Annotated in this window: 67 protein-coding genes (1 of these 67 cut by a window edge); 12 read left to right on the forward strand and 55 right to left on the reverse strand. The window is 41.4% G+C overall.

What is annotated here, in order from left to right:
• Positions 1-178 precede the first annotated feature (178 nt).
• On the reverse strand, positions 179-1081 hold the full coding sequence (gene pssA, locus ACT3SX_RS00005; RefSeq protein WP_225739041.1) for a CDP-diacylglycerol--serine O-phosphatidyltransferase: 903 nt from the start codon (positions 1079-1081) through the stop codon (positions 179-181).
• Positions 1082-1091: 10 nt separating this feature from the next.
• Positions 1092-1967, reverse strand: coding sequence for a 23S rRNA (adenine(2030)-N(6))-methyltransferase RlmJ (locus ACT3SX_RS00010; RefSeq protein WP_192517968.1), 876 nt, complete (start codon positions 1965-1967; stop codon positions 1092-1094).
• A 140-nt stretch (positions 1968-2107) separates the two neighbouring features.
• On the opposite strand from ACT3SX_RS00010, the gene ACT3SX_RS00015 reads away from it, so the two are divergent.
• Both ACT3SX_RS00015 and dapE read left to right on the forward strand, forming a co-directional pair.
• Positions 2108-2863: a 2OG-Fe(II) oxygenase gene (locus tag ACT3SX_RS00015; protein WP_192517969.1), complete on the forward strand. Its 756-nt coding sequence runs from the start codon at positions 2108-2110 to the stop codon at positions 2861-2863.
• A gap of 181 nt (positions 2864-3044) precedes the next feature.
• Positions 3045-4262: a succinyl-diaminopimelate desuccinylase gene (gene dapE / locus ACT3SX_RS00020; RefSeq protein WP_192517970.1), complete on the forward strand. Its 1218-nt coding sequence runs from the start codon at positions 3045-3047 to the stop codon at positions 4260-4262.
• Positions 4263-4350: 88 nt separating this feature from the next.
• Here dapE and ACT3SX_RS00025 read toward each other — a convergent pair whose 3' ends face one another.
• From ACT3SX_RS00025 to ACT3SX_RS00050, 6 genes are all read right to left on the reverse strand, one after another.
• On the reverse strand, positions 4351-4854 hold the full coding sequence (locus tag ACT3SX_RS00025) for a GyrI-like domain-containing protein (protein ID WP_192517971.1): 504 nt from the start codon (positions 4852-4854) through the stop codon (positions 4351-4353).
• A gap of 76 nt (positions 4855-4930) precedes the next feature.
• Complete coding sequence (gene iscX / locus ACT3SX_RS00030) at positions 4931-5140, reverse strand: Fe-S cluster assembly protein IscX (RefSeq protein ID WP_010196865.1); 210 nt, start codon at positions 5138-5140, stop codon at positions 4931-4933.
• Positions 5141-5272: 132 nt separating this feature from the next.
• A complete protein-coding gene (locus ACT3SX_RS00035) occupies positions 5273-5809 on the reverse strand; it encodes an acyl-CoA thioesterase (protein ID WP_192517972.1) in 537 nt (178 codons plus the stop codon).
• Between the two features lie 144 nt (positions 5810-5953).
• Positions 5954-7354 (reverse strand): NAD(P)(+) transhydrogenase (Re/Si-specific) subunit beta, encoded by a 1401-nt coding sequence (locus tag ACT3SX_RS00040; protein ID WP_413038413.1) that lies wholly within the window; start codon positions 7352-7354, stop codon positions 5954-5956.
• A complete protein-coding gene (locus ACT3SX_RS00045) occupies positions 7351-7698 on the reverse strand; it encodes a proton-translocating transhydrogenase family protein (RefSeq protein WP_225739043.1) in 348 nt (115 codons plus the stop codon). Before ACT3SX_RS00045 ends, ACT3SX_RS00040 begins: the two co-directional genes overlap by 4 nt.
• 130 nt (positions 7699-7828) lie before the next feature.
• Positions 7829-8995 carry a Re/Si-specific NAD(P)(+) transhydrogenase subunit alpha gene (locus ACT3SX_RS00050; protein ID WP_192517974.1) on the reverse strand — a complete coding sequence of 389 codons (1167 nt, stop codon included), beginning with the start codon at positions 8993-8995 and terminating at the stop codon, positions 7829-7831.
• Between the two features lie 509 nt (positions 8996-9504).
• Here ACT3SX_RS00050 and yaaA point away from each other — a divergent pair.
• Positions 9505-10317: a peroxide stress protein YaaA gene (gene yaaA, locus ACT3SX_RS00055; RefSeq protein WP_192517975.1), complete on the forward strand. Its 813-nt coding sequence runs from the start codon at positions 9505-9507 to the stop codon at positions 10315-10317.
• A gap of 134 nt (positions 10318-10451) precedes the next feature.
• On the opposite strand, the gene ACT3SX_RS00060 is transcribed toward yaaA, so the two are convergent.
• The 3 genes from ACT3SX_RS00060 to ACT3SX_RS00070 all read right to left on the reverse strand — a co-directional run bounded on the left by ACT3SX_RS00060 (position 10452) and on the right by ACT3SX_RS00070 (position 13415).
• Complete coding sequence (locus ACT3SX_RS00060) at positions 10452-10964, reverse strand: hypothetical protein (RefSeq protein ID WP_192517976.1); 513 nt, start codon at positions 10962-10964, stop codon at positions 10452-10454.
• Positions 10965-11349: 385 nt separating this feature from the next.
• Positions 11350-13005 (reverse strand): chaperonin GroEL, encoded by a 1656-nt coding sequence (gene groL, locus ACT3SX_RS00065; protein ID WP_192517977.1) that lies wholly within the window; start codon positions 13003-13005, stop codon positions 11350-11352.
• 119 nt (positions 13006-13124) lie between these two features.
• On the reverse strand, positions 13125-13415 hold the full coding sequence (locus ACT3SX_RS00070) for a co-chaperone GroES (RefSeq protein WP_192517978.1): 291 nt from the start codon (positions 13413-13415) through the stop codon (positions 13125-13127).
• 387 nt (positions 13416-13802) lie between these two features.
• Here ACT3SX_RS00070 and ACT3SX_RS00075 point away from each other — a divergent pair, with 387 nt between their 5' ends.
• On the forward strand, positions 13803-14591 hold the full coding sequence (locus ACT3SX_RS00075) for a DUF3108 domain-containing protein (RefSeq protein WP_192517979.1): 789 nt from the start codon (positions 13803-13805) through the stop codon (positions 14589-14591).
• A 326-nt stretch (positions 14592-14917) separates the two neighbouring features.
• Here the strand turns inward: ACT3SX_RS00075 and ACT3SX_RS00080 are convergent, their stop codons facing one another.
• Together ACT3SX_RS00080 and wrbA are read right to left on the reverse strand one after the other, a co-directional pair.
• On the reverse strand, positions 14918-15370 hold the full coding sequence (locus ACT3SX_RS00080) for a hypothetical protein (RefSeq protein ID WP_413038414.1): 453 nt from the start codon (positions 15368-15370) through the stop codon (positions 14918-14920).
• 105 nt (positions 15371-15475) lie between these two features.
• On the reverse strand, positions 15476-16093 hold the full coding sequence (gene wrbA / locus ACT3SX_RS00085; protein ID WP_192517981.1) for an NAD(P)H:quinone oxidoreductase: 618 nt from the start codon (positions 16091-16093) through the stop codon (positions 15476-15478).
• Between the two features lie 275 nt (positions 16094-16368).
• Here wrbA and ACT3SX_RS00090 point away from each other — a divergent pair, with 275 nt between their 5' ends.
• Entirely contained in the window at positions 16369-17910 is a 1542-nt protein-coding gene (locus ACT3SX_RS00090) for a YihY/virulence factor BrkB family protein (RefSeq protein WP_192517982.1), read from the forward strand.
• 414 nt (positions 17911-18324) lie between these two features.
• Entirely contained in the window at positions 18325-19599 is a 1275-nt protein-coding gene (locus ACT3SX_RS00095; RefSeq protein WP_192517983.1) for a cation:proton antiporter, read from the forward strand.
• Positions 19600-19676: 77 nt separating this feature from the next.
• Here ACT3SX_RS00095 and ACT3SX_RS00100 read toward each other — a convergent pair whose 3' ends face one another.
• The 3 genes from ACT3SX_RS00100 to ACT3SX_RS00110 are packed head-to-tail and all read right to left on the reverse strand — an operon-like array spanning position 19677 to position 22563.
• Positions 19677-20225, reverse strand: coding sequence for a DUF2127 domain-containing protein (locus ACT3SX_RS00100; RefSeq protein ID WP_225739042.1), 549 nt, complete (start codon positions 20223-20225; stop codon positions 19677-19679).
• On the reverse strand, positions 20218-21429 hold the full coding sequence (locus tag ACT3SX_RS00105) for a dihydroorotase (protein WP_192517985.1): 1212 nt from the start codon (positions 21427-21429) through the stop codon (positions 20218-20220). Before ACT3SX_RS00105 ends, ACT3SX_RS00100 begins: the two co-directional genes overlap by 8 nt.
• Before the next feature lie 60 nt (positions 21430-21489).
• A complete protein-coding gene (locus ACT3SX_RS00110) occupies positions 21490-22563 on the reverse strand; it encodes an aspartate carbamoyltransferase catalytic subunit (RefSeq protein WP_192517986.1) in 1074 nt (357 codons plus the stop codon).
• Positions 22564-22938: 375 nt separating this feature from the next.
• On the opposite strand from ACT3SX_RS00110, the gene ACT3SX_RS00115 reads away from it, so the two are divergent.
• On the forward strand, positions 22939-23922 hold the full coding sequence (locus tag ACT3SX_RS00115) for a class 1 fructose-bisphosphatase (protein WP_192517987.1): 984 nt from the start codon (positions 22939-22941) through the stop codon (positions 23920-23922).
• A 102-nt stretch (positions 23923-24024) separates the two neighbouring features.
• Positions 24025-24819, forward strand: a complete 795-nt coding sequence (locus ACT3SX_RS00120) for a TrmH family RNA methyltransferase (protein ID WP_192517988.1) — start codon at positions 24025-24027, stop codon at positions 24817-24819.
• Between the two features lie 210 nt (positions 24820-25029).
• On the opposite strand, the gene ACT3SX_RS00125 is transcribed toward ACT3SX_RS00120, so the two are convergent.
• From ACT3SX_RS00125 to ACT3SX_RS00160, 8 genes are all read right to left on the reverse strand, one after another.
• Positions 25030-25962: an FAD-binding protein gene (locus ACT3SX_RS00125; protein ID WP_192517989.1), complete on the reverse strand. Its 933-nt coding sequence runs from the start codon at positions 25960-25962 to the stop codon at positions 25030-25032.
• A gap of 130 nt (positions 25963-26092) precedes the next feature.
• On the reverse strand, positions 26093-26842 hold the full coding sequence (locus tag ACT3SX_RS00130; protein ID WP_192517990.1) for an electron transfer flavoprotein subunit beta/FixA family protein: 750 nt from the start codon (positions 26840-26842) through the stop codon (positions 26093-26095).
• Positions 26843-27297: 455 nt separating this feature from the next.
• A complete protein-coding gene (locus tag ACT3SX_RS00135) occupies positions 27298-27861 on the reverse strand; it encodes a DUF421 domain-containing protein (protein ID WP_192517991.1) in 564 nt (187 codons plus the stop codon).
• 252 nt (positions 27862-28113) lie between these two features.
• Positions 28114-28326, reverse strand: coding sequence for a cold-shock protein (locus ACT3SX_RS00140; protein ID WP_057758834.1), 213 nt, complete (start codon positions 28324-28326; stop codon positions 28114-28116).
• A gap of 334 nt (positions 28327-28660) precedes the next feature.
• The gene (locus ACT3SX_RS00145) at positions 28661-29086 is read right to left on the reverse strand and encodes a hypothetical protein (protein ID WP_192517992.1); all 426 of its coding nucleotides are present in this window, start codon (positions 29084-29086) and stop codon (positions 28661-28663) included.
• Positions 29087-29357: 271 nt separating this feature from the next.
• Complete coding sequence (gene ilvC / locus ACT3SX_RS00150; RefSeq protein WP_192517993.1) at positions 29358-30374, reverse strand: ketol-acid reductoisomerase; 1017 nt, start codon at positions 30372-30374, stop codon at positions 29358-29360.
• Between the two features lie 167 nt (positions 30375-30541).
• On the reverse strand, positions 30542-31039 hold the full coding sequence (gene ilvN / locus ACT3SX_RS00155; protein WP_192517994.1) for an acetolactate synthase small subunit: 498 nt from the start codon (positions 31037-31039) through the stop codon (positions 30542-30544).
• Positions 31039-32751 (reverse strand): acetolactate synthase 3 large subunit, encoded by a 1713-nt coding sequence (locus ACT3SX_RS00160; protein WP_225739044.1) that lies wholly within the window; start codon positions 32749-32751, stop codon positions 31039-31041. The genes ilvN and ACT3SX_RS00160 overlap by 1 nt, the downstream gene beginning before the upstream one ends.
• A gap of 1024 nt (positions 32752-33775) precedes the next feature.
• Between ACT3SX_RS00160 and ACT3SX_RS00165 the strand changes: the two genes are divergently transcribed.
• Entirely contained in the window at positions 33776-34279 is a 504-nt protein-coding gene (locus ACT3SX_RS00165; RefSeq protein WP_192517995.1) for a DUF4124 domain-containing protein, read from the forward strand.
• Positions 34280-34303: 24 nt separating this feature from the next.
• Here the strand turns inward: ACT3SX_RS00165 and ACT3SX_RS00170 are convergent, their stop codons facing one another.
• Positions 34304-36076, reverse strand: a complete 1773-nt coding sequence (locus tag ACT3SX_RS00170) for an NAD(P)H-hydrate dehydratase (protein WP_192517996.1) — start codon at positions 36074-36076, stop codon at positions 34304-34306.
• Between the two features lie 210 nt (positions 36077-36286).
• Between ACT3SX_RS00170 and queG the strand changes: the two genes are divergently transcribed.
• Positions 36287-37516, forward strand: a complete 1230-nt coding sequence (queG, locus tag ACT3SX_RS00175; protein WP_192517997.1) for a tRNA epoxyqueuosine(34) reductase QueG — start codon at positions 36287-36289, stop codon at positions 37514-37516.
• A 100-nt stretch (positions 37517-37616) separates the two neighbouring features.
• Here the strand turns inward: queG and lysM are convergent, their stop codons facing one another.
• The 6 genes from lysM to ACT3SX_RS00205 all read right to left on the reverse strand — a co-directional run bounded on the left by lysM (position 37617) and on the right by ACT3SX_RS00205 (position 42156).
• Positions 37617-38126: a peptidoglycan-binding protein LysM gene (gene lysM, locus ACT3SX_RS00180; RefSeq protein ID WP_192517998.1), complete on the reverse strand. Its 510-nt coding sequence runs from the start codon at positions 38124-38126 to the stop codon at positions 37617-37619.
• Positions 38127-38407: 281 nt separating this feature from the next.
• Positions 38408-38644: an acyl carrier protein gene (acpP, locus tag ACT3SX_RS00185; RefSeq protein ID WP_025652201.1), complete on the reverse strand. Its 237-nt coding sequence runs from the start codon at positions 38642-38644 to the stop codon at positions 38408-38410.
• Positions 38645-38914: 270 nt separating this feature from the next.
• Complete coding sequence (gene fabG, locus ACT3SX_RS00190; RefSeq protein WP_318779500.1) at positions 38915-39649, reverse strand: 3-oxoacyl-ACP reductase FabG; 735 nt, start codon at positions 39647-39649, stop codon at positions 38915-38917.
• On the reverse strand, positions 39640-40608 hold the full coding sequence (gene fabD / locus ACT3SX_RS00195; RefSeq protein ID WP_192518000.1) for an ACP S-malonyltransferase: 969 nt from the start codon (positions 40606-40608) through the stop codon (positions 39640-39642). Before fabD ends, fabG begins: the two co-directional genes overlap by 10 nt.
• Before the next feature lie 434 nt (positions 40609-41042).
• The gene (gene rpmF, locus ACT3SX_RS00200; RefSeq protein WP_068408434.1) at positions 41043-41225 is read right to left on the reverse strand and encodes a 50S ribosomal protein L32; all 183 of its coding nucleotides are present in this window, start codon (positions 41223-41225) and stop codon (positions 41043-41045) included.
• Between the two features lie 337 nt (positions 41226-41562).
• Complete coding sequence (locus ACT3SX_RS00205) at positions 41563-42156, reverse strand: YceD family protein (protein WP_192518001.1); 594 nt, start codon at positions 42154-42156, stop codon at positions 41563-41565.
• A 184-nt stretch (positions 42157-42340) separates the two neighbouring features.
• Here ACT3SX_RS00205 and ACT3SX_RS00210 point away from each other — a divergent pair, with 184 nt between their 5' ends.
• Positions 42341-43087 (forward strand): elongation factor P hydroxylase, encoded by a 747-nt coding sequence (locus tag ACT3SX_RS00210; protein ID WP_442061802.1) that lies wholly within the window; start codon positions 42341-42343, stop codon positions 43085-43087.
• A gap of 471 nt (positions 43088-43558) precedes the next feature.
• Positions 43559-44179 (forward strand): L-threonylcarbamoyladenylate synthase, encoded by a 621-nt coding sequence (locus tag ACT3SX_RS00215; RefSeq protein WP_192518013.1) that lies wholly within the window; start codon positions 43559-43561, stop codon positions 44177-44179.
• 71 nt (positions 44180-44250) lie between these two features.
• Here ACT3SX_RS00215 and rplQ read toward each other — a convergent pair whose 3' ends face one another.
• The 24 genes from rplQ to rplB form a co-directional block, all read right to left on the reverse strand.
• Complete coding sequence (gene rplQ / locus ACT3SX_RS00220; protein WP_010196736.1) at positions 44251-44610, reverse strand: 50S ribosomal protein L17; 360 nt, start codon at positions 44608-44610, stop codon at positions 44251-44253.
• A 19-nt stretch (positions 44611-44629) separates the two neighbouring features.
• The gene (locus ACT3SX_RS00225) at positions 44630-45637 is read right to left on the reverse strand and encodes a DNA-directed RNA polymerase subunit alpha (RefSeq protein ID WP_087040762.1); all 1008 of its coding nucleotides are present in this window, start codon (positions 45635-45637) and stop codon (positions 44630-44632) included.
• Between the two features lie 80 nt (positions 45638-45717).
• A complete protein-coding gene (gene rpsD / locus ACT3SX_RS00230; RefSeq protein WP_192991923.1) occupies positions 45718-46359 on the reverse strand; it encodes a 30S ribosomal protein S4 in 642 nt (213 codons plus the stop codon).
• A gap of 48 nt (positions 46360-46407) precedes the next feature.
• Entirely contained in the window at positions 46408-46797 is a 390-nt protein-coding gene (gene rpsK / locus ACT3SX_RS00235) for a 30S ribosomal protein S11 (RefSeq protein ID WP_192518015.1), read from the reverse strand.
• Positions 46798-46817: 20 nt separating this feature from the next.
• A complete protein-coding gene (gene rpsM, locus ACT3SX_RS00240; RefSeq protein WP_021813384.1) occupies positions 46818-47174 on the reverse strand; it encodes a 30S ribosomal protein S13 in 357 nt (118 codons plus the stop codon).
• A gap of 251 nt (positions 47175-47425) precedes the next feature.
• Positions 47426-47542, reverse strand: a complete 117-nt coding sequence (gene rpmJ, locus ACT3SX_RS00245) for a 50S ribosomal protein L36 (RefSeq protein ID WP_010196721.1) — start codon at positions 47540-47542, stop codon at positions 47426-47428.
• A gap of 33 nt (positions 47543-47575) precedes the next feature.
• Positions 47576-48907, reverse strand: coding sequence for a preprotein translocase subunit SecY (secY, locus tag ACT3SX_RS00250; RefSeq protein ID WP_192518043.1), 1332 nt, complete (start codon positions 48905-48907; stop codon positions 47576-47578).
• A gap of 19 nt (positions 48908-48926) precedes the next feature.
• Positions 48927-49367: a 50S ribosomal protein L15 gene (gene rplO / locus ACT3SX_RS00255; protein ID WP_192518016.1), complete on the reverse strand. Its 441-nt coding sequence runs from the start codon at positions 49365-49367 to the stop codon at positions 48927-48929.
• Positions 49367-49546, reverse strand: a complete 180-nt coding sequence (rpmD, locus tag ACT3SX_RS00260) for a 50S ribosomal protein L30 (protein WP_010196714.1) — start codon at positions 49544-49546, stop codon at positions 49367-49369. Before rpmD ends, rplO begins: the two co-directional genes overlap by 1 nt.
• A 20-nt stretch (positions 49547-49566) precedes the next feature.
• Complete coding sequence (gene rpsE / locus ACT3SX_RS00265; RefSeq protein WP_010196711.1) at positions 49567-50082, reverse strand: 30S ribosomal protein S5; 516 nt, start codon at positions 50080-50082, stop codon at positions 49567-49569.
• Positions 50083-50084: 2 nt separating this feature from the next.
• A complete protein-coding gene (gene rplR, locus ACT3SX_RS00270) occupies positions 50085-50435 on the reverse strand; it encodes a 50S ribosomal protein L18 (RefSeq protein ID WP_192518017.1) in 351 nt (116 codons plus the stop codon).
• An 11-nt stretch (positions 50436-50446) separates the two neighbouring features.
• Positions 50447-50980: a 50S ribosomal protein L6 gene (rplF, locus tag ACT3SX_RS00275; protein WP_192518018.1), complete on the reverse strand. Its 534-nt coding sequence runs from the start codon at positions 50978-50980 to the stop codon at positions 50447-50449.
• A 175-nt stretch (positions 50981-51155) separates the two neighbouring features.
• The gene (gene rpsH / locus ACT3SX_RS00280; protein WP_192518019.1) at positions 51156-51554 is read right to left on the reverse strand and encodes a 30S ribosomal protein S8; all 399 of its coding nucleotides are present in this window, start codon (positions 51552-51554) and stop codon (positions 51156-51158) included.
• An 11-nt stretch (positions 51555-51565) separates the two neighbouring features.
• On the reverse strand, positions 51566-51871 hold the full coding sequence (rpsN, locus tag ACT3SX_RS00285; protein ID WP_010196705.1) for a 30S ribosomal protein S14: 306 nt from the start codon (positions 51869-51871) through the stop codon (positions 51566-51568).
• 12 nt (positions 51872-51883) lie between these two features.
• A complete protein-coding gene (gene rplE / locus ACT3SX_RS00290) occupies positions 51884-52420 on the reverse strand; it encodes a 50S ribosomal protein L5 (protein ID WP_192518020.1) in 537 nt (178 codons plus the stop codon).
• Between the two features lie 21 nt (positions 52421-52441).
• Positions 52442-52759, reverse strand: coding sequence for a 50S ribosomal protein L24 (rplX, locus tag ACT3SX_RS00295; protein WP_192518021.1), 318 nt, complete (start codon positions 52757-52759; stop codon positions 52442-52444).
• 8 nt (positions 52760-52767) lie between these two features.
• A complete protein-coding gene (gene rplN, locus ACT3SX_RS00300) occupies positions 52768-53136 on the reverse strand; it encodes a 50S ribosomal protein L14 (RefSeq protein ID WP_010196702.1) in 369 nt (122 codons plus the stop codon).
• 182 nt (positions 53137-53318) lie between these two features.
• Positions 53319-53594: a 30S ribosomal protein S17 gene (gene rpsQ, locus ACT3SX_RS00305; protein WP_021813375.1), complete on the reverse strand. Its 276-nt coding sequence runs from the start codon at positions 53592-53594 to the stop codon at positions 53319-53321.
• A complete protein-coding gene (gene rpmC / locus ACT3SX_RS00310; protein WP_025644397.1) occupies positions 53591-53788 on the reverse strand; it encodes a 50S ribosomal protein L29 in 198 nt (65 codons plus the stop codon). Before rpmC ends, rpsQ begins: the two co-directional genes overlap by 4 nt.
• Positions 53788-54201, reverse strand: a complete 414-nt coding sequence (gene rplP, locus ACT3SX_RS00315) for a 50S ribosomal protein L16 (protein WP_075102274.1) — start codon at positions 54199-54201, stop codon at positions 53788-53790. Before rplP ends, rpmC begins: the two co-directional genes overlap by 1 nt.
• Before the next feature lie 3 nt (positions 54202-54204).
• Positions 54205-54933: a 30S ribosomal protein S3 gene (gene rpsC / locus ACT3SX_RS00320; protein WP_192518022.1), complete on the reverse strand. Its 729-nt coding sequence runs from the start codon at positions 54931-54933 to the stop codon at positions 54205-54207.
• A 3-nt stretch (positions 54934-54936) separates the two neighbouring features.
• The gene (gene rplV, locus ACT3SX_RS00325; protein WP_010196689.1) at positions 54937-55266 is read right to left on the reverse strand and encodes a 50S ribosomal protein L22; all 330 of its coding nucleotides are present in this window, start codon (positions 55264-55266) and stop codon (positions 54937-54939) included.
• 10 nt (positions 55267-55276) lie between these two features.
• Positions 55277-55552: a 30S ribosomal protein S19 gene (rpsS, locus tag ACT3SX_RS00330; protein ID WP_021813372.1), complete on the reverse strand. Its 276-nt coding sequence runs from the start codon at positions 55550-55552 to the stop codon at positions 55277-55279.
• A gap of 12 nt (positions 55553-55564) precedes the next feature.
• On the reverse strand, positions 55565-55825 hold the 3' end of the coding sequence (rplB, locus tag ACT3SX_RS00335) for a 50S ribosomal protein L2 (RefSeq protein ID WP_192518023.1). The gene runs 567 nt beyond the window's last position; the window shows 261 of its 828 coding nt (coding positions 568-828); its start codon lies off the right edge, out of view; the stop codon is at positions 55565-55567.

Below are 55825 nucleotides of genomic sequence, written 5' to 3' on the forward strand. Positions count from 1 at the left end.
ATTATACGGAGTTTGAGATATAAAACAAGGGGGAATACTAAATAACCTTAATCTATTTATTGAAGGTAGCAACAAACTCATAAAAAAAGAGCCTACCTAACGGTAAGCCCTTTGATATACGATAATTTGATATACGACAATATACGATTTTTCAATATAGGTGTTATAGAAAGCAGTATTAGCCTTTTACTTTCGTTTTAACCGTCGTTACGATTCCTGACAAGGCGTAGATAATACCAATGGCTAGTATACCGACAGGAATATCATATAACACGATACTCATGATCAGCACACCAATGATCAGCACTACGAAAGGTACTTTCTTTTTGTCAAACTCTTTAAAGCTATAATATTTGACGTTACTCACCATTAGTAAACCACAAATCACTACCCAGCTCGCGAATAATAGCATGACCGCTGTATCGTACTGACCAATCCATTCATTATGATCGACAGCAACCATGACAGCAGAAGTAACTAAGATAGCAGCAAGTGGACTGGCCAAACCAACAAAGTACTTTTTATCAACTTCGCCAATCTGTACATTAAACCGTGCAAGACGAAAAGCACCGCAAGCCGTGAATACAAAAGCACAGCCGATACCGATACGCCCTAATGGCTCTAAAGCAAAGCTATAAATCAAAATGGCTGGTGCCACGCCGAACGCTAACATATCTGCTAAAGAATCATACTGCTCACCAAAAGGGCTTTGGGCGTTAAGCATACGCGCGACACGACCATCAGCACCGTCCAGAATAGCAGATAAGAAGATAGCTAAAGATGCTTTATAAAACTCACCTTGGGTACTGGCCAAAATTGAATAAAATCCTGACAGTAGTGATAAGGTTGTAATCAAATTAGGTGCTAAATAGACACCACGACTCACTATACGCTGACCTTCAGCAACTTCTGCCTCAATCACCTCAAACGTCAAACCATCATAACTGTCATTATTCGCTAGGCGGATATTGAGATCTTGTTCATCAATAAAAGGCGGCTGAGCTGCTGCACGATCTTGTGATACCTCTTCATTTGGCGTCGAGTTATTTGATTGTTCTTTGGGTGATTGCAGGTTAGTCATTTGAATATCCTTATTCGCCTACTAACCAGCGCACATTGGTCGCACTATCAGGTGTTAATTCTGGCGCATCCGCTACTTTGAGTGCAGGTTGTAAGAAACGCTGTATCTCACGTGCATGGTTATCAAACTGCCAAGGCGGGTTGATTACCAATAGACCCGTACCGTTGAGACCAACGGCAACGTCATTCGGATAAACATTCAATTCGCAAACCAACTGACGGCGCATCTCAGTACGTTTCAGCTTTTTGTAAAACAACTCAACGGCTTCAATGTTTTTGATAGGGAACCAAAGCGCATAAGTGCCTTGTGGCCATTTATTATAAGCAGCAACCAACAAGTCAATGAGGCGGGTAAAGTCTTTATGCTCTTGCTCATACGGTGGATCCAGAAAAATCAGACCGCGTTTTTCTTTTGGTGGAATAACTGCAGTAATACCTTCAAAGGCGTCACGATGATGAATACCAATTGGCAGTTTATACAGCTGATAATTCAGCGCATCATATTCGCTAGCTTTGGCCTCAAAGGCTTCGCCACGAACGCCTGCATCTGGATTTTGTTCAACATGATGAGCAATCCACCAAGGAGATCCCGGATAAACTTTATTGTCATAAGTAAATCGAGCTTGCTTGATACCTTCCATATACTGCTTGACGGCAGCAGGCGCTTTTTCGGTATCCGCATTTAGTAAAGCTTGAATACCACCTTTGGCTTCACCTGTCTTACGCGACTCCTCACTGCTTAGTGAATACAGTCCACGACCGCCATAAGCGTCAAGCACATAAAAAGGTTTGTTTTTTTGCCCTAATTGATTAAGTAATTGCACCAATAAAATGTGTTTGACCACATCAGCAAAGTTACCAGCGTGGTAGGCGTGTTTATAGTTCATAATCTCAAAAGTTTAAATAAGAAAAATTGCATCTATGGTAGCATAGGCAGAATAAAATATAATGTGGTTTTGGTAAGTACTTTCAATAAAAAGTATTGATTGCTGGTTGATTAATCGCTAATCGACAATAATGAGACGACATGACTAAAATTATTAGTAACCTTAATGTGACAGGGTTGATGGTCAAGCATCCAATAGGTGCTGACAATCCACCTTTGCTTGCGCCCTGTGTTCATGAGACAAAAGATAAATCATCCACTCAGCACACCTTGCAAATATCTGACTTTGCTGTTCGTTGGGAGGATAAACTGACGGATGAACAGCTCGATAAGTTTGTTAATGATGGTTGGCTCATCATTGATGATGTGTTTAGTCGTACTGCGTTATTAGCCTTGCAAGCAGAAAGTGGGTTTATTGAGTATCGTGATGCTGAGCTGACCGCGGGTGTGCGTCTCAGCGATATTCGCGGTGATAGAATCCGCTGGATTACCGAAAACTTCTTTGCAGGCTATTACTATCTACAAAGCATCAACGCTTTGGCCTCGCTATTCAATCGTAGCTTGTTCGCTGGTATTCGTCATAGTGAAGCGCATTATGCCTGCTATCCGGCAGGATTTGGCTATCAATGGCACAGTGACAACCCTACTGGACGTGACGAGCGCGTTATTTCAGCCGTGTTTTATCTCAACGATCAATGGTCATCTGATAATGGTGGCGCATTAGAAGTCGTCGACAAACATGGCGTTCATCACAATGTTTTGCCAGTTGCTAACCGACTGGTAATATTTGATAGCGACTTGCAGCATCAAGTACAAATCGCCCATAGGCAACGCTATTCTATTGCAACTTGGATGCGCCGCGATAGCTTAGTGCCCTTTGTTGAAGAACATCCGTAGATTATTATCTAGCTTGTGTATAAGCAATATATTCTAGGATTTGTTGAACTTTCAAATGTGGTGGTGCTATTTTAGCGACCAGCAGTCCTAATATTTGAATATTTAACAGACCCTACTCGTCTATCGAATTGTCTATCGAAAAAAGTATTAAAAATTAACTTGATAACCAAAAGGTTCGTTTATGTCTGACATTAATCACCAAACATCTCCTTCTCAACAAACAACGCATCAACAAGAAACATTAGATTTGAGCATCGAACTGCTTGAACGTCCTTCAGTGACGCCAGATGATGATGGTTGCCAAGATATCTTGTCAGAAAGATTAAAACAAGCAGGTTTTGACTGTGAGTTTATGTACTATGGCGATAGACAAGCAAAAGGTGAGCACGCTGAAGTCAAGAACTTGTGGGCACGCCGTGGCAGCACCGATCCTGTCATTTGTTTTGCGGGTCATACTGATGTCGTGCCAACTGGCGATGAAAGTAATTGGACATATCCGCCATTTACACCAACCATCGCTGACGGCTACTTATGGGCGCGCGGTGCCGCTGATATGAAAACAGGTATTGCCGCTTTTACTATCGCATCTGAACGTTTTGTGGCCAATCACCCTGAGCACAAAGGATCAATCGCCTTTTTAATCACTTCTGATGAAGAAGGTCCTTCTATCAATGGTACGGTCAAAGTAATCGAAACCTTAGAAGCGCGCCAAGAAAAAATCACCTATTGCTTGGTTGGTGAACCATCGAGTACCGATACGCTGGGCGATATTATCAAAAACGGTCGCCGTGGCTCATTGGGTGCTGAGCTTACCGTTACGGGTAAACAAGGTCATGTGGCCTACCCGCATCTGGCTTGCAATCCAATTCATGCAGCGATGTCAGCACTGGCTGAACTGACCTCTACTGCATGGGACAGTGGTAACGATTACTTCCCTGCGACGTCGCTGCAAATCTCTAATATCAATGGCGGCACTGGCGCAACCAACGTGATTCCTGAAGCCTTAAACGTTGTCTTTAATTTTCGTTTTTCGACAGAAACCACTGAAGATGAGCTAAAGGCAAAAACGCATGCTATTTTTGATAAGCACTTTGCCAATAGCAAAGCGAGCTACGATATTCATTGGAAATTATCTGGTCAGCCATTTTTGACTCCTGAAGGTAAGCTGGTTTCTGCCTGTCAAAAGGCGATTAAACAAGTAACCGATACTGATACGACGCTATCAACTTCTGGTGGCACATCAGATGGCCGCTTTATCGCACCAACAGGTGCACAAGTCGTTGAACTGGGTGTGCGTAATGCGACGATTCATCAGGTCGATGAAAAAATAGAAGTGGATGATTTGGGCAAACTGGCGCAGATTTATGAAGGTATTTTAGAAAATTTATTGCTAGATTAACAGCTCCTTATTATCATTGAAAAAGCGCCAAATCTGAATTAGATTTGGCGCTTTTTTATTACTTTAACCAACTCAATAAATACCAGATTTACTCAATACCAATATAGACATCGACTTGACCGTATTCTAGATTACCATCGATATAATGTTCAAAATCCACCTTAAAAGTGCGGGTATGCTCACAATCTGGTGCATTGAAATACTCCCAAGCACTTTCCCATGCATTCATCACAGTATTTGGCATGTGCCCTTCTTGAGAAAATACCAAGTACTTGCCTGCAGGAATCTCAACTGTTACTAGCTTACTAGCATTGGCCACACTGTCGCTGCCTGACTGAGCGTCTTGCTCGCTAGCGGTTTTCCAACTGGCCACAACGTCAAACGCTCCTGCTAGATCATCGCTTTCGTAGTTGTGATAGACACCATAAATATCTTCACCTTCAGGGAGCTGACCGACATGGTTTTGATAAAACTTTTGCCATAACCGACCTAACTTAGCCGTTTCATGGCTTATTTCAGCATTATTAGTGGTACGAACGCTGATACCGCTACAAGCTATTGCTTCTGGTAGCTCTTTAATTTGTGATGTCATGATGCGGCCTTTTCTATCTGTTTATTTAGTCTTCTATTTCTATTAATGCTAATACTGGTACTGAAAAGCCTAACGATCAATCTGCTTCATCAATCCAGTTCATTTGAATGGCTTCTAGGATGCCTTCATTTGATTTTTGCGGATCATCATCGAAGCCTTCTAGTTCAGTAACCCAGCGATGCAAGTCCGTAAAACGAATGTATTGCGGATCTGTTTCTGGGAATTTTTCATAAAGCTCAATAGCGATATCTAAGCTATCTGTCCATTTTAATTTTTGCGGGATCATAGTGGCTCCTCATTTTTAACCATTTTAATAAGATAGTCTTGATAAGATAGTTTTAACAATTTGATGGATACTATTTTATCAAAATTCAGCAAATGATTATAGCCAAGTTATTTATATGTCAGCTTATGATATCTACACTGGTTTGGCAGACTTTAAAGCAGATTGGTGTGTGTTCCATGTGGTAATCGTATCAGTCATATGCTCCCCTACCATATCCAATATTTCTGGCGTACATTTGCCTTTTTTGTCTGCAAAAATAAACTTGGTCATACCAATACTCATCAGCTGGTTTTTTACAAAGAAACGATGCTCAAAATATACGTACTTCTGATCCCATCCTGCGACTGTACTACTAAGTGTCACTTTATCCAAAAACTTGATTGGTTTTAGATAGACCATCTCCTGCATAGACATGATCCAATTCAATTTTTTAATGCCTTTTTGGTGACAGCGCGCCATGACCCAGCGTGTGATGTTTAGCTCAATGAATGATAAATAACGATAATTAGGCAGGTGATCACGAAACCCCATATCATGCGGTAATACTCGATAGTGACGGACAGTCGGTTCGATCAAGGTTTCTATACTAATGCCCTCACCCGTTGACTGCTGCTTGAGTTGTTGCTTTAGTAAACTGACCATAATAAAAAAACGTATTAACATATTCATAAGCAGCTCTCTTACCTTTTATTTTTTATACATAATGATAAAATATGAATGCTTCATACTTTAACGCAAAAAAGCCACCTGAGTGACTTTCTTTATTTAAAAACTTATCTGTAAATAATAATAGCTAAAAACATAGCTTAGAGATTAATGACCGCCGCCATTGATAGTACGTACCATCTCTTCGACCATTTTCTTGGCATCACCAAATATCATCATGGTTTTGTCCATGTAGAACAAGCTGTTATCAAGACCTGCATAACCAGTACTCATTGAGCGCTTGATGACCATGACCGTCTGGGCTTTACTGACTTCTAGAATCGGCATACCAAAGATTGGTGAGGTAGGATCATCTTTCGCAGATGGATTCACAACATCATTTGCACCAATAACCAAGACCACGTCTGTACTCGCGAAATCTGAGTTAATCTCGTCCATTTCTAAAATATCATCGTAAGGTACATCCGCTTCAGCCAACAGGACGTTCATGTGCCCTGGCATACGACCCGCAACTGGGTGAATGGCAAAACGAACATTAACACCTTCTTCTTTTAATAACTCATACAACTCTTTTACTGCATTCTGTGCGCGGCCTTGCGCCATTCCATAACCTGGTACGATAACCACGTTACTGGCATTAGACATGAGAAACCCTGCATCTTCTGCTGATCCTGCTTTGTAGTTCTTTGGCGCACCATCATCTCCGCCTGCAGCCACGGCTGACGTACCCATACCACCAAACAAGACATTGAGTAGCGAGCGGTTCATGGCTTTACACATGATATAAGACAAAATCGCACCTGATGAACCGACTAGCGAACCTGCGATAATCAGCATCGAGTTACCAAGGGTGAAACCAATACCTGCTGCTGCCCAACCTGAGAACGAGTTCAATAGTGATACCACTACTGGCATATCACCGCCACCGATTGGCGCAATCCACATCCAACCAAAGATAACCGCAATCACTGCCATCGCATAAAATGCTGGTAATGAATCAGTGACGAAATACACGCCGCCAAAACCAATCATCGCAATGAATAATAGCGCTTGGACAGGTTTTACCCAGCCGCCGACCAGTGTTTTCGCCCAGCTTTTTGCTGCCAATTTACCAAAGGCAAAGACTGAAGCTGAAAAAGTAATCGCACCGATGAAGCAACCAATAAATAGCTCAACACGGGCAACGGCACCATGCTGCTGCTCAGTGTGCAACACTGTCGCAAGTGCAATCGCAACCGCTGCCAAACCGACAAACGAATGCATCAAGGCAACCGTTTCTGGCATTTGAGTCATTGCGACTGTTTTCGCTTTCCACATGCCAACGACAGCACCCAAAATCATCGCTCCGATAATCAACCAAAGCACAGGGCCTTCTGCTAAAAAAAATGTGGTCACGACAGCAATCGCCATCGCTGCCATACCAAAACGATTACCACGGATAGCCGTCTTTGGACTAGATAAACCACGTAGAGTTAAAACAAAAAGGATAGCGCCGACCAGATAAAACCAATCCGCATTTGCCGCAATCATTGCTGAAAAATCATTCATGCGTCGCCTCCAGTTTCAGTCGTATTCGCTTCAAGAACGGGTGCTTTTTTTGGTTTCGGTTTAAACATGGCAAGCATACGCTCAGTCACGGCAAAACCACCGAAAATATTGATACTGGCAAGAAATACTGCAAAGGCACCCAGCAGACTGGTCGGTGTGAACATCGAGCCCTCAATCGTGACCGTTTGTAGCATCGCACCGACGATAACGATACTTGACAAAGCATTGGTTACTGCCATCAATGGCGTGTGCAATGCAGGCGTAACGCCCCAAACCACGTAGTATCCAACAAAAATAGCGAGCACAAATACAGTGAAAATCGCTACAAATGGTGTGCTACTCATGGCAGCACCAGCTGGCGCTGCCGCTAAAATAGTGGCAATCATTTAATCCTCCTAAAATTTATTCATATCTGGCAAATGTGTGGTGACAAAATGTATGGCAATAAGCTATAAAAACTTAGCTCGTCAAGCCTTAGCGTTTAGCGAGGCGTACTTGACTGTCATGTGTCACTGCCAGAGCTCCTTGAATCTCGTCTTCCATGTTTAGCGTAAGCGTCAATGCGCTTGCTGAATCACTACCGTTATCGTCTGTAGTGTCAGGTGTGATTAGCGTGGTGATAAAATTGACCAGGTTATTGGCATACAAATCTGAAGACTGTGCGGCGAGCATCGAGGGAATATTAGCCGCACCAACGATACGTACGCCGTTATCTGTAGTGATGGTTTCGTTGGGTACGCTGCCTTCGACGTTACCACCAGTACCAGCCGCCATATCGATCAGTACTGAACCGGCCTTCATTTTGGCAAGGGTTGCGCCGTGTACCAGGCGAGGGGCGTTACGACCAGGAATCTGCGCGGTGGTAATGACGATGTCAGCATTGCTGAGTGCTTTGTCTACGACAGCGGATTGTTCTTTGATGTATTGTTCAGATGGCGTCCACGCATAGCCACCGGTAGACTTGGCTGTCTCAGCCTCTTCTGCGCTCATCGGTACATCAAGCCATTTACCACCAAGTGACTCCACTTGTTCGCGTGCAGTCGGACGTAGATCACTGGCTTCTACCACTGCACCCAAACGCTTTGCCGTCGCAATCGCCTGCAAACCGGCAACACCAACGCCCAAGATAACGACCTTGGCTGGTTTGACTGTACCTGCTGAGGTCATAAACATCGGGAATGGACGTGAATACTCATTGGCGGCCAGCAACACGGCTTTATAACCAGCAAGGTTGGCCTGAGATGACAGTACATCCATATTCTGTGCGCGTGACAGAGTACGAGGCAATAATTCCATCGCAAATACAGTCGCGCCTTTGGCGGCATAAGTGTCAAGCTGAGTGTTGCGATATGGATCGAGCATGCCAATGACGATCTGACCAGACGACAAGCTTTGGGTGGCTTCAGCTGGTAAGTCATTGACGGTGGTAATAATCTTAGACTGGGTAATCACCTCGGTGCGACTACTGGCAATGTCGGCACCCGCAGCCTGATACAACGCATCAGCATAATATGCTGCCTGACCTGCACCTGACTGAATGACGACTTCAAATCCGAGTTTACGCAATTTTTTGACTGCGTCTGGGGTTATGGCTACACGTCTCTCGCTCGTGATATCTGCACTGATTACACCGATTTTCATACCGTCTCCTTACTTATGTCAAATGACTATATTTACGTCCCACAACTACCGTTGATATTAATACCCTCAGCACCTAAAACAGCACAGTGGACATAAACCTCTAGTCGTGATTAATCCATTAGAGCGACCAAAGAACTATCAATTTAATAAATGATATATAGTTTTTCATCATGCCTTTTTATTATAGAGATATCGTTCGTCAAGTTTCATCGTCTAATGATGACGCACAAGTAAAAGAAAAATTCAGTGATTTGTGTCATCTCTCAATCTTTATTGTTATATTGAGAATTTTTATTTTTCAGAAATACACAATATTTTGTACCATCTAGCCTATCGATATTCTTCGTAACCCTTTAAATTTATACATATTCTAAGCCTAATATAAAAAACCTAAAACAGTGATGAGTCAGTCAATTTCCTCCTCTAACTACCGTATAATAGAAACAATAAACATTTTGATACCTCCATTGTTAATTTGGATTATTGACTCACTATAATAAGGAGTAACCATGTACTTTGTACTTTCACCTGCCAAATCTTTGAACGAAACAGATGCCATACCAATCAATATGGGCAACTACTATAGTCAGCCTGAGCTGATTGAACACTCGCAAGCATTGATGAAAATACTAAAATCAAAAGAGCCAATTGATTTGCAAGAATTGATGGGAATCTCTGATGATTTAGCACAGCTCAATGCTGAGCGTAATCATCAGTGGAACTGGAGTAAGGATCAGCCATTCACCGTTGACGCAACTGCTAATGTAGCCAAACCTGCAGGTTACCTATTCGATGGTGACGTCTATACTGGACTCGATATGTATCACATGGACAAAGACACAGCTATCTATGTGAATGAACATTTGGGGATTTTGTCAGGGCTGTATGGTGTGATCAAACCGCTGGATCTGATTCAGCCGTATCGCCTAGAGATGGGTACCAAGCTAGCAAATGAGCGCGGTGCTAATTTATATGAGTTCTGGGGCGAGGAAGTGACTGGCGTTATCAATACACGAATGAATGATAACGATGATAAAGTACTGGTGAATCTGGCCTCAAACGAGTACTTTAAAGCGGTAAAGAAAAAAGCATTGGATGCTGAAATTATCACCCCACGATTTGAAGACAAAAAAAACGGCCAATATAAAGTGATTAGCTTTTATGCCAAAAAAGCACGTGGTCTAATGGTCAAGTATGCCGCTGATAATAAATTGACTCGTGCTGAGCAATTAAAGCAGTTTAATTTGTCGGGATATTATTATTGTGAAGACGCTTCTGATGACAAGACGTGGACGTTTAGACGAGATGCGGTGAATCAGTAGATTAGTATAAAACTTTTCAGACCTCCATGAAAAACCCCAGCGCGCTCATCTCACTAGGGTTTTTCTATATGGGTTCGAACTAGAGGTTTATTTATATAGATAATTTGGGCTTATGAAATAAGCTCTTTATTTAGCTATTTTTTTGAGCAAGTAAATATTACGCCCTCAGTATCATCTTTTAAGGTCATATTTGATTGTGACAAAGATATAATTGAGGAAGATGCACTTATATTTTTTGGGAACATATCAGTCATATTGAATAACTGATCCATGTATGGATGACTTATATTAGTCAACTTAATATCTTCTAATATTTCAACTAATTTTTTATTATCTATCTCCCACGTGCCTGTACCGAAATAATCGTATTCAAGCGTAATGTTTTCTTTAGGATAGTCGATAATCATCGTACCAAATGTATTACTTCGTTTATTAGTGAAATAAGAAGTACCTCCTTCCATAGTAACAGTTGCATCTTCAACTTCCATTTTGACAGAATCGCAATTCCAAGTACCTACTAACTTAGAGCTATACATCTGATCAATACTTGAAAGGTCGTTTACCTTATTACTTTTAGCCATACTGGAACTATATGGAACAAACAGGGTACTAAGTGAAACAAAAGCTGTGAATAATAATTTCTTCATTAGTTTTCCAAAAAATTGAATAAGAATACTACTTTATGTATAGTTTTTACTAATACTTTGTTTCTATATTATGACTGTTAATTTTAGGATTTTCAAACTAATAATAAACATTTATCTCTTAATCTTAACCCCCGATAAGCTAAGCCTATCGGGGGTTTGTTTTGCGATGCCCACTATAATATTGTATTAAACACAAAAAAGCCCTGCTATCTTTCGATAGCAGAGCTTTTGGTAGTTCAAACACTTCCAAAGAATATTTACAACTTTAGTTAAAAGCGTCTTATGGGTTGACTAAAGAAGTACGACTAGGCAACCAAGTGAAGACTGTACTAATAGTACATCGAGCGAGGTTAACAACGTCGTACAAATTTAGTCGAGGCATAAGTTACATCATGCCGCCCATTCCACCCATACCGCCCATTCCACCAGCAGCACCGCCGCCCATAGCAGCCATGCCATCATCACTTTGTGGCAGATCAGTGATCATCACTTCGGTGGTTAGCATTAGACCTGCAACAGATGCAGCGTTTTCTAGTGCTGAACGTGATACTTTAGCAGGATCTAGGATACCCATTTCGAGCATATCAGCGTACTCACCAGTAGCAGCATTATAACCATAGTTGCCGCTGCCGTTTTTCACTTCGTTGACTACCACTGACGCTTCTTCGCCTGAGTTAGTCACGATTTGACGTAATGGTGCTTCCATCGCGCGACGTAAAATGTTGATACCTGCGTTTTGGTCGTCGTTGTCGCCTATCAACTCAGACAAAGCAGTCATGGCACGAACCAGAGCAACACCGCCGCCAGGTACAACGCCTTCTTCTACCGCTGCACGAGTTGCATGTAGCGCATCATCAACACGGTCTTTCTTCTCTTTCATTTCAGTTTCAGTCGCTGCGCCAACTTTGATAACAGCAACGCCGCCAGCCAATTTAGCCATGCGCTCTTGAAGCTTTTCTTTGTCATAGTCAGACGTTGATTCTTCAACTTGACGTTTGATAGAGTCAACACGGTTCTCGATATCAGCAGTGTTACCAGCGCCATCAACGATTACGGTGTTTTCTTTACCGACTGTCACTTTCTTAGCCGTACCTAGCTGCTCTAAAGTAGCAGTCTCTAGGCTTAGACCAATCTCTTCAGAGATGACCGTACCGCCAGTCAATGTTGCGATGTCTTCTAGCATTGCTTTACGACGATCGCCGAAACCTGGTGCTTTAACAGCACAAGTTTTTAAGCCGCCACGCATGTTGTTGACCACTAGCGTCGCCAATGCTTCGTTTTCTACATCTTCAGCGATGATTAGCAATGGTTTGCTCTGCTGCATTACTTGCTCGAGTAATGGCACGATTTCGCGGATGTTGCTGATTTTTTTGTCAACCAATAAGATATATGGGTTTTCAAACTCAGCAGTTAAGCTGTCTTGCTTGTTAGCGAAGTATGGGCTGATGTAACCACGGTCAAACTGCATACCTTCTACAACTTCTAGGGTATCTTCAAAGCTTGAACCTTCTTCAACAGTGATCACGCCTTGCTTACCGACTTTTTCCATCGCTTGAGCAATAAGCTCACCGATTTTGGTGTCTGAGTTAGCAGAGATAGAACCTACTTGAGCGATCGCTTTTGAGTCATCCGCTGGTGTAGATAGGTTATGAATCTCTTGAACCGCTGCACGTACCGCTTTATCGATACCACGCTTTAGATCCATTGGGTTCATGCCAGCAGCAACTGACTTCATGCCTTCTTGTAGAATTGACTGAGCCAATACAGTCGCAGTCGTCGTACCATCACCAGCGACATCATTTGTGCGGCTAGCCACTTCACGAACCAACTGTGCGCCCATGTTTTCGAATTTGTTTTCAAGTTCGATTTCTTTGGCAACTGATACACCATCTTTTGTGATCGTTGGCGCACCGAATGACTTGTCGATAACCACGTTGCGACCTTTAGGGCCTAGCGTTACTTTTACTGCGTTTGCTAAAACGTTTACGCCGTCCATCATTTGTTTACGGGCATCAATGCCGAATTTTACGTCTTTTGCCATGTTAAATTACTCCACTATTATAAGTATGAGAATATGATTGATTTGATATTTGCTAATCAAAAGTAGTTATTAGAAACTGTTATCAAAATGTGCTGAGTATAAAATGATACTCAAAAGGACTAACCTTCTAGCACACCCAATACATCAGACTCTTTCATAATCAATAGTTCTTCACCATCAGCTTTTACCGTTTGACCAGCATATTGACCGAACAAAACTTTGTCGCCAGCTTTTACATCTAACGCACGAATTTCACCGTTGTCACGAACCTGACCGTTACCCACTGCTAGCACTTCACCTTGTGATGGTTTTTCTTGTGCAGAACCAGGAAGTAAGATACCACCAGCAGTTTTTGTCTCTTCTTCTATACGGCGGACGACAATACGGTCATGTAAAGGACGAATGTTCATCGATATGACTCCAAAAGTTGGTTATTAAAATTAAGGGTTTATTTGAATTAATGGTCTCAATACCGATATCTGTAACAAGTGCCGCTAAAAGCAGCGTATTACAGATAAGCGTTGAGCTTGTATCAAAAAATGGGGGCAAGATGTATTCGCTTCAAGTGTAAATCCTAAAAATTTATAAGTATTTTCTAAGACATTTGAGTATGGCGGCATGAACTCAACGCGTTTTGATAGCAACATTAGATACAAGAGCAACACACCACTGGCAGCAACTACTCTTGAAAACGTAACAAGGTATGACCATTATAGTGTTTATAAAAATCTTAATATGATAAATAGAAATTGATATATCAACGATACTTGATCTAATATTTGACCTAAGGAACCTTTATGCGTTTTTCACTAACGAATAAAAACTCACGAATAGACAAATCTGACAATTTCAAAAACAGTAAGTCTAAAAAAAACGGCAAGTCTAAACTGTTAGCAGCGTTAACCTCAGGTGCTAGTATTGCTGCTATTAGCGCTGCCAGCATGGCGGCTCCCACTATTGCTAGCGCAAAAACCATCCAGCCTTCAAGTGCCAATTATAGCTTTACCGTAGAAGACAAATACAAAGGTACGGCGACTCGTACGCTAAGCAAATCAGGCAGCACATGGAAATACAATGTCAGTGCTCGCGTCGCTGGTGTGGCAAGTGCCTCACAAAACAGTACCTTTACCATTAACGGTAACAACGTCAGTCCAAGCAAAGCCAGTACTACTTATAAGCTATTAGGCATTGGTCGCACGCATAAGCTAGACTTTAACTCGAGCACTAAAAAGGTTGTGAGTAACTATAAAGGCAAATCAACGACTTTGAACATGTCGCAACAAGCCTTTGATGACTTGAGCCTTGAAGTACAGATTCGCCAAGATTTATTGAACGGTAAATTCTCTGGTAATTACTACATGGCGAAAAAAGACAAAATAGAAAAGACCCCATTCAAAAAATCTGGCAGCAGCAAAATCACCGTACCCGCTGGTACTTTTGATACAGTTCGTGTCGACCGTGTCCACGATGACAATAGCCGCTCTACCAGCTTTTGGTTAGCACCAAGCTTAGACTACTTACCAGTAAAAGTAAGTCAGGTAAATGATGGCAAGAAAATGGATTTAGAATTAACCAAGCTTAACTAAGCTAGTTGTTACTAGTCCATTCGTGGAACCCAAAGAAAGATCATAAAAAAGCGGCGCTCCGATATAGAGCGCCGCTTTTTTAGCTTTATACGATGGGTACTGGTATTTTTACTTTATACTGACAACTAATAAACTACACTTGGTAAGCGTTACTTGTTGAGCACTACTTATTGAATATAGTCGACCCACTATAAAATAAATACAGCGATATGGGTTACATTTTGCGCTGCCTCTGTCTGCGTAGGCACAGCAAGCAAGAAAAATGTAACCCATATCGCGTAGTTGCACCTCTTTTATTTAGGATTGACAATATTAGGAAAACTGACTCACTGACGAGGTTTTTTGACCACATTGTTCATCGAAGGCAGTCGTTTAAGTAAAATAAACAGCCAAAAATTGATAGACAGCAATAGCACAAAATCAATGATATAGACGGCTATCTCTGCCCAGCTACTACCGTAAGCTCTAGCAAACAATACCACTCCACTCCCACCTAGATAGACAAGTATAAACATACTGCTAATTAATAACGCATAAGGTGAGCGTCCACGTAATATCGATGGCGTCAAAATGAGTGCAGGGACTAGCCACAGCGCTTGCCATGCGACACCACCCACGATATCAGGGCTACTCGGGTTGAATACATTAATAAGTATAGGCAGCCCCAGCAATCGATAGGCGAGCCAAATCAGCCACGTCACCATCAAGCGCTGACGGATAGGTGCAATCGGTTTTTTTACTTTGACAGGCTTAGCAGTTTTTTTTGCTGGAGCAGTCATATTTGTCTCACTGTCGGAGCGGTTTGTAGCCATTAGATATATGTTTTTCCTAATTAATAGCGTTATATAGTCAGTGCTCTATGTGCTGCCTGCTATAAAAATCGCCTAGCGACGCCAGTTAGCTTGAGCCAATGCTTTGGCACTCACTGCCAGACGATGGCCTTGAGCAATTGCCAGCTCACTCTCATCGGCAGATACAGGTTGATCGTGTGCCGCACCACTGACGTGACTGGCTCCATAAGGCGACCCACCACGATGGGTACGGTTTAGCGCTGGCTCTGCATAAGGCAAGCCAACGATAATCATGCCATGATGCATCAATGGCAACATCATCGTGAGCAATGTCGTTTCTTGACCGCCATGCATCGAACCGGTCGCCGTAAATACTGAAGCTGGCTTGTTTTGTAAATCTCCTGCTAGCCAAATGGTCACAGTGTTGTCCCAAAAGTATTTCATGGGTGCTGCCATATTACCAAAGTGCGTTGGGCTACCAAGCGCCAGACCGCTACAGTTTTTTAGGTCATCCATGGTGCAATAAAGGTCACCGTCATCAGGTATGGCAGGCTTGCTAGATGTCGTCTCGGGCGCGACAGTTGGCACAGTACGAATACGTGCCGTCATACCAGCATCCTCAATACCTTGGGCGATAGCATATGCCAATGTCTTAGTCGTACCGTAGCTAGAATAATAAAGTACCAACACGTAAGGGGCAGTCTGACTCATTAGCAACACTTCCTCAGAAAATCATTAACGTTATGATTGATAGTAATAGCGTTTTTTGTGGTAGAGCCATTTATAGAGAATCATTCATAGCAAACCACTCATCACAAAAGCATCCACATTAATGCCACTATCAATATAGGTGCACATTATGCCCGAGTCATTCACTCACATGCAAACAACCTCACATTACATTGTAGCGGGTAACACTCTATATCAGTGGTAACCATAAATCTTTGTTACACTATTGTCACTACAATACCTGTTAGACGATAAATATGGAAAACTTAACAAAAAAAATCCCGTTTTTACAACAACGGTGGTTTCAGTTTTTGCGTTTTTTATTTGGGCATTTCTTTGAGGATAACTGCCAACAAAAAGCCGCCTCTCTAACCTATACCACCATGCTATCAATAGTGCCGATGTTGACGGTACTGTTGATGATTTTGTCTTCTGTACCCGCACTTGCTTCCGTCAGAGCACAGATATATAACGTGATTTATAGCAACTTGCTACCACAATCTAGCATGCAGGTTAGCGAATACATCAACAATTTTGCTGAAAAATCCTCTAACTTAACGGTCATTGGTGCGATGGTGTTGTTTTTTACGACAATCATGACGTTGACGACTATTGAACGTGCTTTCAACCAGATTTGGCGAGTAGAAAACCGCTCTGGTGGTTTAAAAAGCATGCTGCGCTACTGGACGATGGTGACACTAGGGCCGTTAGTATTAGGTACCGCTTTTATTGCCTCAAGTGCGGTTCAGAGCATGAGTTTCTTGAATCAACAGGTTGCAGGCTACGGTATTGACTGGTCCATTTGGGTTCGAGGTGTCACCATCGGTATCACCGTTGCAGGGTTCATCGGTATGTACTGGTTCATTCCGAAAGCACGCGTACCAGCGAAAAGCGCGGCAATAGCAGGTGTATTGGTAGCCATCATTTTTGAATTGATGAAATACCTATTTGGTACTGTTATGGCAAACTTTACCAGTTATGAAGCCATTTACGGAGCGTTTGCGGCACTGCCGATATTCTTACTTTGGATTTATCTATCATGGAATTTGATTTTATTGGGTGTTGAAATTAGTTATACCCTGACTATTTTTGAGACCGAAGAAATTTGTCCACGCCACCCGTTGCTAAGCTTGCTAGACATGCTTAATCTAGTATACACCTACCATTTAAAAGGAGAAGCTGTCAGTGAACGGGCACTGCGCAGCATACTGGGACGCAAAGAGCTGCCCAAATGGTATACCTATATTAACTACTTACAGAGCAGCAATCTCATCATTATGACCGAAGATAACGACTATGTTCTCAAAAAAGACTTGAGTACCATGACGTTGTGGGATTTTTATCGCACGCTACCCTACCCCCTACCCATCAAAGATGAATTTGAAGGGATGAGTCTAGAAGATCAAACACCTTGGTTTAGCTTACTAATAGATCGTTTTGAGCATACAGAGGCTTATGCTAAACAGCAACTAGACTTGCCGTTGAGCCTTATTTTTGCAAATGCTGAACCACGCAAAAAAACCTCTGCCAATAAAGAAAACTTTAAAGGTCATGACCCCCATTTATTTAGAAAAACTACCGCTACTACAACAGATCAATGGGCAAAGGAGTATTCAGGTAAGGAAAAAACTCCACACTTTGAGCCTATGCCCTATGACAAAAACAGTGACATAACAGTCGATGACCATCACAATGAAACTCTCACTCCTCAAGATATAAATGATGATGTTGTAGTGGATAACCAACACTCTAATCATAAGAGAGATATCATTACTGAAGCTGACAACCCTGTGAGCTAAACAACGCTGCGGGCCAAACACAGTCAAACGCTTATCCATCCGCTATAGTCAAAGCACTATAAAATAGGACAGTCAAAGAGCTCTAAAATGGGTACAAAGCTGCCAACTGCAAATTATATAAGTAGTACATCTTAAGGATAGCCAACGCGATAGTGGTTTAATTGTTCGCTGACTATACATCGTCATCCTTGTGCGGGGTACTACTTGTCCTGTTTATACTTTGACTATATTAGTGTGCTTGATAGATATGTCCATCAATCCCTGTCATCACCATTAAAAAACCTTGTCCCCACCCATAAATTTGATACCCATTACTGGTATTAAAGCGATAAAATAGTAATAAAATAATCAATCCGTCTTAATGCTCATAAGCATCAAGCGTAAGCCTTTTAATCCTCACTTGAGACCCTTTTCATGACTTCTACAAGCAACCTCACCGTACTGGAAATCAGTGCAATATTTTTGTCTATCACGGCTTTACTCACTTATATCAATCATCGTTTTATCGGTCTACCGACCACGATTGGCGTGATGGTTATCTCTATTGTTTTATCTATCGGTGCGATATTTTTGGGATTTTTAGGATTTGATCAGCTTATTGATTATGAAGTGAGCTTGTTAGAGCAGCTCGATTTTACCGAGGTATTATTAGATGGCATGCTTTCTATGCTGCTATTCGCAGGTGCGCTTCATGTCAATATTGGTGATTTGAAACGCTATAAACTACCGATTGGTATTCTTGCCTGTGTGGGTACTATTGTCTCGGCGATGCTTATTGCCTCTGCACTATACTTTATGTTGCCGCTACTTGGTTTCGGCTTACCGTTTCTTTGGTGCTTATTGTTTGGTGCACTCATATCACCGACTGACCCTATTGCTGTAATGGGTATTCTGTCGTCAGCAGGTGCGCCAAAAAGTATAGAAACGGTCATCGCTGGTGAGTCATTATTTAATGATGGTATCGGTGTGGTTATCTTTGTGCTATTACTTGGTATTTTATCTAGTGGTGACATCCCAACGGCCGACTACGTGGCACATACCTTAGCTGTGGAAGCAGGTGGCGGTATTGTCTTTGGCTTAGTACTTGGGGCGATTTTGTATTATATGCTCAAGAGTATCGACAGCTATCAAGAAGAAGTATTATTAACACTTGCAGGCGTGATAGGTGGTTATGCATTGGCCAGTCATTGGCATCTATCAGGACCACTCGCGATGGTGATGATGGGGTTAATGGTTGGTAATCGCGGGCGTGCCTTCGCTATGAGCGATAAGACCCGTCATTATATTGATTTGTTTTGGGAATTGATTGATGAGATTTTGAACGCTATTTTATTCGTACTGATCGGTCTAGAAGTGGTAATGATTGCCTATTCTGGTAATTTATTTATTGCAGCTGGTTTAACGATTGTCATTGCCTTGCTTGCTCGGTTTATCGTCGTGGGTATGACCACGAAAACCTTCCATCGTCAGCTTGATTTGCCGACGGGTGCATGGAAAGTACTGACATGGGGCGGATTACGTGGTGGTATCTCCGTTGCTTTAGTCTTGCAACTCCCCATTGGCAACGAGCGTGACATCTTATTGGCGCTCACTTATGCGGTGGTGATTTTCTCTATTTTGGTACAGGGTCTGAGCGTTGGCAAAGTCGCTAAGAGCATTCGTACTGACAAAAAGATTTTAGATGCATAGACAGTAAATACGCTTTATAAAAAATCCAGCATAAGAAATCTATCTTATGCTGGATTTTTTATAAATATTTTAAGACTTTATATCAAGCCTTTTCGTTTCATATTACGATAAACCACGATAACAATCAAAATATTAGATACCAATATGATTAGTTTAAACCAATCAAATGGTCGGACTATTAGATAGTACAGCTCAATCGGAATAAATATCCCATAACCCAATACACCAAACCAATATGCCCAAGTTTTATCTTGCCATAAACCATAAGCCTCAAGAAATCGTAAGCTGGCATAAGCAAAAATTATTAATAAAAATAATGACCAATTTTTACTTGCCTGCTGAGTAATGCGGACTGCGCTATCAATTTGCGGTGCAAATAGATGACCAAAGCTGTGCTGCCACGAGACTGCTAGCGTCTTAAACCAATGCACTATATCCCTATGCCATAACCACAACGCAACAGCACCCAACAAAGCACCCGCACCTTTGACTATCTCATAAATTGCTACCGCTCGGATAGACTCACTAGAAGTACTGTGTCGTTTGTCTGGTTGGTCAACTAAGTCGGTAACGCAATCCTTCGAGGATGGCGGCCGACTGTCATCCTGTTGCGGTAAATTAACCAAAGAAAGTCTCCACAACGCGTCCTTGCAGTTGCTGATTAAAAAACGGCGTGTTTTTACCATTCGATAACATCGATTGTGCAGTCACCTGCCATGTTAGATTTGGGTCAACCAATACTGCACCGCCAATGCTTTCATACTGCTCGCTAATACCTGCTATTTTTGCCGGATTGAGACAGATTTTATCTACCAATTGCTCTAACGTCAGCACCTCATCATGTACCAACTGACAGGCTAACGCCATGAATGTATCAAAATTTGAGATGCCTGGTGTGCTCTCAGCAAATGGTGCTTTTTTCGCTGTACTGTTCAGTGGCTCATGATGACTACAAATCGCATCAATCGTGCCATCTTTTAAGCCACGGCGGATGGCTTGTTGATCAGTATTACTACGCAGAGGTGGCAACACATATGCTTGAGCGTTGAAGCCTTCCAAATTATCATCGGTTAAATACAGTTGGTGCATCGCTACATCACAAGTCACTGGTAGCCCCTTGTCTTTCGCCCAGCGCATCAGCTCTATTGAAGACTTGCAAGACAGCTGACTGAAGTGAGCTGCTATCCCCGTTTCTTCAACCATCAATAACTGGGTAGACAAGGCAACTGTTTCCGCAATCCATGGAATACCTTGTAGTCCATGATATGAAGCGATATAACCTTCGTGCGCCACTCCATCTCCAGACAGGCTTGCCTCATCAGGATAAAAGAACACTTTCATGCCAAAAGTTGCAGCATACTCTAATGTACGTAATAGCACTAAGTCATTACGAAAAGGTCTGCGTGCGTTAGAGACTGCTATACAGCCACCTTTCTTTAATCCTGCAATATTAGATGGACGCTCACCCTCTAGCCCCGCAGTCAACGCACCTAATACATGCAAATGAATGCCACCATCTTCAAGCGCACGCTCACGCAACCCTTTGAGTAGCGAGCCATTTTCTAAAATAGGGTTTGTATCAGGTGGAACCACCACATGCAAAAAACCATTACCACGAGCAGCACTACCTTCTGATTTAAGCGTGCCGTGCTGCTGTTGCCCTGGCTCACGTAAGCGTGCGCATAGATCAACCAACGGTGGCAGCAACCACATCTCACGTTCAGCCTCAAGAGAGGCTAGCTTATCAGTCACTGCACTTGGTAATGCATTTTTAATGGTGTTAGGAAGGTGGTCAAGTACCGGTGCATCAGTGTTTATCATATTGGACATGAGCGTTATTACCGTATCAATAAAATGAAATAATGAAGAATAAAATAGCGTGAGAGAATATTATTTGCTAGCAGCTTGATGAGCACGTTGACCTGCCATCGCAAGTGACAATACCGCCATACGAATAGCAATGCCATTATTTACCTGCTTTAAAATCACAGACTGTGCGCCATCAGCCACGCTTGAAGCGATCTCAACACCGCGGTTCATTGGTCCTGGGTGCATAACCAATGCATCAGGTTTAGCAAGTGCCACGCGCTCTGGTGTAATACCATAATGCTTATAATATTCACTTGACGATGCTAGCAATGGTGAGCCAATACGCTCATTTTGAATCCTCAGTCCCATAATGACATCACAGTCAGTCACACACTCATTCATATCTTCATAAACCTTCACACCAAAACGTTCAATACCTTTAGGCAATAAAGTGCGCGGCGCACAGACACGAATGTCTTTAACCCCCAAAGTCTGTAGCGCACTGATATCAGAGCGTGCGACCCGAGAATGCTTTATATCACCGACGATAGCCACTGATAGCTCTTCAAAGGGGCGCGGTGCTTCACGGTGAATCGTCAGCATATCAAGCATGCCTTGCGTTGGATGGGCATGCCAGCCATCACCGCCATTAATAATGGCAATATTAGGAGTCACTTCAGTCGCCATAAAATGAGCAGCGCCTGATGCTGAATGCCGTACCACAAAAATATCCGCAGTCATGGCTTGCAAGTTCCACAAAGTATCACGTAGGCTCTCGCCTTTTTTGGTGCTAGAGCGTTCGATGTCGATATTCAGCACGTTGGCACCCAGACGTTTTTCCGCCACTTCAAAAGTCGTGCGTGTACGTGTTGACGGCTCAAAAAATAAATTCATCACCGTACAGCCTTCTAACTCAGGACGGTTGATCAGTTGCCCATTATCATCAAAAAACGTCTCTGCTTTTGCAATAATTGCTTGTAACTGTTCTTTATTAAGACCTTCCACACCCAAAAAATGACGGATACTACCATCAGTATTGAGCTGAGGACGACTCAGTGAGGTATTGAGCTTTTGGTGAATGGTATTGGGATCGAATTTTGCGTAGTCAGTTGGTGAGATCGTATGTATTGCGCTGCTATCGATAGAATTTGACATAAGGGCGAGTCTTTATTATGAGTTTATGTGAGTCTATATTAATCATTTATTCATTTTTGTTCGAGCATTTATCGTGGATATACATAGATACAAGGACATTCTGATGCTTATTTGCTACAATTTACCCCAATAGCACAAGTCCTATAAAACAAAATTATCAGCCTGCTAGACAATATTAATCGCGTTGTAGTGACTACTGCTGCAAACAAGCTTAGCAAAAACATCAATGAATAATACATATAGTGTAGCTGATTTTATGGTCAGGACAAAGACACGGTATCGCTATTTAAAATTTTATCAATTTAAAATACGCTGCACACTCTCTGCTCTTTTATGCTCAATACTCTTTATCAAACTCGTTTATTAGGAAGCTTTATGACGACCTTAGCAAATTATCTAGACAATCATGCCACCACGCCCGCACTCAATGATGTCATTACGACTGTTACTAATGTCGGTAAGACCATTTCACAACTGCTTAGAAAAGGAGCCTTAGCAGATATCTTAGGCGAAGCTGGTAATCAAAACATCCAAGGTGAAGATCAAAAAAAACTAGACGTACTGGCCAATGATTTATTATTAGATGCCCTAGCAAAAAACACACATTGTGCGGGTGTTGCATCAGAAGAGCTAGACAATGCCACCCCTGCCAATGCAGACGGTAGTTTATTAGTATTGTTTGATCCACTTGATGGTTCGTCAAATATTGACATCAATATGGCTGTTGGTACTATCTTTTCTGTCTTACCTTATCAGCGCCAAGGTCAAACTAGCGAAAACAGTGATTTCTTGCAAGCAGGCAATCAACAACTGGCCGCAGGTTATTTACTATATAGCACCTCTACCGTACTTGCGCTAACGATAACTGACCACGTCGTGATGTTTAGTTTGGATCCTGATACAGGGGATTATGTGCTCATAGAAGACAATGTGCAAATTGATGCCGATACCAGTGAATATGCTATCAATGCCTCAAACTACCGTTATTGGCGCGCACCGATGCAACAGTATATCGATGAGCTGATCGCTGGTGAAGCGGGCGTACGTGGTCGCGATTTCAATACGCGCTGGGTCGCTGCTATGGTAGGTGATGTACATCGCATCTTATGCCGCGGCGGTCTATTTACTTATCCATTTGATACCAAATACGCTCACAAAGCAGGAAAGTTACGGTTGATGTATGAAGCCAATCCAATGAGTCTATTGATTGAACGTGCTGGCGGCGGTGCTACCGATGCCGTTAATCGTATTTTAGATATTGATCCGACTGATATTCATCAACGTGTTCCTGTGGTGCTCGGTAGCAAAAACGAAGTCGATTACGTTAAAGATTTACATGTAAATTATACTGACAAATAAGTCAGCCTAACCAATCTAAAAACAATCAGTATAAAACTTACTATCGATGTCGTTATATACTGATTGTTTACACTCTCTATATTTTTTTCTAAGTGAACTACTATGGTAGCAAACCCCACCGAGCTGATTACCTCAGATAAAAATACAACGGTCAAGCTGGTTAAGGCGTTATTGACACAAGCACGCCAGCGTAAAAAAAACGGCCAGACAGTCATCGAAGGTGTCCATCTCATCGATGCTGCGCTGCGTAGCGACTATCCATTCGCTCAAATACTACTGGCTGAATCAGCATATAATCATTCTGAAGTGCAGCAGGTATTGTCTCGCCTACCGACCTATACACCTATTTTGACGCTTTCAGATTCGCTCTATAGCAGTATTCGAAGCTTAGGTACCGGCATCGATATTATGGCAGTCATCAAGGTACCTGAGCCTAGCTTGACCATGATTAATGAGGACTGCTTAATCCTAAATGACGTGCAAGACAGCGGCAATGTTGGCACGCTACTACGTACAGCAGCAGCTGTTGGTATTCGAAACATCCTATGTACCAGTGCTACCGCTCAAGCTTGGTCACCTAAAACATTGCGAGCAGGTATGGGGGCACAGTTTGCACTAACTATTTATGAAGGCTTGAGTACTCAGGATATTCTAGATCAAGTACAAGTACCACTTTTGGCGACTAGCTCGCATACAGACACTTTAATTTATGATCATAATCTATCTGCACCTGTGGCTTGGATTATGGGTCATGAAGGTCAAGGCGTCTGCGATGAATTAATGCAGTGCGCCACACCCATTGCGCTGCCGCAGCCCAATGGGCAAGAAAGTCTAAACGTAGCCATTGCAGGCTCCTTATGTCTGTATGAGACCTTGCGTCAAAGAAACTACTCTTAGCATTCATGTGCAACTAACATTAAAGCCTTATCATCTATTAAGCAACAAAAAACCCACTATCAACTGATAGTGGGTTTCTTATTATTCACCTACTACTGATAATAGTCAAAGAAGTCTAAAACAGATACAAGGCAGCCGACTGCAGATTGTACAAATAGTACATCTAAGAAGGGTAAAGCCGTAGCGGTTTAGTAGTTCTTTGAATATACATTAAACCTTACTAGTAAGCTCAGGCAATGCATCAAACAAATCAGCTTCTAAAAAGTAATCTGCAACGCTAGCGATAGGTGCTTCTGGGTCATTATTGATAGCAACGATGACTTTAGAGTCTTTCATACCCGCTAAATGCTGAATAGCACCTGAAATACCTGCTGCGATATATAGATCTGGCGCAACGATTTTACCTGTTTGACCAACTTGCATATCGTTTGGTACGTAGCCTGCATCAACTGCAGCACGTGATGCACCAACAGCAGCACCAAGTTTGTCAGCCAATGGCTCGATGTATTTAGTGAAGTTCTCACCATTTGCTAACGCACGACCACCAGAAACCACAATACTGGCTGATGTCAATTCTGGACGATCAGACTTAGCCATTTCTTCATTTACAAAACTTGATTTACCAAGCTCTTTAACCGTATCAAGCGCCTCAACAGTCGCCGTACCACCTTCGCTTGCAACTGGATCAAAGGCTGTAGTACGTACAGTCAATACTACTTTATCTTCTGTAGTCTTAACCGTTGCTGTCGCATTACCTGCATAGATAGGACGCTCAAACGTTTGCGCATCTACCACACCTGAAACTTCAGACAACATGCTTACATCAAGTAAAGCTGCAACGCGTGGCATGAAGTTTTTGCCAGTAGTGGTCGCAGCCGCTATGATATGGCTATAATCGCCAGCGACATCAGCAACCAATAATGCGATATTACCCGCCAACTGATGCTCATAAGCAGCGTTGTCAGCCAATAGTACTTTAGTCACGCCTTCCGCTTTAGCCGCTTCATCAGCCGCTGCTTGTGCAGCATTACCGGCAACCAATACATGGATGTCATCGCCTATTTGCTTAGCAGCAGCGATGGTGTTCAAAGTTGCCTTTTTTAGACTGGCATTGTCATGTTCTGCATATACCAAAATTGCCATGGTTCTAATCCTTTTTTATTCGTATCGTCTATTCACGTCATGATGTTGTCTGTGTACAAAGTTGCTGATGTAGAGAATACCAAATCAATCCAAACAGATAACTCTGCACATGATATGCCGTAGTGAAGTATTAAATTACTTTAGCTTCATTTTTTAGCTTCTCAACCAACTCATCCACTGAACCCACTGTAATACCAGCTTGACGTTCAGCAGGTGGCACAACTTTAACAATCTCTTGCTTAGAGGTCATATCAACACCAAAATCAGCTGGTGTTTTTTCATCGAGTGGTTTTTTCTTCGCTTTCATGATGTTAGGCAGCTTTGCATAACGTGGCTCATTTAAACGTAGATCAGTCGTGATAACTGCGGGCAAGTCAAGCGCAACTGTTTGCAGCCCGCCATCAATTTCACGAGTCACATTTACTTTGTCGCCTTCAACCTTCACTTCTGATGCAAACGTACCCTGACCGATACCCATTAATGCTGCTAGCATCTGACCAGTTTGGTTGTTGTCATCATCAATCGCTTGCTTACCCAATAGGATAATATCAGTAGCTTCAGATTCAGCGATATTTTTTAGAATTTTGGCAACTTGTAATGGATATGGTTTCTCGTCACTTACTACTAATACACCACGATCAGCACCTAGCGCTAGGGCTGCACGAATCTGCTCTTGTGATTCTTTTGGGCCAATTGAAGCAACAATAATTTCATCAATCACACCCGCTTCTTTTAGACGAACCGCTTCTTCTACTGCGATTTCATCAAAAGGGTTAATTGACATTTTAGTGTTTGACAAGTCAACGCCAGAGTTATCGGCTTTTACACGAACTTTTACGTTATAATCAATGACACGCTTGACCGCTACTAATGCTTTCATACGTTCCTCGTTTATTAATGTTATGAGTTAAGAATTATCAGTTAAGAACCAAAGGTTCGTTGTGGTTCAAATTGTCGTTCAAAATACTGCTCAAGGTTATTACTACATCAACAGAATATTGTTAACTAAGAAAGATGAGCCAATATCTAACCACATATTAGCATTGTATTCCTTACTAATGAAATCTGCTAAAGCTAGGCCAACCGTTATTATCAGACTTATGTATCTTGCGTCAGCAGGCAGATAAGGTCAAGACAACGCCGTGAATAATGCGTCATAAATTTGTCAACATTCTATAACAAACACTCTATAAGCACTTTATTCTACGAATTTTATAGATGAACACCCTTAAATGCTCGTACCTTTATAGCATTCTCAGCCTTGAGATTACTTAATATTTTGTTATTATTTACCTCTTTGAGGTTAATGGATAAAAATAATTAGTAGGTTTAGATCTATGATTCATCCCTTTTATTAGAATCGATCAATAATTCACTGTCTCGTATATCGTCAAATAAAGACCAGTCAGGTTCGACATCATTATTCTTAATGACGCTCATATCACCTGTGGTTTCCATGATAACGGCAAACACTTCTGTTTTTGCTTTAATACCATTTTTACGTAGAACTTCCTGAACATCACTAGTGCTAAGACTTGCCTCTTTTAGGTTATCGTCTAAATACTCGCCATGAGCCATCAGAATAATAGCTTGATTATCGATCAAGGACTTCAACGGCTTTACGTTTCGTCTAATAACTGAGATGAAACCCTGTATCAAAAATAGCACTGCAACCGCAAACAGCCCTTGCAATAGAGACGGCTTGTCCGCCAATACAGTCGATGCCAATATACTACCAATACCAACTGTCATTGCAAAATCATGGCTTGATAACTTAGAAAAACTGCGCAGGCCCATCAATCGAGTAAATAACATTAACCCCACGTAAAAGCCTACTGCAGATAAAGAGATTCCGAGTACTTGTTGCCAGTCAATTGAAAGCCAATTCTCCCACTTCATAATACAACCTTATCTATTGTATCTATATTAAATCAATTCTTATTATTACCTGACGATGCTCATCGTCAAAATCAATAGCACTTTATTACTACCAAAAAAATTATATAAAAAAAGCAACCTGATAAGAGGTTGCTTTTTTTTAAAATTGAGACAGTATTTTTATTGTTTTAATCAACAAAGTAATCAATGCATATTGATAATCTTGTAGTAATCAAACTGACTGAAACCCAGTTAGTTCAATAACTGATGCGATTAGATAGCTTCGATTTGCTCAGCCTGTGGACCTTTTTTGCCATCACCTAAGATGAACGACACTTTTTGGCCTTCGGCTAGAGTTTTGAAGCCATTACCTTGGATAGCGCTGTAGTGAGCGAATACGTCTTGTCCGCCATTGTCTTGAGCGATAAAACCAAAACCTTTAGCTTCATTAAACCACTTTACAGTGCCTTCAACTTTATCTGACATAAATTTTCCTAACTCTTTAACTGTTGGCGAGACGTGTGTCATCACCGATTAATTGATATATATCCAAATATTTTTTTGCCCAATGCAACAGTCAAAACCACTAAATTACCCTTAGATAACTTAATATTTTTACCTAAAATATTTCAGATACATCTTGATTATAGCAGCTTTTAGTAATCACAACAGGTTAAATTGATGATTTTTGTAAAAAATTTAAGCTCATTGTTGACACTCATGTAATTCATATTATGTTATATAAGATACTGATATAAAATAAAAAAATATCAACCTGTACTTATAGTAAAAAAATGATAGCAATAATTTAAGGTGTTTTCTACTGAGTAATAGGTAACCAAGGCGAGCTCAACACTAACAGACATAACGCAAAAAATATGAGCGAAAAAGACTGACTATAGGCAATATACTTATCTGGTATCACTAAGTCTTTGGGAGAATCAGGGATACCTTTACGTTTTAATAAGCGTGTTCCATATACCCAGCCAAAGGTTGTATAGATGCCATAAGCAGCCGGTACGGTGATAGCTAAGGGTGTCAAATCAATCACGTATAGAACGACCACAGAAACAAAGAACCATGTAGTATCTAGAAATGAGCCAATTTGAAAAAACTTAGACTTAGGCAATTTTCCACCTGTCTTTTTAAGCATCTCTCCTTCTATCCAAATTAAAACTGCTACCACAGCGCTAAGAGTAATATACACGAATTGCGGCGTTAGCCAGTCAGGATAAGATATTTGCACAACACACAACCTGTAATCTATAGAAAAGTAAAAATGAACGAATCATTTGATTGATGTAATAGCTCAAAACAAGATCAGTTTTTTACTGAATAAACGGCAAACAACTAACCTTAAGCTTGTTTATATTGGGTAATATAAGTAATTTTCAACCCACACTAACGGCTTACGATAAAAACATTGAGTAAATACAGCCCATAAAAAAGCCCACGCTATCAAAAGATAACGTGGGCTTTTTTTAAACTAAATAGATTTGTTATAACTGACTATCAGTTTAGTTTTTGTCTTTATCGATAATTTTATTACCGCCAATCCATGGCATCATACCACGTAGCTTGGCACCTGTGGTTTCGATTGGATGCTCTGCATTGTTACGACGGCGAGCTGTCATAGATGGGTAGTTAGTTGCGCCTTCAGAGATGAACATCTTCGCATATTCACCAGACTGGATGCGTTTCAGTGCATTACGCATTGCTTCACGTGATTGCTCGTTGATAACTTCTGTACCAGTCACGTACTCACCGTATTCAGCATTATTACTGATTGAGTAGTTCATGTCAGCGATACCGCCTTCATACATCAAATCAACGATAAGCTTGAGTTCATGTAGACACTCAAAATAAGCCATTTCTGGTGCATAGCCAGCTTCTGTTAGTGTTTCAAAGCCCATTTTCACAAGCTCTACTGCACCGCCACAAAGTACGGCTTGCTCACCAAATAGATCGGTCTCAGTTTCGTCTTTAAACGTTGTTTCGATGATACCTGAACGACCACCACCAACACCAGCAGCATATGATAGTGCTAACTGTTTGGCTTGACCTGAAGCATCTTGGTAGACAGCGATAAGGTCAGGAATACCACCGCCTTTAGTGAATTCTGAACGTACAGTATGACCTGGTGCTTTTGGTGCAACCATGATTACGTCAAGATCATCACGTGGAACGACTTGGTTGTAGTGAATGGCAAAACCATGAGCAAATGCTAATGTAGCACCTTGTTTGATGTTTGGTTCGATAACATCGTTATAAAGCTCTTTTTGGAACTCATCAGGCGTCAAAATCATAACGACATCAGCTGCTTGTACTGCTGCTTCTACTTCAGAAACTTTAAGACCAGCATTTTCAGCTTTTTTCCATGAACCAGAGTTGGCACGTAAACCAACAGTCACATCAACATCTGAATCTTGTAGGTTAAGCGCGTGCGCATGACCTTGTGAACCGTAACCAATAATAGCGACTTTTTTGCCTTGGATAATCGATAGATCACAATCTTTGTCATAATAAACGTTCATAAATACAGTCCTTTTTCTCAATCATGGATAACCATGGATAGTAAACGCAGATACTGTCGCTAATGTTATAAAACACCAGCTAAGATAAGCGTTATGTTAATTTAAAAAACACATTTTAACCAAATAAAATTTCTATTAAATGCTAAGTTGGTCGGGCACTACGTTGATCAGATACTTAACGTTTTTTCGCCACGAGCAATACCGATCACACCCGAGCGTACCACTTCCATAATACGTTCACGACCAATCACGTCGATAAAACCATCAAGCTTGGCTTTATCACCAACGATTTGAATCGTATATAGGTTGGCATTTACATCGACAATTTGTGCACGGAAAATATCTGCGTTGCGCTTAATTTCTTCACGCACGCTACCAGTCGCTCGAACTTTTATCAGCATCAATTCACGCTCAATGTGTACATTTTCTGATAGATTCAGCACTTTAACCACTTCAATCAATTTATGCAATTGCTTTGTGATTTGCTCAATTCTTTCAGGTGATGTAATGGTGGTCACGGTCAAACGGGAAATACTTGGATCATCGGTAGGCGCGACGTTTAACGTCTCAATATTATAACCACGTTGTGAGAACAAGCCGACTAAACGCGACAACGAACCCGCTTCGTTTTCCATCAATACCGAAATCAGATGTTGTTGTTGCATTAGGTACGCTCCCCTTTTGTTAACCACATATCACGCATTGTCTGTCCAGCAATTTGCATCGGATACACATGCTCATTACGATCGACATAAACGTCGATAAATACCAGTTTGTCTTTCATAGCCATGGCTTCAGCTAGTTGTGCTTCCATCGTTGCAGGATCAGTAATCTTGATACCTACATGACCATAGCTTTCGGCTAATTTAACGAAGTCTGGCAATGAATTCATATATGACTGTGCGTGACGACCTTCATATAGCATGTCCTGCCATTGCTTAACCATACCAAGCTGGGCATTATTCAGGTTCAAAATTTTAACAGGCAAATTATATTGTAAGCAGGTTGACAGCTCTTGGATATTCATCTGAATAGAGCCTTCACCAGTAATACAAACCACATCACGCTCAGGATTGGCAAGCTTTGCTGCCATCGCATACGGAAGACCAACACCCATGGTACCAAGACCACCAGAGTTCAACCATTGACGCGGCTCATTATAGGTATAGTAGAGCGCTGCAAACATTTGATGCTGACCGACATCACTGGTGATAATAGCATTACTGTTAGTCACTTTATCTAGGGCTTGTACAACACTTTGTGGCTTAATACCATTATCTGTACTGGTGTCATAACGTAAACCATGACGCTTACGCCATTCATTAATCTGTGACCACCAGTCTAGCAATGCATGCTGCTCAAGCTGTTTGTCATCACCGACGATATCTAACATATCAGTCAATACTGACTTTACATCGCCAACGATTGGAATATGCGCCAAAATAGTTTTTGAAATCGACGCAGGATCGATATCAATGTGGATAATTGTCGCATTAGGGCAGAATTTTTTGACATTATTGGTCACGCGATCATCAAAGCGTGCACCTACTGCCAAAATTACGTCAGCATGATGCATGCTCATATTGGCTTCGTACGTACCATGCATGCCCAACATTCCTAAGAACTGACGATCAGAACCAGGGAATGTACCAAGACCCATCAAAGTATTGGTCACTGGCAAATTTAGGCGATGTGCAAGATCTGTCAACTCTTCGTGAGCTTTGCTCCAAATCACACCACCACCAGCGTAAACAACAGGGCGCTGGGCTGCTAATAGCGTTTCTACTGCTTTTTTGATTTGACCACTGTGACCTTTTAATGACGGCTGATATGAGCGTATAAATACTTCTTCTGGATATTTATACGCGAATTTTTCACTAGGTGCAGTCATGTCTTTTGGCACATCAATAACAACAGGACCTGGACGTCCAGATTGGGCAATATAAAAGGCTTTTTTGACAATCATTGGGATTTCGCTAGCATGGCGCACTTGAAAGCTATGCTTAACGATAGGACGTGAGACACCAACCATATCTGTTTCTTGGAAGGCGTCTTCACCGATGAGGCTACTTGGTACCTGACCTGCGATAACCACCATCGGTACCGAATCCATAAAAGCAGTAGCAATAGCAGTCACTGTATTGGTTGCACCAGGACCTGATGTTGCCAATACAACACCTGTATGACCAGTTACTCGTGAATAAGCATCCGCCATGTGACCCGCTGCTTGCTCATGACGCACTAAAACATGCTCAATATTCTCTTGTTGGAATAAAGCATCATAGATATGAAGAACAGCACCGCCTGGATAACCAAAGATGTATTTGACACCTTCATCCGTTAGCGCCTGCACTAGCATCTCAGCACCAGACAGCATCACAGGCTGCTGACTACCTTCAGCAAGGCGTTGTTGTTTTTCTTCAAAATTTTTGGCGGCATTACCCGTTTGGGTATGTCCAGTCATATTCGGACTTTGCGTGGTTTGCGTCACTGTCATCACCTTTATTTTTGGCAAGAAGTAGCATTACTTTATCAAAGAAGACAACAATGTTTACACATGGTTATTCATCTCATAAAAATGACTGCTAATACTTATCCATATCAAGAATGTGTACACGCTATATTTCAGTAAGCTTGCCTTTAAGACAACATGCTACTCAAACACGGCAATATAGTAAGGTCAGTTATATGACAAGGCTTTATCGATGTACAGTGACAAGATGCGAGTGCATCTATAAAAGACGCTTATTATTAATATCAGCAAGCATTTATGGATGTATACATATGGATGTATACAGAGGTATTAAAATCGATAGACAAATTAACCCTCATGACCAATAGTACGATGCAATATCGTTAAATATTACAATAGGTCCGTTCAGAGTATCTTGTCACGCAATCTTGTCACGCAATCTTGTCACGCAATCTTGTCACGCAATCTTGTACCATGCTTAATACAATTGCTAACGCTATTACTTAGCGTAATTTAAATAATAAGTTTATCTTAGTCATTGTAGACAGATAAGTCCGGAGACAATGTCTATAGTATTGAATAGCTACCATTATATGCATGCTATTTTTTCTATATCATTATCACAAAGAAAACGAAACTGCGTAAGCTACCGATAAGTAACCCGTAGTTTTCACTTTCAAGTGCCACGGCAATATTATAAAAGCCGCTCACTGACCAATCAACGGCTATTATATTCGACGCTTTGCGCGCTATTGTCAAGCAAAACTTCTAAAGCCTATGCCTAACTATTAGTTATTAAATAATATGCATTCATAATGATTATTTGCTAGAATCAAATGCTGGTACATTTTTAGTACCATTCACACACTAAAATGTTATATTGACACATATATACACAACTATTTTTTAAATTAAGAGGATTGCTACAATGGCATATGCATCTAAGAAAAATACTGCTGCCAAACTACTTGTCAGTATGAGTGCAGCGTGTATGCTAATGCTGTCAATGAATGCCAGTCAGGCTGTTCAGGTTTATAAGTCTATCGGTACCCATGGCGAAGTAAAATATAGCCAACATGAACCGCAAAATGGTAAAAATGTTGAGCTAATCGAATTCCGTAGTGACGGCAGACGAAGCAACGCTGGAGAAATGGCAGGTAAAACAGATCCTAATCAAAACAATAATACCCAAAGCGCAGAAGAACAGCGAATCGCAGAACTTGAAACACGCCTTAAAGAACAAGATGCACAGGAAAATGCTCAGCGCTGCCAATCACTACGTAACAACTTGACAAACCTAAACGTTGGCGGACGTATCTATGAAATGGATGACAATGGCCAACGTCAATATCTAGACGGTCGTGAGATTGAACTCAAACGTGAGCGTGTACAGCAAGCAATTGACCAATACTGTGCCAACACATCTACCTAGTTTTTAACTCTTAGTACTGTTTAATTAGTACTTTTCAATCATCAACTCCATAGTATGACGAATGGCTACAGGCATATCTTGAGCTTGTAGCCCTCGTTGTCCTATCAAAAATCTGTTGTTCTGCTCAGTATTAAAGTGATGAGATTGGCTAATCAATATATCTCCTGCTAGACCATGTATAAGCACTGCTTGATGCAAACTGCGCATCTCTTTTGCCAGATCTTGTTGTGCAGATAATCCCGCAACGATGCCAGACAACACATCACCCATACCGGCCGTTGCCATACCAGCATTACCTACACTGCAGACATAAACCTGTATAGAATCTAAGCATTGCTCTAATATGAGCGAGCCTGCCCCTTTTAACACCCAGTTTCCACCATACATCTCCGCACACTGCTTTATAGCATGTAATCTATCTGACTCTATCTCCGTTATTGTTTTATTCAGCAATCTAGCCATTTCACCACTATGCGGTGTCAGTCTAACCTCATTATCAACGCTATAATCTCGTAGATCAGTGACCAATTTATGGCTTTGCATCTGTAGTGTTGCTAAATGATAGAGTCCATCTGCATCGATAACGATTGGTTTTTTCGATACTATTGCGGCTTGAATATAATTTATAAATAAGGATTGTGCTTTTTCGTCACGACCCAACCCCATGCCAATCGCTACCACACTGACATCACTAATTAAACGCTGCACACCTACAGTATCATGTAAATTAATAGTCATTGCATCTGGTAACGAGGTCAATAGCGCACCATGAAAATCTTCATGACAAGCAACGGTAATCTTACCCGATCCTGTCGCCATCGCACTCGAAGCAGATAGTATCGCGGCTCCGCCCATACCTTGTGATCCATCCACACGATTGCCACCGATGATCAATACATGACCATAGCTGCCCTTATAGCTATTTTGACGCCGTGAACTAAGACCATGTCCAGTAGCCATCAGCTTGGCTACAGGTATAAATTCTTTATGACTCACTTTATATGGTATCAACGGTATATCAATAACCTGTCCGCTATAATCCATACCGTCTTTGGTATGCAACCCAAACTTGCGTGCAATCAAGCACAAAGTCACGTCAGCTTCTACCGCTACTCGGTCAAACACCTCACCAGTAGAAGCGACCAAGCCACTTGGAATATCCACAGCGATAGCCAGTACATTATTTCTTTGAGATAGTTGATTAAAAACACTAATTGCCTGCTTATAAATACCACGAGGTGCACGATCTAAGCCTATACCAAATAGTGCATCAATATAAACATCAGACTCAAGAGCGGTTGTATTTATACTACTTTGACTGTCACTATGATCTTCAAATCGTAGATAAGGGCAGCCTTCAGATAATGCTATTTTCATAGCCTTACCTGCTTCAGTTATTGGACTTGCAGCATTGGACACTTTCGCCTGACGACTTATATCAAAATCATAATTATCGAAACCAACGGTTATTACTTGTACCTGCCAGCCAGCTTGCTGTAGATAATAAGCAATTAACCAACCGTCACCACCATTATTGCCTTTCCCGACCCAAACATTCACTCGATACTGAGCAGTATGATGATAAGAAGAGTTAGTAGAGGGCGAAGGAGAACCTAGAGATTTTTGCTCATAAAGCCGTTCAATATGTCGGGTCATTTGCCAAGCCGCTTGTTGCATTAACCCAAAGCTATCATGACCTTCACCAAACCATGCTTGCTCTATAGCGTAAAGCTGTTTACTGCTATAGAGCGATATAACTCTCTTTTGACTTGTTAAAAAATGATTTATTACCTGCATGATTAACCCTCAACTATTGCCATTCGTCTGTTTCAAGACTACTTTAAAAGCCCATTACTCAAACCTACTTACCTTTCTCTATTATTAGCTTAGCAAAAGCTCACTTCAATTTATGTATCAATCTCAGTGAAAGTTTATTTTCTTTTATGCTTGCGCTATAAGCTCACTGCCTTATCATAGCGGTATTCACATCAATACCTGCTATCACACATGAATAATTCATCTAAAACAAACGCATCCACTTCTACAACCAAGAAAGCGACTACTACGCCAGTATCCAATGACCTGCCTGACAATCAAATCATGGTTAATAATACCTTAGCGTTTACCAGCACAGTGGATGTCAAACAATGGATTAAAGCCCAAGCACAAAACTTAGGGTTTGCTGACTGCGGTTTCCTATCCGTGCATCATCCTTTATTTGCAAAACAAATTATAAAATTGCAACAATGGCTAGATAAAGGTTATGAAGGGCAATTGCAGTTTATGCATAATAATCATCATTTACGTGCAAACCCTGAACAGCTTGTAGATGGTGCAAAGACCATTATTAGCGTACGTATGGATTACCTGAGCCAAGCCCCGAAACCTCGTACGGTTACTGACAACGACCACCCCAATCAAGGTATCATTGCGCGCTATGCTAGAGGGCGTGATTATCATAAGACGATGCGTAGTCGTTTGAAACAATTGGCACTCAAAATAGAAGCCATGCTTCCTGAATGGCAGCATCTTGATATCGGATCAGAACAAGATTTTATTTTTAGGCCTTTTAGTGATTCTGCTCCTATTTTTGAGCGGCCTATTGCCGACGCAGCGGGGCTTGGCTGGACAGGAAAGCATACACTTCTCATCAACAAAAACGCAGGCTCATTTTTTGTTTTGGGTGAGCTATTTATCAGTCTTAAGTTGCCTGATGACAAACCTATTAAAGAGCATTGTGGTAGTTGTAGCGCTTGTATTGATATCTGCCCTACCCAAGCGATTGTTGCACCCTATCAGCTCAATGCCTCAGCCTGTATCTCTTACCTCACGATTGAACACGATGGTATTATTGACACAAAATACCGCCGTGCTATTGGTAACAGAGTCTTCGGTTGTGATGACTGCCAACTTATCTGTCCTTGGAATCGCTATGCCAACCTCACACCTGTAGAAGACTTTGCACCACGGCATAATCTTGATAGCAGTAGCTTATTGGAGCTGTGGCAGTGGCAAGAAGCTGAATTCATGAAAAAGACCGAAGGTAGTCCACTGAGACGCACCGGTTATGTGAATTTTTTACGTAATATTGCTATTGCCCTTGGAAACGCAAATGCTAATACAGAAACCATTACTCAATTACAGTCGAAACTGGGTCTGCATAATGAGATGCTTGATGAGCATATACTTTGGGCCATAGCTGAGCAGCAAGAAAAATTAAAGACGATTACGTCTTAGAACTATTTTATCTAAATAAATTTCTATCTAAACAAAAAATGCCTCTTATTCATAAGAGGCATTTTTTTGACACATGTTTTTGTGCTATTTAGTATGAATGTTATGGCTTAGGAATACGCAACACTTGACCTGGATAAATCTTATCTGGGTCAGACAGCATGGGTTTATTGGCTTCAAATATTTTCAGATAATCACTGGCTGAACCATAAACTTCTTTAGCAATTTTAGATAAATTATCGCCAGACTTTACTGTGTACATCGTTGACTCAGGGGCGTCTTCTTCGATATCAATATTATCAATTACTTTCGCAACATTCTGTACATTACCAATAGCAATGATTGCTTTTTCGCGGTCTGCTTGTGTCTTCGCCTTACCACTAATTTCAGCAGTATCCGTTGAGCCATTGTATTTGATCTTTAGCTCACTAATATTTAGATCCTGCTGCTGAACACGACGCAGCAAAATATTTGCTACCGACTGCGCTGAGGGCTCACTGCTTTTGACTGGTGTATTAGCCTCTGCTTTGGTTTCTGATTTTGCATCATGTTTGTCTTCATCTCGATTAAAAATCTTATCACCGATGTCTTTTGCAAAACTGAACATACCCATAAACTTACTCCTTAAAGTATCGTTAATTATTTTAATAGTCTTTATTTTTCTAATAATGAATGCCACTTAGCATCACCATTTTCACTTACTATTATGATTATAAGTAAAATCCAGCATGGTAGATAGTAATCGTATGTTGAATAATGTTTATGTGACGTAGCTTATGTTAACATCGCCACTAATCAAATAAACACATCCTTTTTATAAGAAATAATAGACATAAAAAAACCGCCTATCTACTAAGATAAGCGGCGATACAAAACTGACTCAGCTATATTAAATTATAGCTGTGCTTGTACATAATCAATTGCTTTTTGAACAGTCGTTAATTCTGCTGAATCTTCATCAGGAATAGTAATGCCAAAATCGCTTTCAAATGACATAACCAACTCAACTAGGTCTAGTGAATCTGCTCCTAAGTCTTCCATAAATGAAGCATCGTTGTTGATATCTTCAACATTCATACCTAATTGCTCAGCTACTGCTGCCTTTACTCTTAGCTCGGTATCGTTACTCATGTAGATTTCTCCTTTTTGATCTATTATTTTGACAAATCACTATAGTTCTGCGGTTAGAGTCTATAGTATTGTATATAAAATGAGGTTTTCAGATTAGCCTGGCTGTCTGAATGCTTTATAACAGCTTATACGTTTTGACTCATGTTTAGCCAAGCCTTGCTATAATACAGGGCTTTGACCTAAAAGTGTCCGTCATTATAACACCCTTTATTATAGTTTACACTCGTTCACACAGTTTTTTATTGTCACTATGTAACACTTGTGCGTCACTTACATATACATACCACCATTGACAGGAATAACCGCGCCTGTGATGTAGCTAGCCTCATCGCTGGCTAAGAAATATACTGCGGCTGCGATGTCTTCTGGCTGCCCCAAACGGCTGATAGGTACAGCATCTAACATCGAGTTTAATAGGCGTTCGTCAAGCTCATCAGTCATATCAGTTTCGATCAAACCTGGAGCGACGCAATTGATCGTAACTTGTCGAGACCCGATTTCGCGTGCTAGGGTACGGCTAAAGCCTTCCACCCCTGCTTTGGTAGCAGCATAGTTAGATTGACCCGCATTGCCCATCTGAGCAACAACAGAGGTAATATTGATAATACGACCACGGCGTGCTTTCATCATTCCGCGTACTGCACGTTTACTCATTCTATAAATCGAAGTTAGATTGGTATCGATGACGTTTTCCCAATCCTCATCTTTCATACGCATGAGTAGTCCATCTTGCGTGATACCCGCATTATTAACCAATACTTGTACCGCACCATAGACGCTTTCAATCTCTTCAAACAGCTTATCAATTTGCGCAGTATCACGTACATCTAAAACGCGGCCAATACCACCACTATCATGAAGATAACTATTGATAAGCTCCGCACCTTTCTCAGTGGTGGCTGTGCCAATAACGAAATGACCTTCTTTAGCAAAGCGTTTGGCAACAGCCTTTCCAATACCACGGCTCGCGCCTGTTACTAATGTAATCGTACGGCTCATGATAATAACTCCATTAACTTCTCAAGGCGGGCAGATTTATCGGTAGGATAACTAGTAATTGGTTGTGCTTGACGCTTGGCCAAATTACTTAATACGTTGCCACTGCCACATTCTATTAAGGTATTAACTTGCTTGTCAGCAAGCTCTTGCATCGTTTTTGACCATAATACTGGTTGGCTCAATTGCTCAGTCAAGGCCTGTTTGATACCCAATGCACTAGTCTCGACACGTGCATGACGGTTTTGAATAACAGGAATCTCTGCTGATTCAAACTTAATGTCCGCCAATATTTCAGCCAAAGCACTACTTGCAGGCTCCATAAGTGCACAATGAGATGGGACACTGACCTTTAGAGATATAGATTTCTTGCCAGTATTTTGCACTTTATCTATGACTGCATTAACACCGATAGTATTACCTGATATCACTACTTGGCCTGGACTATTGAAGTTAGCTGCGCCAACAATGGCATCATCAACATGCTCAGTTGCTTGTTCACACAGGTTTTCAACCCGATTGTCTTCAAGCCCTAATACAGCCGCCATAGCCGTATCAATACCCACAACAGCCTCTTGCATTAGTTGACCACGCTTATGTACCAACTTTACTGCATCAGCAAGTGATATGACATTAGCAGCACAAAGCGCACTATACTCACCTAAAGAGTGACCAGCTAAATAACAAGGTTTTGTGGTTATTTTTTGTTGTAAGACACGCCAAATTGCTATGCTAGCCACCAGTAATGCTGGCTGAGTATATTGAGTTTGATTGAGCTTTTCTTCATCTTGACAGATTGCCCATAAATCCTCACCCAGTGCCTCGCTCGCTTCGGTGAAAGTATCACGAATTTCTGGATAGGTCTCAGCAAGCTCGCTAGTCATACCAACGACTTGTGATCCTTGTCCAGGGAAAATTATTGCAATCCGCATGGGCTGCTTGTTTGCCATATCGGGTACAGAGGCCATAACCAATATTCCTTATTTAATTGGAAATACTCCTAAAAATAACGAGACTTGTTATATTATTAGGTACGACTCACAGCCGTTACTTCCGTTATTTATTTGGAAAAATGAACTATCAGTAAACTATACACTGACACAGTCTATTATTATAGCGGACAACACCTAAACAAGTGCAGCAAAGAATACCGCTAAAATTATAATCATAGATTGTATCAGGTCGTTTTCATATTTACCAAAAACTAGAGCTAAAAAAATTTGCGTTTTTACTCTGAAAAATAATAGCAAAAAGCCAAGTTATCTAGCTACATAATATATGATAGCGAAATAACTTGGCTTTCTTTAGCTCAAAATCCATTGCTGAATAACAGCTAAACAAAAGTAATAATAGTCACCAGTACTATCATTACTTTTGCACTAGCTATTGACCAGCAAACAAATTAAGCATCTTGACTTACTTTAAACAATTGACGACCACGGTAAAAACCATCTTTTGTCATGTGATGACGACGATGTTTTTCACCAGTAGTAGCATCTATGCTCAGCTCAGCCACTTCCATGCGATGGTGTGAACGGCGCATGTCACGACGAGAACGGCTTTTACGACTTTTTTGAACAGCCATGATATAGCTCCTATACTTAAAAGGGATAAGCTTAAAATTCAGCTTTAATCGATACTGACAGAGGCTATATAATCACAACAACCTAAGTCTTACGCATCATTAGTTAAATAGATTGCCACCTACATAAAGTGCTGACTACGTCTAAAAGCTATAGCAAATTTGTCTAGTCAGCTTTTATCCGCAAGCAACTCGTTGCTAGAATGCAATAAACCGGACATTATACGCATGTTTAATGGATTAATAAAGCCCTGCCTCTCACTCTTCTGTAGAAAGTTGATAAAAAGTATCACAAATCTAGTAAGTAGTACATTTATATATGAGTTGTTTTCTGGTGAAGCTATAACTTACCTTTTAATGAGGCTAAAGCAGCGAAAGGATTCTCACTTTCTTCTTCCTCTGGAATTTCACCAAACTGCTCTACCATCATCTCACAATCATCATGCTTGGGTGCCATTGGTGTTTTCAGCAGAATTTCATCTTCAACTAATTTCTTGAATGGCAATAAACTCTCTGGTGATTGCTCTGTAATGACTTCTTCAAGCAATAAATAATCTTGCTCTTCATCAACCAAGCGCACTTGGCTTTCTTTTTCGAGTAGAGCAATATTATAATCATCAGATAATTCGATAGCCACTGGCTGCAAACAACGCTGACAAGTCAACCAAACATTACCCGTCAACGTAAATGCCAAGTGTAAGACATTGTTATGGCGGTATAAATCAGCACTAATCGATATTTTCTTCTGTTCATGCTCAGTGCTCAGAATAGCCTCAAGACGTTTGAAAATGCTCGGCTCTACGTCTCCTGACCATTCGTAACCAGTGTCTGCCCATTTGTCTAAAGAGATGTACTCAGGCATACCAGTAGATACAGGCACTTTTTTGTTGTCAGTGTGAGATTCTGAAAGCTTAGTTTCGGGAGTGCTTGACATGCGCGGCCTCATTCGTCAAAACGGTGTATAATATTGCCTGCCATACTAACGGAAAGCACTAAATGACGCTAGCGCTAGTATGTTAATATTTTTGATATTGATACTATTTTATATGACCTATTTTTTATTTTTATAAAAAAGTCATAATTTCCATTTTATCACTTATTTGACTAGCCTCTTATTTATGAACTCGTTTAATAATAAAACTGATTTTTCTAATTTGCTCTGTCCTTTAGAAGCAAAAATACTACTGCAGCGCCTCACAGAACTGATGCTTAATATTAAACCTACCTCTATTAACTCATTAGAGTTTGCTAGGTATAAACACTTAGAAATATTAAAAAATGAATACCACCACCTATCCAGCTCCGAAGCTGTTGATAACACCTTACAATTAACCGGACACAGCGAGCAACTAGCTACCGAGTGTCTTATCCAATTATTCAATACTTTATTTTCTGATCAGAATGTAATATTGGTTCGTAGCAAAGGAGAGCCTGAATACTTTCCTGCACAAAATAATGAACCTGCTAGAATTGAGTTTGCTCATGGCTTTTTTGCCAGTGCATTGCACGAATTGAGTCATTGGTGTATCGCTGGTGAGTCTCGTAGACGATTGCCTGATTTTGGATACTGGTATGCACCCGATGGGCGATCAGCAGCACAACAGCAGGCTTTTGAGCGCGTAGAAATTAAACCCCAAGCATTAGAATGTCTCTTCACTTTAGCCTGTGGACGCTCCTTTCAAGTCTCACAAGATAACTTATTTGCAGATTTCGATACTAGTGCTAGTACTTTCGTAAGAGATGTTTATCAGCAGGTAAAAGAATATATCGCAAGACCTCATACTTTACCACGTGACGCAAAAACTTTATTATTCACTTTACTTAGTATTTCTACCATTAACCCCTCCGAACCAGTCGTCACATAACACTATTATTTTTTGCAACCTAGATAACTAATCATTTTGTACGAACAATAACGCCTCACCACTAAAATTATATATGCTTTACGTTATAATAAGATATATATGCAATCTAACCTATTTATAGTCATCCCATTATGAAAGTATTACAGCGTCTCGTTTGAAGTATTAGATATGCATCTACACTCGGCTGCCTTGTACTACTTTTAAATTGAATCAACTATAGTATTAGGGCCTGTTCTCAATTCAAGCGATAGCTTTCTAACTGGGCTAAAAATAGCAAAGTTCTACCAAAATTCGTCAAATAGCTGGTTAATATCTCGATATTATTTACACTATTTTCTCGTTTGATGGCAATTTATCTCATTGTTATCTGCAGTTTTGAACTGAGGACACACCCCAGACAGCTTTAATTCAGCCACCTACATACTTATTTAAATGAAGAAAAATCTCATAACTATAAGATAAGGAAGCATCATGCAAGTATTCTATATTCACCCTGATAATCCACAACCACGCCTTATTGAACAAGCAGCTGATCTCTTACGTAAAGATCAATTAATCATCTATCCTACCGATACTAGCTACGCTTTCGGTTGTCGCTTAGGTGCGAAAGATGCTCTAGAAAAGCTTAAACAGATTCGTGAGCTTGATGACAAGCATCAATTTACACTACTATGCCGCGATTTGAGTGAAATTGCCAACTACGCAACTGTAGACAATATGCAATTTAAACAACTTAAAGCGCACACTCCGGCGCCCATAACCTTTATCCTAAATGCCACAAAAGATGTGCCGAAAAAACTGTCTCATGCTAAAAAAAGAACCATTGGTATTCGAGTACCAAGTAATACTATTGCTCAAGCATTGTTAGAAGCAATGGATGAACCTATTCTAACCAGCTCACTAATACTGCCTAACCGTGATGATGTTCTCGATGACCCATTTGAAATTGAAGATATCTTGGGCAATCAGATTGGTGGCCTAATAAATGCAGGTATAAAAACTACCAAGTTAACCACCATTGTAGATATGACTAGTGGCCAACCTGAAGTCATTAGACAAGGTGCCGCTAATGTTGATTCATTATTGCTGTAGTTGAAAATTTGACATAAAAAAAGCTCCAATTAATTGGAGCTTTTTTTATACATAATATATTCAGTGTCAAACTAGTCACGATCAACTAGCTCTACATATGCCATTGGCGCATTGTCACCATCACGATGACCGCATTTTACGATACGCAAATAACCACCTGGACGAGTTTGGTAACGAGGACCTAACGTGCCAAATAGTTTGCCTACCATAGCTTTGCTACGCATACGGCTAAATGCTAAACGACGGTTAGCAACGCTGTCTTCTTTAGCCATAGTGATTAATGGCTCGGCAACGCGACGTAGTTCTTTAGCTTTTGGTAAAGTTGTTTTAATCAGTTCATGCTCAAATAATGAGTTAGTCATGTTCTGAAACATTGCCTTACGATGACTGCCGGTACGACCCAGCTTGACTCCACTCTTACGATGGCGCATAGTCAAAAATCCTTAAAGTTTAACGGCTACGATAAGAAAAGCGATCATCAACACGTAAATCAGCTGGTGGCCAGTTATCTAGGCGCATACCGAGCTCTAAATCTTTAGACGCTAACACGTCTTTGATTTCTGTTAATGACTTCTTACCAAGATTTGGGGTTTTTAGTAGTTCAGTCTCTGAACGCTGTACCAAATCACCGATATAGTAAATGTTTTCAGCTTTTAAGCAGTTGGCTGAGCGAACCGTTAGTTCAAGATCGTCCACAGGGCGTAATAGCACCGGATCAACCTCTTCTTTTTCTTTCACAGGCTCAGGCGCTTCTTCAGCTTCTAGGTCAACAAAGATAGAAATCTGTTGTTGTAAAATAGTGGCTGCTTTACGAATTGCTTCTTCTGGATCTATAGTGCCATTAGTTTCAAGCTCAACGATAAGACGATCAAGATCAGTACGCTGCTCTACACGAGCGTTCTCAACCTGATAAGCAACACGAAGCACAGGACTAAAGCTTGCATCAAGCTTCAAGCGTCCAATTGCTTTAGTATCACCATCTTCACGGCGCTGGTTTGCTGGCTCATATCCACGACCCATTACTACACGCAAACGCATCTTAAGATGACCACGATCACTCAATGTACCCAATACCAATTCTGGATTGATGATGTCTACATTATGTGGTAACGCGATATCTGCAGCAGTAATAGTGCCTGGACCTTGTTTATCCAAGGTCAAAAATACTTCATTTTGGTCATGAAGAGTGATTGCCAAGCCTTTTAAGTTCAAAAGCAGGTCAAGCACATCTTCTTGTAGTCCTTCAAGTGTTGAGTATTCATGGTCAACACCATCAATCTCAGCTTCAATGACTGCAGCACCAGGTAATGAAGATAACAAGATGCGACGTAAGGCATTACCTAAAGTATGCCCAAAGCCGCGTTCTAACGGTTCGAGCGTGACTTTCGCAATCGTTTCATTAACCGTATCCACGTTAATGGCGTTCGGCGTTAGAAACTCAGTTGCATTTAGCATCATGATGTCACCTCGATTTATTAAACTGGTTTAATTAACGTTAATTGCTCAATGTCATTTTTACGACATCGAGCAGTACGTCATTACTTAGAGTATAGCTCAACGATCAAGCTTTCGTTGATTTCAGCAGGTAGATCAATACGATCAGGCGCTTGTTTAAACGTGCCTTGTAGTTTGCTGTGGTCAACATCTAGCCATTCCGGAATACCACGTTGTGTCGCTAGTTCAACAGCGTTTTTAATACGTAGTTGTTCGCGAGACTTCTCTTGGATAGCGATGACATCACCATCTTGAAGCTGAATTGATGGAATGTTCACACGAACAAACTCATCACGGCCAGCTTTTTTCACCATAACAGTACGATGACTGACTAGCTGACGTGCTTCTGCGCGAGTTGAGCCAAAGCCCATGCGATAGACCACGTTATCTAGACGACTTTCTAGCATAGCTAGTAAGTTCTCACCAGTAGCGCCACGCTTACGAGCAGCTTCTTTATAGTAATTAGCGAATTGACGCTCTAGTACACCATAAATACGCTTAACTTTTTGCTTTTCACGCAACTGTAGAGCATATTCTGAGGTCTTATTACGGCTAACGCCATGTTGACCTGGTGGACGACCAGCTTTTTTTGTTTTTACGTCGTATGGTTTAACACCAGACTTAAGACCTAAGTCAGTACCTTCACGACGTGATAATTTGAGTTTTGGTCCAATATAGCGGGCCATTGTTATGTCTCCTATAAGCTTCTGGGATAAAAAGCTTCGTCTTTAATATTAGACGCGGCGCTTTTTCGGCGCACGGCAACCATTGTGTGGGATTGGGGTTACATCAGAGATGCTGTTAACTTTATAACCCAATGCACCTAGTGCTCTTACCGCAGACTCACGACCCGGTCCTGGTCCTTTGACCAAAACATCGATATTCTTAACACCATATTCTTGGGCCGCTTTACCAGCGACTTCAGCTGCAACCTGAGCTGCAAATGGTGTAGATTTACGTGAACCACGGAAGCCTTGTCCACCTGAAGTGGCCCAAGCCAATGCATTACCTTGGCGATCGGTAATCGTAACAATGGTGTTATTAAAAGACGCATGGATATGGGCTACGCCCTCCGATACTGAACGACGAGCCACCTTTTTGCGACTACGAGTGTCTTTTGCCATCTTTTAGCTTCCTAAGTTAATTATCTTTTGAGAGGGCGTGTCGGACCCTTACGAGTACGAGCGTTGTTCTTAGTGTTTTGACCTCTAACTGGTAGGTTACGACGATGGCGAATGCCACGGTAACAACCAAGATCAACTAAGCGCTTAATATTCATTGACACTTCACGACGAAGATCACCTTCAGTCATGTAATTTGCAACTTGTGCACGGATAGCATCTAACTGTGTATCATCTAACTGGCTAACTTTAGTAGTAGGGGCAATGCCAACTGCTTCTAAGATTTTCTGAGCAGTGGTACGACCTACACCAAAGATGTAAGTTAGTGAAATAACAGCATGCTTATTATCCGGAATGTTTACGCCGGCAATACGAGCCATTGATTTCTCTCCATTAAAGAAAAATGAGCATTATCTCTCGATAAAGCGTTATTTTTCAGATTTGTTGCTGTCGATACGTAAACCTTCATAACGCTTTTTCTGAATTGACCTAATAGTAAGTCAGCCATTAAAGACACTATAAAAGTTTTTCATATAAACTACGGCAAGTGGCGGATAATAACTCATCCGCCGTCATTTTTCAAGTATTAATTTAATCAGTAATAGAGCCTATGGCTAAATCACGCTAAATATTAACCTTGACGTTGCTTGTGGCGAGGTTCTGCTGTACAAATAATATGTACACGGCCTTTACGGCGCACAACTTTACAGCTACCACAAATCTTTTTAACTGATGCTTGAACTTTCATAGCATGCTCCTTGAAATATCGTACCGCTCATTTTTAAGGTTGAGTGGGCGATTGAATTAACGTCTGATCATGATATTGATGGGTCATCAAATGCGCTTGAATCTGCGATATGAAATCCATTACCACAACCACCATAATCAGTAAAGACGTACCACCGAGTTGAAACGGCACACCAAACGATGACTGGACGACCATTGGCATTAAACAAATAACCGTCATATACATCGCGCCAATAAAGGTCAGTCGGTTTAATACATGATCGAGGTAACGCTGAGTTTGTTGTCCTGGGCGAATACCTGGAATATACGCACCACTACGTTTAAGGTTCTCTGCAACTTCACGGGGACTAAATACCAGAGCCGTATAGAAATAACAGAAGAAAATAATCATCGCACCAAACAGTACCAAATATAGCGGCTGTCCTGGAGACAATACCAATGCCATATTTTGTAATATTTTTTGTGTAAAGGTAGGATCAGTTGATTGACCTACCCACTGCCCTAAACTGGCTGGAAACAACAGCAAAGAACTTGCAAAAATAGCGGGAATAACACCTGCCATATTTAGCTTCAACGGCAAATGAGATTGCTGCTGAGCATAAATTTTGCGACCTTGCTGCTGTTTCTGTGCATAGTTTACAGGAACACGGCGTTGGGCACGTTCAATATAAACAATACCGGCAGTAACCGCGATACCTAGCAACACAAAAATAAATAGCACAATCAAGTTCATCTGACCTTGATTGACTTGTTCGATAGATTGCGAAATCATACCTGGTGTACCAGCCACAATACTCGCAAAAATGAGCATTGAAATACCGTTACCCACACCACGCTCTGTAATCTGCTCACCAAGCCACATTAAAAACATAGCGCCCGCTACTAACGAAGTAACGGCTGGAATATAAAAAGTAAGACCAGAAGATAAAGTAAGATTTTGACTGATTAAACCAGCACACATTCCTAATGACTGTACTAATGCTAAAGCAAGCGTCCCCTGACGGGTATACTTGTTTAACTTACGTCGTCCTGCTTCCCCCTCTTTTTTGAGAGCTTCAAGCGATGGTAATACCGCAGACATCATCTGTACAATAATCGATGCTGAGATATATGGCATAATGCCAAGTGCCATAATGGACATACGTTCTAGTGCACCACCTGAAAACATGTTAAACATGCTCAAAATGGTATTTTCGTTGCGCGAAAACAGATCAGCCAAATTAACTGGGTTAATACCCGGTACTGGAATATGTGACCCTAAACGATAAACAATCAATGCGCCGATTAAGAATAATAAACGCGTCCATAATTCATCATACTTTCGTATAAATGCGAATGGATTAAGCGGTATACCAGTCGATGACATTGATTGTTTTGACACGTTACTACTCCTCGATGCTACCACCAGCAGCTTCGATTGCTTGCTTAGCGCCTTTAGTTACTTTGATACCTTTAAAGGTATAAGCTTTAGTAACTTCGCCTGATAACATTACACGGGCACGTTTCATATCATGACGAATAAGGTTGGCAGCTTTAAGTGTTTCAATGCTGACCACATCGCCTTCAATTTGTTTTAATTCAGAAAGACGTACTTCAGCAGTTTTCATTGCCATCTTACTGGTAAAACCAAATTTTGGTAGACGACGGTATAAAGGCATTTGACCACCTTCAAATCCTGAGCGAATGCTAGAACCTGAACGAGACTTCTGACCTTTTACACCACGGCCACCAGTCTTACCAAGACCTGAACCGATACCACGACCACGACGTTGGGCAGTTTTCTTTGCGCCAACACCTGGTGATAATTCATTTAATCTAAGACCCATTACGCTTCCTCCACTTTTACCATGTAGTTAACGCGATTGACCATACCACGAGTTGAAGGAGTATCTTCTACTTCAACAGTATGATTAATGCGGCGTAAACCCAATCCTTTCAAGCTCGCTTTGTGGCTCTTTAGGCGATGGGCACCCGATTTAAATTGAGTGACTTTCATTTTTTTCATCGTAACTCACCTAGTCTAAGTTAACCCAAGATTTCGTCTACAGATTTACCACGTTTAGCTGCCATCTTCTCTGGAGTTGACATATCACGTAAACCGTTAAACGTTGCACGAACAACGTTAGCAGTATTGGTAGAACCATAACATTTAGTCAAAACATCTTTGACACCAGCAACTTCTAACACAGCACGCATTGCACCACCAGCGATTACGCCAGTACCTTCAGATGCAGGTTGCATATAGACTTTACTAGCACCATGACGTGCTTTGATCGGATGATACAAAGTTGCATCATTTAACTCAACAGTAATCATATTACGTTTAGCAGCTTCTAGTGCTTTTTGAATAGCAGCTGGCACTTCACGTGCTTTGCCGCGACCAAAACCCACACGACCATTGCCGTCACCCACTACAGTCAACGCAGTGAACGAGAAAATACGACCACCTTTAACTACTTTTGCAACACGATCAACGGTAACTAAGCGTTCTACTAGACCGTCAGTCTGTTCATTTTTATCATTTTTATCATTTCTAGCCATGATTAAAACTCCAATCCGTTTTCGCGAGCCGCTTCAGCTAAAGCTTTAACTCGACCATGATATTTAAAACCACTACGGTCAAAGGCAACTTTATTAATGCCAGCTGCTTTTGCGCGTTCTGCGATCATTTGGCCTACAGACGTTGCTGCATCAACATTACCAGTCGCACCAGAGCGCAAGCTGCCGTCTAAGGTAGATGCCTGAGCAATCACTTCACCACCGTTAGGAGAGATAATCTGGGCATAAATATGTTTTGGCGTACGGTTAACCGTTAAGCGATGAACGCCTAAGAAACGGATATGCGCACGGGTTTTCTTTGCTCGACGTAGACGAGCTGCTTTTTTATCAAACATTTCAACTCACCTTATTTTTTCTTAGCTTCTTTGCGAATCACATGCTCGTCACTATAACGAATACCTTTGCCTTTGTAAGGCTCAGGTGGGCGGAAACCACGGATGTTAGCCGCTGCTTGACCAAGCTGCTGTTTATTGTTTGATTTCAAAACAATTTCAGTTTGCGTTGGGGTTTCAGCTGATACACCTTCAGGCAACGTATACTCTACTGGGTGAGAGTAACCAACGTTTAAAGTTACTTTATTGCCAGCAACTTGTGCGCGATAACCAACACCAATCAATTGAAGACGTTTTTCAAAGCCTTCATGAACGCCCTTAACATAGTTGTTAACTAGAGCGCGCATGGTGCCAGTGTGCATCATAGCTTCTTTTGAATCGACTGTAGGTGAGAAAATGATAGCATCATCTTCCTGTTTCAGCTCGACCAATTCATGCAGGCGTAAAGACAAATTGCCGTTCTTGCCTTTAACTTCGACCTGCCGATCGTTCAAAGTAACGCTTACGCCGTTTGGCAGCGTTACTGGGGCTTTAGCCACACGAGACATAGGAATATTCCTTAAAAAATTAACTTCTTTATATTAGCGAAAAAACTAACAGGCTAAAAAGCGTGTTAGTTTAGCATAGTTGACTGTGTTAGACACCTATCAATTTAAATTAATTTATAATCATTCAATTGATAAGAGCCTAACAACTATCAAATAAACTTCATCGTCGTATAGCTTACGCTACAAATGCGACAATTTCACCACCGATACCAGCAGCGCGTGCAGCACGATCGCTCATGATACCTTGGCTAGTTGATACAATAGCAACGCCCATACCCTGTTTAACAGTAGGGATAGAATCTTTGCCACGGAACTGACGCAAACCAGGACGGCTATAACGTTGAATAGTTTCGATGACAGCACGGCCTTCGAAATATTTTAGTTCAATAGTAAGTGTTGCTTTGTTGTTTGCTTCTTCAGCGACAACAGCACTAGCCACATAACCTTCGCTAACCAGTAAATCAGCAATTGATTTACGTAGTTTAGAGTTCGGCATTGCTACCGATACTTTATTAGCCATTTGTGCGTTACGAATACGGGTTAGCATATCCCCAACGGTATCTTGCATACTCATATAGTTACTCCTTACCAGCTTGCTTTACGAACACCAGGCACATCGCCTTGCATGACACGCTCACGCAGCATATTGCGTGATAAGCCAAACTTGCGGAAGTAACCATGAGGACGACCGGTGATAGCACAACGATTACGCAGACGTACTGGTGATGAGTTACGTGGTAGAGCTTGTAGCTCTAGCATCGCTTCCATACGAGTTTCGTCACTTGCAGTCATATCACTGATAGTTTCTTTTAGCTTGATACGCTTTTCAGCATATTTAGCAACCATTTTTTCGCGTTTTAATTCGCGGTTAATCATGCTCTTCTTTGCCATAACGTCTTTACCTTATTTAAATGGGAAGCCGAATGCTTTAAGCAACGCACGACCTTCTTCATCACTACTAGCTGACGTGGTGATTGTCACATCCATACCGCGGATACGATCAATTTTGTCAAAATCTACTTCTGGGAATACGATTTGTTCTTTAATACCCAATGAGTAGTTACCACGTCCGTCAAAGGCTTTAGGTGAAAAACCGCGGAAATCACGAATACGAGGAATTGCAATGGCAATGAGACGATCTAAAAATTCGTACATTTGCTCACCGCGTAGCGTTACTTTACAGCCAATTGGCCATTCTTCACGAATTTTAAAACCAGCAACTGATTTACGCGCTTTAGTAACAACAGGTTTTTGACCAGCAATAGCGGTCATATCGGCAACTGCACCTTCAAGAATTTTCTTATCTTGAGACGCACCACCCACACCCATGTTAAGTGTGATTTTAGTGATTTTAGGCACTTGCATCACATTTGTTAAACCAAGCTCTTCTTTGATTTGCTGCTTTAACTTATCGTTATATAAAGATTTTAATCTTGCCATTACCATTACACCCTTAGTGTCTTACGCAGTCGCCACTACTTCACCGTTCGAACGATAGACGCGTTGTTTCTTGCCGTCTTCATCGAACTGATAAGTAATACGATCAGCTTTTTGGGTTTGCGCATTTAAAATTGCGACATTTGAGATATGTAGAAAAGCTTCTTGCTTAAGAATACCGCCTTCAACGCCAGCTGCCTGATTAGGCTTCTGATGTTTAGTAACAATATTAATGCCTTCTACTTTAATACGATCATTTTTTACAGCTTGTACAGTACCTTGTTTGCCTTTATCTTTCCCAGCAATCACGATAACTGTATCGCCTTTACGTAATTTTGACATGGATTACCTCACAATACTTCTGGTGCAAGTGATACAATTTTCATAAACTGATCACCACGTAGTTCACGAGTTACCGGTCCAAAAATACGAGTTGCAATTGGCGCTTTATTTTGGTTTAACAATACCGCAGCATTGTCATCAAAACGCAACACAGAACCATCCGGACGACGAACGCCTTTTTTGGTACGTACAACTACTGCATTCATCACGTCGCCTTTTTTAACACGACCGCGAGGAATGGCTTCTTTAACCGTTACTTTAATAATGTCGCCAACTGATGCATAACGACGATGAGAACCACCCAGTACTTTAATGCACTGAACTCGCCTTGCACCGCTATTGTCTGCAACTTCCAGCATTGACTCAACCTGAATCATAGCGTTACTCCACACGTATGAGCAATAAAAACCAGTTGCTGCCGCTAGCACAGTATGAGTAGACGGCATTTTAATATAAATAGCCGCGACTTACTCTTAATGTGAGTGATATACGCTCGGCGCAATCAGCATCCTTAAAAAGGCGGCTATTTTAACAGCTTCTGGCTTTTAATGCAATTTACTTAGATTTTTTCTACTTTTTCAACCACATCAACTAAAGTCCATGACTTAGTTTTTGAGATTGGACGCGTTTCTTTGATACGGACAAGGTCACCTTGTTGGCAAACATTGTTCTCATCATGTGCTTTGATTTTTGTAGAACGACGAAGCTGTTTGCCATATAGAGGATGACGAACCAGACGCTCAATCAAAACTGTGATGGACTTATCCATCTTGTCGCTGACAACTCGTCCTGTCAATACGCTAGCATTGGTAGCTGTTTGATTGTTATCGCTCATGAGTCGCCTCGTTGTTTCTCGTTAATCAAAGTCTGAAGCTGTGCAATCGTACGACGATTGGCACGTACTTCATGGGTATTACCCAACTGACCAGTTGCTTTAGCCATACGAATACGGAAAGCATCAAGTTGCTTTTCATCAAGTAACTGGGTCAGTTCTTCTAATGATTTATCACGTAATTCACTGATCTTCATTACATTATCGTCCGCTTAACAATGGTAGTTTTAAAGGGCAGTTTTGCTGCGGCAAGCGTTAATGCTTCGCGAGCAAGCTCTTCAGAGACCCCTTCGATTTCATATAGCACTTTACCAGGCTTGATTTCGCATACCCAATATTCGACTGGACCTTTACCTTTACCCATACGTACTTCCAATGGTTTGTTGGTAATTGGCTTGTCTGGGAATACACGAATCCAAATCTTACCGCCACGCTTAATTTTACGAGTGATGGTACGACGTGCTGCTTCAATTTGACGGGCAGTCATACGACCACGAGTCAACGATTTTAGACCAATTTGTCCGAATGCAACGGTGCTTCCACGATGAGCTAGCCCAGTGTTACGACCTTTATGCATTTTACGAAACTTGGTACGTTTTGGCTGTAACATAGTTTAACCTCTGTCTGAGTTTCGACGGTTTCCGTTTCCACGACCACGGCGTTTTGGCGCACGAGGCTTCTCTTCGTTGACGGGGTTATAAACACTGTTCATACCGTCAAGGATTTCGCCACGGAAAATCCAAACTTTTACACCGATAGTGCCGTAAGTTGTCTCTGCACGTACTGACGCATAGTCAATATCAGCGCGGAGTGTATGCAATGGCACACGACCTTCACGGTACCATTCAGTACGAGCAATCTCAGCACCGCCAAGACGGCCAGACAACTCAACTTTAATACCTTTAGCACCAGAACGCATGCTGTTCTGTACAGCGCGCTTCATTGCACGACGGAACATAACACGACGCTCAAGCTGGCTACCAATACCGTCTGCAACCAAACGTGCATCAAGATCAGGTGACGTGATTTCTTCAATGTTGACCTGAGCAGGTACGCCCATAATTTTGGTCAATTCTTTTTGAAGTCTTTCGATATCTTCGCCTTTCTTACCGATAACGATACCAGGGCGCGCAGTGGCGATGGTAATCTTAGCAGCGCCAGTAGGACGCTCGATCATGATGTTACTGATCATAGCGTTATCTAGCTTCTTGCGAAGGTATTCACGAACTTGAATGTCGTTGATGAGGTATTCTGAGTATTGTTTAGGGTTAGCATACCAGTTTGCATTATGCTTTTTGACAACACCAAGACGAATTCCGATTGGATGTACTTTTTGACCCATAACTTATTCTCCTACCTTTATAGTGATGTGACAAGTACGCTTGCTGATACGATCAGCGCGACCTTTGGCACGTGGTAGGATACGTTTTAGCGTAATGCCTTCATCAACGTAGATAGTTGATACTTTAAGAGTATCGATATCTAGACCGTTGTTGTTTTCGGCATTGGCGATGGCTGAGTTAAGACATTTCTTAACAAACACAGCGCCTTTTTTATTGCTATACGTTAGGATATCCAAAGCACGCTCAATAGATTTGCCACGAACTTCATCAGCAACGAGTCTAACTTTTTGTGCCGATATGGCGGCACCGCGTAATTTTGCAGTTACTTCCATGGTAAGCACCTTATTTCTTAGCTTTTCTGTCAATGCCATGACCACGATACGTACGAGTCGGGGCAAATTCACCTAGTTTATGACCAACCATCTGTTCGCTCACGATAACCGGTACATGAGTACGGCCGTTGTGAACAGATAAAGTTAGGCCAACCATTTGTGGCAAAATCATCGAGCGGCGCGACCAAGTCTTAATTGGCTTGCGTGAGTTGGTGTCTAATGCATTCTCAACTTTAGCAAACAAATGCGCGTCTATGAATGGACCTTTTTTCAATGAACGAGGCATGAAATTCTTCCTTTATTTCTTCTTGGCGCGACGGCGGATGATCATGTTGTCAGTACGCTTATTACTACGCGTTTTAAGTCCTTTAGACTTCTGACCCCAAGGGCTAGTTGGATGGCGACCTTTGTTACGACCTTCACCACCACCATGTGGGTGATCAACCGGGTTCATAGCGACACCACGAACTGAAGGACGAACACCACGCCAACGTGAAGCACCGGCTTTACCAAGTGATTTCAAGTTGTTTTCAGTGTTAGAAACTTCACCGATAACAGC

This window comes from Psychrobacter sp. AOP31-B2-9 (assembly GCF_052378005.1).
In the GTDB taxonomy this organism is placed as follows: domain Bacteria; phylum Pseudomonadota; class Gammaproteobacteria; order Pseudomonadales; family Moraxellaceae; genus Psychrobacter.

What these genes read in the sequence shown, in the direction of transcription:
- pssA (WP_225739041.1), bottom strand. Translation starts at nt 1,081, where the DNA reads ATGACTAACCTGCAATCACCCAAAGAACAATCAAATAACTCGACGCCA.
- ACT3SX_RS00010 (WP_192517968.1), bottom strand. Translation starts at nt 1,967, where the DNA reads ATGAACTATAAACACGCCTACCACGCTGGTAACTTTGCTGATGTGGTC.
- ACT3SX_RS00015 (WP_192517969.1), top strand. Translation starts at nt 2,108, where the DNA reads ATGACTAAAATTATTAGTAACCTTAATGTGACAGGGTTGATGGTCAAG.
- dapE (WP_192517970.1), top strand. Translation starts at nt 3,045, where the DNA reads ATGTCTGACATTAATCACCAAACATCTCCTTCTCAACAAACAACGCAT.
- ACT3SX_RS00025 (WP_192517971.1), bottom strand. Translation starts at nt 4,854, where the DNA reads ATGACATCACAAATTAAAGAGCTACCAGAAGCAATAGCTTGTAGCGGT.
- iscX (WP_010196865.1), bottom strand. Translation starts at nt 5,140, where the DNA reads ATGATCCCGCAAAAATTAAAATGGACAGATAGCTTAGATATCGCTATT.
- ACT3SX_RS00035 (WP_192517972.1), bottom strand. Translation starts at nt 5,809, where the DNA reads ATGAATATGTTAATACGTTTTTTTATTATGGTCAGTTTACTAAAGCAA.
- ACT3SX_RS00040 (WP_413038413.1), bottom strand. Translation starts at nt 7,354, where the DNA reads ATGAATGATTTTTCAGCAATGATTGCGGCAAATGCGGATTGGTTTTAT.
- ACT3SX_RS00045 (WP_225739043.1), bottom strand. Translation starts at nt 7,698, where the DNA reads ATGAGTAGCACACCATTTGTAGCGATTTTCACTGTATTTGTGCTCGCT.
- ACT3SX_RS00050 (WP_192517974.1), bottom strand. Translation starts at nt 8,995, where the DNA reads ATGAAAATCGGTGTAATCAGTGCAGATATCACGAGCGAGAGACGTGTA.
- yaaA (WP_192517975.1), top strand. Translation starts at nt 9,505, where the DNA reads ATGTACTTTGTACTTTCACCTGCCAAATCTTTGAACGAAACAGATGCC.
- ACT3SX_RS00060 (WP_192517976.1), bottom strand. Translation starts at nt 10,964, where the DNA reads ATGAAGAAATTATTATTCACAGCTTTTGTTTCACTTAGTACCCTGTTT.
- groL (WP_192517977.1), bottom strand. Translation starts at nt 13,005, where the DNA reads ATGGCAAAAGACGTAAAATTCGGCATTGATGCCCGTAAACAAATGATG.
- ACT3SX_RS00070 (WP_192517978.1), bottom strand. Translation starts at nt 13,415, where the DNA reads ATGAACATTCGTCCTTTACATGACCGTATTGTCGTCCGCCGTATAGAA.
- ACT3SX_RS00075 (WP_192517979.1), top strand. Translation starts at nt 13,803, where the DNA reads ATGCGTTTTTCACTAACGAATAAAAACTCACGAATAGACAAATCTGAC.
- ACT3SX_RS00080 (WP_413038414.1), bottom strand. Translation starts at nt 15,370, where the DNA reads ATGACTGCTCCAGCAAAAAAAACTGCTAAGCCTGTCAAAGTAAAAAAA.
- wrbA (WP_192517981.1), bottom strand. Translation starts at nt 16,093, where the DNA reads ATGAGTCAGACTGCCCCTTACGTGTTGGTACTTTATTATTCTAGCTAC.
- ACT3SX_RS00090 (WP_192517982.1), top strand. Translation starts at nt 16,369, where the DNA reads ATGGAAAACTTAACAAAAAAAATCCCGTTTTTACAACAACGGTGGTTT.
- ACT3SX_RS00095 (WP_192517983.1), top strand. Translation starts at nt 18,325, where the DNA reads ATGACTTCTACAAGCAACCTCACCGTACTGGAAATCAGTGCAATATTT.
- ACT3SX_RS00105 (WP_192517985.1), bottom strand. Translation starts at nt 21,429, where the DNA reads ATGTCCAATATGATAAACACTGATGCACCGGTACTTGACCACCTTCCT.
- ACT3SX_RS00110 (WP_192517986.1), bottom strand. Translation starts at nt 22,563, where the DNA reads ATGTCAAATTCTATCGATAGCAGCGCAATACATACGATCTCACCAACT.
- ACT3SX_RS00115 (WP_192517987.1), top strand. Translation starts at nt 22,939, where the DNA reads ATGACGACCTTAGCAAATTATCTAGACAATCATGCCACCACGCCCGCA.
- ACT3SX_RS00120 (WP_192517988.1), top strand. Translation starts at nt 24,025, where the DNA reads ATGGTAGCAAACCCCACCGAGCTGATTACCTCAGATAAAAATACAACG.
- ACT3SX_RS00125 (WP_192517989.1), bottom strand. Translation starts at nt 25,962, where the DNA reads ATGGCAATTTTGGTATATGCAGAACATGACAATGCCAGTCTAAAAAAG.
- ACT3SX_RS00130 (WP_192517990.1), bottom strand. Translation starts at nt 26,842, where the DNA reads ATGAAAGCATTAGTAGCGGTCAAGCGTGTCATTGATTATAACGTAAAA.
- ACT3SX_RS00135 (WP_192517991.1), bottom strand. Translation starts at nt 27,861, where the DNA reads ATGAAGTGGGAGAATTGGCTTTCAATTGACTGGCAACAAGTACTCGGA.
- ACT3SX_RS00140 (WP_057758834.1), bottom strand. Translation starts at nt 28,326, where the DNA reads ATGTCAGATAAAGTTGAAGGCACTGTAAAGTGGTTTAATGAAGCTAAA.
- ilvC (WP_192517993.1), bottom strand. Translation starts at nt 30,374, where the DNA reads ATGAACGTTTATTATGACAAAGATTGTGATCTATCGATTATCCAAGGC.
- ilvN (WP_192517994.1), bottom strand. Translation starts at nt 31,039, where the DNA reads ATGCAACAACAACATCTGATTTCGGTATTGATGGAAAACGAAGCGGGT.
- ACT3SX_RS00160 (WP_225739044.1), bottom strand. Translation starts at nt 32,751, where the DNA reads ATGCTGTCTGGTGCTGAGATGCTAGTGCAGGCGCTAACGGATGAAGGT.
- ACT3SX_RS00165 (WP_192517995.1), top strand. Translation starts at nt 33,776, where the DNA reads ATGGCATATGCATCTAAGAAAAATACTGCTGCCAAACTACTTGTCAGT.
- ACT3SX_RS00170 (WP_192517996.1), bottom strand. Translation starts at nt 36,076, where the DNA reads ATGCAGGTAATAAATCATTTTTTAACAAGTCAAAAGAGAGTTATATCG.
- queG (WP_192517997.1), top strand. Translation starts at nt 36,287, where the DNA reads ATGAATAATTCATCTAAAACAAACGCATCCACTTCTACAACCAAGAAA.
- lysM (WP_192517998.1), bottom strand. Translation starts at nt 38,126, where the DNA reads ATGGGTATGTTCAGTTTTGCAAAAGACATCGGTGATAAGATTTTTAAT.
- acpP (WP_025652201.1), bottom strand. Translation starts at nt 38,644, where the DNA reads ATGAGTAACGATACCGAGCTAAGAGTAAAGGCAGCAGTAGCTGAGCAA.
- fabD (WP_192518000.1), bottom strand. Translation starts at nt 40,608, where the DNA reads ATGGCCTCTGTACCCGATATGGCAAACAAGCAGCCCATGCGGATTGCA.
- rpmF (WP_068408434.1), bottom strand. Translation starts at nt 41,225, where the DNA reads ATGGCTGTTCAAAAAAGTCGTAAAAGCCGTTCTCGTCGTGACATGCGC.
- ACT3SX_RS00205 (WP_192518001.1), bottom strand. Translation starts at nt 42,156, where the DNA reads ATGTCAAGCACTCCCGAAACTAAGCTTTCAGAATCTCACACTGACAAC.
- ACT3SX_RS00210 (WP_442061802.1), top strand. Translation starts at nt 42,341, where the DNA reads ATGAACTCGTTTAATAATAAAACTGATTTTTCTAATTTGCTCTGTCCT.
- ACT3SX_RS00215 (WP_192518013.1), top strand. Translation starts at nt 43,559, where the DNA reads ATGCAAGTATTCTATATTCACCCTGATAATCCACAACCACGCCTTATT.
- rplQ (WP_010196736.1), bottom strand. Translation starts at nt 44,610, where the DNA reads ATGCGCCATCGTAAGAGTGGAGTCAAGCTGGGTCGTACCGGCAGTCAT.
- ACT3SX_RS00225 (WP_087040762.1), bottom strand. Translation starts at nt 45,637, where the DNA reads ATGATGCTAAATGCAACTGAGTTTCTAACGCCGAACGCCATTAACGTG.
- rpsD (WP_192991923.1), bottom strand. Translation starts at nt 46,359, where the DNA reads ATGGCCCGCTATATTGGACCAAAACTCAAATTATCACGTCGTGAAGGT.
- rpsK (WP_192518015.1), bottom strand. Translation starts at nt 46,797, where the DNA reads ATGGCAAAAGACACTCGTAGTCGCAAAAAGGTGGCTCGTCGTTCAGTA.
- rpsM (WP_021813384.1), bottom strand. Translation starts at nt 47,174, where the DNA reads ATGGCTCGTATTGCCGGCGTAAACATTCCGGATAATAAGCATGCTGTT.
- rpmJ (WP_010196721.1), bottom strand. Translation starts at nt 47,542, where the DNA reads ATGAAAGTTCAAGCATCAGTTAAAAAGATTTGTGGTAGCTGTAAAGTT.
- secY (WP_192518043.1), bottom strand. Translation starts at nt 48,907, where the DNA reads ATGTCATCGACTGGTATACCGCTTAATCCATTCGCATTTATACGAAAG.
- rplO (WP_192518016.1), bottom strand. Translation starts at nt 49,367, where the DNA reads ATGGGTCTTAGATTAAATGAATTATCACCAGGTGTTGGCGCAAAGAAA.
- rpmD (WP_010196714.1), bottom strand. Translation starts at nt 49,546, where the DNA reads ATGAAAAAAATGAAAGTCACTCAATTTAAATCGGGTGCCCATCGCCTA.
- rpsE (WP_010196711.1), bottom strand. Translation starts at nt 50,082, where the DNA reads ATGGCTAGAAATGATAAAAATGATAAAAATGAACAGACTGACGGTCTA.
- rplR (WP_192518017.1), bottom strand. Translation starts at nt 50,435, where the DNA reads ATGTTTGATAAAAAAGCAGCTCGTCTACGTCGAGCAAAGAAAACCCGT.
- rplF (WP_192518018.1), bottom strand. Translation starts at nt 50,980, where the DNA reads ATGTCTCGTGTGGCTAAAGCCCCAGTAACGCTGCCAAACGGCGTAAGC.
- rpsH (WP_192518019.1), bottom strand. Translation starts at nt 51,554, where the DNA reads ATGAGTATGCAAGATACCGTTGGGGATATGCTAACCCGTATTCGTAAC.
- rpsN (WP_010196705.1), bottom strand. Translation starts at nt 51,871, where the DNA reads ATGGCAAAGAAGAGCATGATTAACCGCGAATTAAAACGCGAAAAAATG.
- rplE (WP_192518020.1), bottom strand. Translation starts at nt 52,420, where the DNA reads ATGGCAAGATTAAAATCTTTATATAACGATAAGTTAAAGCAGCAAATC.
- rplX (WP_192518021.1), bottom strand. Translation starts at nt 52,759, where the DNA reads ATGTCAAAATTACGTAAAGGCGATACAGTTATCGTGATTGCTGGGAAA.
- rplN (WP_010196702.1), bottom strand. Translation starts at nt 53,136, where the DNA reads ATGATTCAGGTTGAGTCAATGCTGGAAGTTGCAGACAATAGCGGTGCA.
- rpsQ (WP_021813375.1), bottom strand. Translation starts at nt 53,594, where the DNA reads ATGAGCGATAACAATCAAACAGCTACCAATGCTAGCGTATTGACAGGA.
- rpmC (WP_025644397.1), bottom strand. Translation starts at nt 53,788, where the DNA reads ATGAAGATCAGTGAATTACGTGATAAATCATTAGAAGAACTGACCCAG.
- rplP (WP_075102274.1), bottom strand. Translation starts at nt 54,201, where the DNA reads ATGTTACAGCCAAAACGTACCAAGTTTCGTAAAATGCATAAAGGTCGT.
- rpsC (WP_192518022.1), bottom strand. Translation starts at nt 54,933, where the DNA reads ATGGGTCAAAAAGTACATCCAATCGGAATTCGTCTTGGTGTTGTCAAA.
- rplV (WP_010196689.1), bottom strand. Translation starts at nt 55,266, where the DNA reads ATGGAAGTAACTGCAAAATTACGCGGTGCCGCCATATCGGCACAAAAA.
- rpsS (WP_021813372.1), bottom strand. Translation starts at nt 55,552, where the DNA reads ATGCCTCGTTCATTGAAAAAAGGTCCATTCATAGACGCGCATTTGTTT.